Below are 57,671 nucleotides of genomic sequence, written 5' to 3' on the forward strand. Positions count from 1 at the left end.
GGTGCGCCGCACCCAGCAGCGGGTGGCCGAGCTGCTGCGCACCCGGGTGCACCCGCAGCCCAGCGGCGACTGGCCGGCGCTGCCCTGGCCGCCGTTCTGAGCTGAGCAGCCGGTCGTCCTCCGGACGACACCGGGCAGCCGGTCGTCCTCCGGACGACACCGGGCAGCCGGTCGTCCTCCGGACGACACCGGGCAGCCGGTCGTCCGCCGACCTCGACCCGAGGTCGAGGTCGCGGGTCAGGGCGTTGCCCCGCTCCGCCGGCTCCTGCCAGGGTGGGGGATGCCGCACCGCAGCCGTCTCGCCGTCCTGCTGATCGACCTGCCGCCGCAGCTGCACGACCGCGGACAGCGGTTCTGGTCCGCCGCCACCGGCCACCCCGTCGAGCCCGACACCATCGACGACGCGTGGTCCTCCCTCGGCTCCTTCGCCCACGGGTTCCACCTGGAGGTCCAGCGCACCGGGCCCGGAACCCCGCCCCGCTGGCACGTCGACATCGAGACCGACGACGTGCCCGCCGAGGTGGCCCGGCTGGAGGCGCTCGGGGCCGTCCGGATGGTCGACATGGGCGGGTTCTGGCAGATGAAGGACCCCGCCGGGCTGCTGTTCTGCGTGGTCGGCATCCAGACCGGGGAGGAGTTCGAGCGGCACGCGACCACCTGGCCGTGACGGCGCCGTCCGACCCAGCGGGACGGTGGGGGAGCGGCCACCAGGACCGGGTGGCGTGCCGCCTCGTCGGTGGCCGGATCTAGGCTCGTGACGTGCTCTCCTGGCCTGCCCCGCTGCTCCCCACCCTGCCCGGGTCCGGCCCCGCTCTGCGGCTGTACGACACCGCCCGCGACGAGGTGGTCGAGACCTCCCCGGACCGCACCGCCCGGATGTACGTCTGCGGCATCACGCCCTACGACGCCACGCACCTCGGCCACGCGGCCACCTACCTGGCCTTCGACCTGGTCAACCGGGTGTGGCGGGACGCCCGGCACGCCGTGCACTACGTGCAGAACGTCACCGACGTCGACGACCCGCTGTTCGAGCGGGCCGACCGCGACGGGGAGGACTGGATCGTCCTCGGCATGCGCGAGACGGCGCTGTTCCGCGAGGACATGACCGCCCTGCGGGTCCTGCCGCCGGAGGACTACGTCGGCGCCGTCGAGTCGATCCCGCGGATCGCCGCGCACGTGGAGACGCTGTGGGACGCCGGCCTGGCCTACCAGCTGGACGACGGCACCGGGGACGTCTACCACGACATCACCCAGGCACCCGGCTTCGGCTCCGAGTCCGGCTACGACGAGTCCACGATGCTGCGGCTGTCCGCCGAGCGCGGCGGCGACCCCGACCGGGCCGGCAAGCGCCACCCGCTGGACCCGCTGCTGTGGCGGGGGGCCCGCGAGGGCGAGCCCTCCTGGCCCGGTCCGCGGGGTGTGGCGGGCCGCCCGGGCTGGCACGTCGAGTGCGCCGCCATCGCGCTGGACCGGATCGGCATGGGCTTCGACGTCCAGGGCGGCGGGAGCGACCTGGTCTTCCCGCACCACGAGTACTCCGCGGTCCACGCCGAGGCGCTCACCGGCGAGAAGCCCTTCGCCCAGGCCTACGTGCACGCCGCGATGATCGGGCTGGACGGCGAGAAGATGAGCAAGAGCCGGGGCAACCTGGTCTTCGTCTCCCGGCTGCGCGGTGACTCCGTGGACCCGATGGCGATCCGCCTGGCGCTGCTGTCCGGGCACTACCGCACCGACCGGGCCTGGACCCCCGACCTGCTCGCCCAGGCGGAGCGGCGGCTGGACACCTGGCGGCGCGCCGTGGAGCTGCCGCTGGGCGCGCCGGCGGGCCCTGTGCTGGCCACCGTCCGGGAGCGGCTGGCCGACGACCTCGACAGCCCCGGCGCGATCGCCGCCATCGACGCGTGGGCGGCCGCCAGCCTGGCCGAGGCCGCCTCGGGTCCGGGTGTGCCCGCCGCCCAGGCCGGTGACGACTGGGACGAGCAGTCGCCCGTGATCGTCCGCGACCTCGTCGACGCACTGCTCGGCGTGGCCCTGGCGCCGTGAGCGCCGCGCCGTCGGGGTTCCGGCTCGCCGACCGGGGCGCCCGGGAACGCGCCGAGGAGCTGCTCGCACCTAGCGCGGCCCGCTCGGTCGCGACCCGCGGTCGCGCCCGGCCCGAGCCGGAGGACGCGCTGCGGACGGCCTACGAGCGGGATCGCGACCGGATCCTGCACGCCAAGGCCTTCCGGCGGCTCAAGCACAAGACGCAGGTCTTCCTGCACCCCGACGGCGACCACTTCGTCACCCGGTTGACCCACACCCTGCAGGTCACCCAGGTCGCCCGGTCCCTGGCCGCGGCGCTGTCGCTGAACGAGACCCTCGCCGAGGCGATCGCGCTGGCCCACGACGTCGGCCACTCGCCGTTCGGGCACATCGGCGAGGAGGCGCTGGAGCCCTACGTCGCGGGCGGCTGGCACCACGCCGCCCAGGGGGTCCGGATCGTCGAGGTGCTCGAGGACCTCAACCTCACCTGGGAGGTCCGGGACGGCGTCCGGGCGCACAGCTGGAAGATCACCCCGCCGCCGGCCACCCGCGAGGCCGAGTGCGTCCGGTACGCCGACCGGATCGGCTACCTGTCCCACGACGCCCTGGACGCCGTGCGGGCCGGGGTGCTGCGCGCCGGGGACCTGCCCGCCCGCACCCGCAGCACGTTCGGCGCCCCTGGCAGCGCCATGGTGGGGGCGATGATCGAGGCGGTCGTCGAGGGCACCCTGTCCCCGGTCAACACCACCGGCAGCGTCGTCATGGCCCCCGACGCGCTGGAGGCGATGCAGGAGCTGCGGGCGTTCATGTTCTCCCGGGTGTACGAGTCCGACACCGCCGCCGGGCAGAAGCACGTCGCGATCGAGGTGATCCGCCGGCTCGTCGACCACCACCTGGCCCACCCCGAGTTGATCCCGGCCAGCTACCGGGACACCGAGGCCGACCAGGTCACCCAGGTCGTGGACTACGTGACCGGCATGACCGACCGGTTCGCGCTCACCACCTACGACCGCCTCTTCGACGACACCGCCACCGTCCGGATGCGCCCGCTGCTCGTCACCCCCTGAGCGGGCGCTCACGACGAGAACGGGCTGAGGGTCGTCACCTCGTGGAGGTGACGACCCTCAGCCCGAGGTGATCATGGGGCGCCGAGATCAGCTCGTGCCGCCGCGGCGGCGCAGCGGAAGGACCCCGTCGCCCCCCACCGCTCGCGCGCTCGCGGCGGGGCCCTGCGACGGGGCCGACGTGCTAACTCGTGCCGCCGCGGCGGCGCAGTGGAAGGACCCCGTCGCCCCCCACCGCTCGCAAGCTCGCGGCGGGGCCCTGCGACGGGGCCGACGTGCTAACTCGTGCCGCCGCGGCGGCGCAGGTACCTCTCGAACTCGCGGGCGATCTGGTCGCCGTTGGCCTGGGACAGGTCGCTGGCCGTCTGCCGCTCCTCCAGGGAGCGGACGTACTCGACGACCTCCTCGTCCTCCTGGGCCATCTCGTCGACGGTCTTCACCCAGTCGTCGGCCTGCTCGGGCAGGGTGCCCAGCGGCACGGTGACCTCGAGGACCTCCTCGACCCGGGTCAGCAGCGCCATGGTCGCCCGGGGGGAGGGCGGCTGCGAGACGTAGTGCGGCACGGCCGCCCAGAAGCTCACCGCCGGCAGCCCGGCCTGCACGCAGGCGTCGGCGAAGACGCCCAGGATGCCGGTCGGGCCCTGGTAGGTGGACGTCTCCACGCCCCACTGCCGCGCCGACTCGGCGTCGTAGGCCGAGCCGGTCACCGGCGTGGGCCGGGTGTGCGGCGTGTCGGCCAGCAACGCGCCGAGCGCGACCACCGTCTGGGCGCCCAGCTCCTGGATCAGCTCGATCAGCTCGTCGCAGAAGCTGCGCCAGCGCATGTTCGGCTCGATGCCGCGGACGAGGACGACGTGCCGCGCACTGCCCGGGGGCTTGGCCACCGACAGCCGGGTGGTCGGCCACTCGACCCGGCGGGTGACGCCGTCGACGAGGGACACGGTCGGCCGGTTGACCTGGAAGTCGTAGTAGTCCTCGGGGTCCAGCGCAGCGAGCGGGGTGGCGTCCCAGGTCAGCTCCAGGTGCTCCACGGCACCGGTGGCGGCGTCCCCGGCGTCGTTCCATCCCTCGAACGCGACCACGACCAGGGGGTCGTCCAGCTCGGGCAGGTCGTCAGCGTCGGACTTCGGATCGATCACCCTTCGAGCCTACGTCGATCCCGCCACCCGGCCCGGCTGTTCGTGGGGCGTCGGGACCACCACCCACCGAGGTGCCACCGGGCCGGGACGGGAAGTGCGACGATGGGGGTGCTGTTCGAGGACGACGAGGTCGCTCGCCCGTCGGAGTTGCCAGGGCCCTGGCGCCGGACGCCTCCGTGACCGTGCCCGATCGACGACCGAGGACTGCCCGTGCCCGAGTTCCCGCACGTCCGCCCCGACGCCACCACCGCGCTCACCACGCTGCTGCAGCAGCGGATCCTGGTGCTCGACGGGGCGATGGGCACGGCCATCCAGCGGGACCGGCCGGACGAGGCCGGCTACCGGGGCGAGCGGTTCGCCGACTGGCCCAGCGACGTCCAGGGCAACAACGACCTGCTCAGCATCACCGCCCCGGAGATCATCAGCGGCATCCACCGCGAGTACCTCGAGGCCGGCGCCGACCTGATCGAGACCAACACCTTCAACGCGACCCGGATCTCGCTGCTCGACTACGGGATGTCCGACCTGGCCTACGAGCTCAACGTCGCCTCCGCGCGGCTGGCCCGCGCCGCCTGCGACGCGGTCAGCACGCCGGAGAAGCCGCGGTACGTGGTCGGTGCACTCGGCCCCACCAGCCGGACGGCGTCCATCTCGCCCGACGTCAACGACCCCGGTGCCCGCAACGTCAGCTACGACGAGCTCGTCGAGGCCTACCTGGAGCAGGCCGCCGGGCTGGTCGACGGCGGCTCGGACGTGCTGCTGATCGAGACGATCTTCGACACCCTGAACGCGAAGGCCGCGATCTTCGCGCTGGAGACGCTCTTCGAGGACCGCGGACGCCGCTGGCCGGTGATGATCTCCGGCACGATCACCGACGCCTCCGGCCGCACCCTGTCCGGCCAGGTCACCGAGGCGTTCTGGCACTCGGTCCGGCACGTCAAGCCGCTGCTCGTGGGGCTGAACTGTGCCCTGGGCGCCAAGGAGATGCGGCCCTACATCGCCGAGATCTCCCGGATCGCGGACACCTTCGTCTCCTGCTATCCCAACGCCGGGCTGCCCAACGCCTTCGGTGAGTACGACGAGTCGCCCGAGGAGACCGCGGCGATCGTCGGGGAGTTCGCCGAGAGCGGCTTCGTCAACCTGGTCGGTGGCTGCTGCGGCACCACGCCGGCGCACATCGCCGCCATCGCCGGCGCCGTCGCCGGCCGGACGCCGCGGACCCCGGTCCGGGACGGCCCGGCGCTGCGGCTGTCCGGGCTGGAGCCGCTGACCGTCACCGAGGACAGCCTGTTCGTCAACGTCGGCGAGCGGACCAACATCACCGGCTCGGCCCGCTTCCGCAACCTGATCAAGGCCGGCGACTACCCGGCCGCCCTCGCCGTGGCCCGCCAGCAGGTGGAGGCCGGCGCGCAGGTCATCGACGTCAACATGGACGAGGGGATGATCGACGGCGTCGCGGCGATGGACCGGTTCCTGAAGCTGGTCGCCACCGAGCCGGACATCTGCCGGGTGCCGACGATGATCGACTCCTCCAAGTGGGAGGTCATCGAGGCGGGCCTCAAGTGCGTCCAGGGCAAGGCGATCGTCAACTCGATCTCGCTGAAGAACGGCGAGGATGAGTTCGTCCAGCAGGCCCGGCTGTGCCGCAAGCACGGCGCGGCCGTGGTGGTGATGGCCTTCGACGAGGACGGCCAGGCCGACAGCCTGCAGCGCCGCCAGGAGATCTGCCGGCGGGCCTACGACGTCCTCACGAGGGAGGTCGGGTTCCCGGCCGAGGACATCATCTTCGACCCGAACGTCTTCGCCGTGGCCACCGGCATCGAGGAGCACGCCACCTACGGCGTCGACTTCATCGAGGCCACCCGGTGGATCAAGCAGAACCTGCCCGGCGCGCTGGTCTCCGGCGGCGTGTCCAACGTGTCGTTCTCCTTCCGCGGCAACAACCCGGTCCGCGAGGCGATCCACGCCGTCTTCCTCTTCCACGCCATCGCCGCCGGCATGGACATGGGCATCGTCAACGCCGGCGCCCTGGAGGTCTACGACGAGGTCCCGCCGCTGCTGCGCGAGCGGATCGAGGACGTCGTCCTCAACCGTCGGCCGGACTCGACCGAGCGGCTGCTGGAGATCGCCGCGGACTTCGCCGGCGACGGCGCGGCCAAGGAGGTCGCCAGCGAGGAGTGGCGGGCGCTGCCGGTGGGAGAGCGGATCACCCACGCCCTGGTGAAGGGGATCGACGAGCACGTCGAGACCGACACCGAGGAGCTGCGGCAGGAGATCGCCGCCCGCGGCGGCCGGCCGATCGAGGTGATCGAGGGGCCGCTGATGGCCGGCATGAACGTCGTCGGCGACCTGTTCGGCGCCGGGAAGATGTTCCTGCCGCAGGTGGTCAAGTCCGCGCGGGTGATGAAGAAGGCCGTCGCCCACCTGATCCCGTTCATCGAGGCGGAGAAGCAGCCCGGGGACGCCGAGCGGAGCAACGGCAAGGTCGTCATGGCCACCGTGAAGGGCGACGTCCACGACATCGGGAAGAACATCGTCGGCGTCGTCCTGCAGTGCAACAACTACGACGTCGTCGACCTGGGGGTCATGGTCCCGGCGCAGAAGATCCTGGACGCCGCCAAGGCCGAGGGCGCCGACGTCATCGGGCTCTCCGGGCTGATCACCCCGTCGCTGGACGAGATGGTGAACCTGGCGTCGGAGATGGAGCGGCAGGGGTTCACCATCCCGCTGCTGGTGGGCGGGGCGACCACGTCCCGGGCGCACACCGCGGTGAAGGTGGCGCAGAAGTACTCCGGCCCGGTGATCTGGGTCAAGGACGCCTCCCGCTCGGTGCCGGTCGTCGCCGCGCTGCTGTCGGACGAGCAGCGCCCGGCCCTGCTCGCCGAGACCGACGCCGACTACGCCGCGCTGCGCGACCGGCACGCCGCCCGGCAGGACACCCGGAAGCTCCTCCCGCTCGCCGCCGCCCGCGCCGCCGCGACCCCGATCGACTGGACCGACCAGCACCCGCCGCGGCCCCGGATGCTGCTGCAGCAGACCAAGGACGTCTGCGCCGGGCCCAGCTGCGACCACCGGCACGGGGTGGCCACCCAGTTCGTGCGGAGCTTCGCCGACTACCCGCTCGACGAGCTGCGCGAGTACATCGACTGGCAGCCGTTCTTCAACGCCTGGGAGATGCGCGGCCGGTTCCCCGACATCCTGCACAACCCGACCACCGGTGAGGCGGCACGCCGGTTGTACGAGGACGCCCAGGCGATGCTCGACCAGATCGTCGCCGAGCGGTGGCTGCGGGCCAGCGGCGTCTTCGGGCTGTTCCCGGCCAGCCAGGTGGACGGCGACTCCATCGAGGTCTACACCGACGAGACGCGCACCGCCGTCCGGGCGACCCTGCACCAGCTGCGGCAGCAGACCGAGGGCCGGGACGGCTCGCCGCGCAAGTCGCTGGCCGACTTCGTCGCTCCCCAGGCCACCGGGCTGCGCGACCACGTGGGCGCCTTCGCCGTCACCGCCGGGCTCGGGTCGGCCGAGAAGGTCGCGGAGTTCAAGAAGGCCAACGACGACTACAGCGCGATCCTGCTGGAGTCGCTGGCCGACCGGCTCGCCGAGGCGTTCGCCGAGCGGCTGCACGAGCGGGTGCGCACCGAGTTCTGGGCCTACGCCCCCGACGAGCATCTGGACGCCGACGGGCTGATCGCGGAGAAGTACGCCGGGATCCGGCCCGCACCGGGCTACCCGGCCTGCCCCGAGCACACCGAGAAGCAGACGATCTGGGACCTGCTGGACGTCGAGGCGGCCACCGGCATCCAGCTCACCGAGAGCATGGCCATGTGGCCGGGGGCGGCCGTCAGCGGCCTGTACTTCGCCCACCCGCAGTCGCGGTACTTCGTGCTCGGCCGGATCGGCCGGGACCAGGTCGAGGACTACGCCCGGCGCAAGGGCTGGACGGTGGCCGAGGCGGAGCGGTGGCTCTCGCCCAACCTGGGCTACCGGACCGAGGACGACTGACGCCGGCCCCCTGTGTGCGGGCCCGGCACGGGGTCGGGGGTCACTCGACGACGAGGACGTCGGCGAAGGCCGACGAGTGGCGGCTGGTGAAGGCGTACCGGCCCGGCTGCTCCGGTGCCGGGAAGGTGAGCAGCGTCCCGGCGGGGACGTCGACGTCGAACGAGCCGTCGTCCGCGGTGATCGTCACCGGCTGACCGCTGGCGTTGTGCACCGTCACCCGCGAGCCGGCGGCGACCGGGCCGGCGACGTGGAAGCGGGTCGCGTCGACCAGGACGCCGACGGAGAGCTCGCCGTGGTCGTGCCCGGCCATGGGGTCCGCCACTGCCGCCGGTGCCCCCACTGCCGCCGGTGCCCCCGCTGCCGCCGGTGCCCCCGCTGCCGCCGGTGCGGCCGGGGCTGACGGCTGGGCGCCGGCCGGGGGAGGGGACGCCGCCAGCGCGACCGCGAGCGCGCCGGTCGCCAGCAGCACGGCCACCTCCACGACGGCCAACCGCCGGAAGGCGCCCGGCTGCCCCGCCCGCAGGAGCGGCAGGGTGCGGCGCCGGTGCCGCCAGCCCAGCACGCCGACGACGGTCAGTCCCAGGGTCTTGGCCAGCAGCAGCGCGCCGTAGCCAGTGCCCAGGGCGGCCACCACGGCCCCGGCGCCGCCCAGGACCACGCCCGCCGCCAGCACCCCGGAGACGGCGGTGACCCCGAAGCACGCCAGCGCGACCGCGCTGAACCGCTCGGCGACCGCCGGTGCGTCCCGGCCGTACCGCAGCAGGGCGCCCAGCCCGCCGACCCACAGGCTCGCCGCGACGACGTGCACCGCGAGGGTGGTCACCGCGGTCAGGTGGTCCTCCGCGGCCGAGGAGTGCCCGCTGAGCACCACGGGGACCACCAGTGCGGTCAGCGCACCGGCCAGCAGCAGCCGGGCGCCCCCGCGGCCGGTGCCGGACCGGGCCGCCACCGCGAGCAGCGCGGTGAGGGCGGTGACGAGCAGGACGGCGCGACCGGCGCCGGTGTCGACGAGGAAGACCCGCAGGGACGCGCCGTCCAGGGCCGTCGGGGTCACGCCCACCAGCCGGCTGACGGTGAGCAGCCCGCCGAGCACGGTCGCCGCCGCCCACGCCAGCGCCCAGGCCGACGCGGCGCGCACCGCGCGCCGCACGGGGAGCGCACCGGAGTGACCGGGCACCAGCACCGCGGCGAACAGCAGGGTGCCGACCGTGCCCACGGCAGCGATGCGGCCGGCCAGCGTGACCACCGGCCCGCCCCACTCCACGAGCAGGCCGGCCGCGCGCAGACCGGTGGGGGCAGGCGCCGACGGCCCACTGCCCACGGCGATCGCCCCGGCCAGGACGGCGACCAGCCCGACCACCGCGGCCGGCAACCGCCACCGCCACCGCCACTGCACCCGCTCCGCCGCGGGTTGCTTCTCGACCCCGGGGGCCACCAGCGTGCTGGTCACGAGCGCCTGCGCAGCGGGACGACGACCAGCACGGCAGCCGCCCCCAGCGCCAGGACACCGCCCAGCAGCCAGCCCGCCGGCAGCGAGCTGTCGGAGGCCGCTGCCGCCGCGCTCGTGGCGGCCGGTGCCGCGGCGGCTGCGCTCGTGGCGGCCGGTGCCGCGTCCGCTGCGCTGGTCGGATCGGCATCAGTGCCGGTGGCCGAGTCGGAGCCGGCGGCCGGGGCCGGGTCGGAGTCGGCGGCCGGGGCCGGGGCGCTCCCGGTGGCGACCGTGAAGCCCCAGCTGCCGGTGAGCGGGTGCCCGTCGGAGGACGTGCTGCGCCACTCGACGGTGTAGCTCCCCGCCGGCAGGCCGGCCGACAGCGGCTGGACGACGGTCGTCCCCCGGATCTGGGCGGCGCCGGTGGAGACCGCGCCGCCGTCCGGCCCGAGCACGAGCACCTCGGTGCCCAGCGGCAGCGGCGTCCCGCTGAACTCCAGCTCCACCGCCGACGGGGCAACGGGCACGGCGCTGCTGGGGGCCGGGCTGCTGCGCACCAGCGCGTCGTGCGCCTGGGCGGAGGGCATCCCGACGGCGAGGAGAAGCACGGTCAGCAGGCCGACCAGCACCGCCGGTCCGCGGCGGGGGCCGGCGGATGCCCGGTGGCCGAGCGGCAGGGCACGCGGAGCAGTCATGACCGTGGTTCGTCGGCAACAGCCGATCCGGTTGGCCGGGCCGGCCCCGGGTTCGGCCGGCGGCTGGAGGCGTGAACTCGGCCGGTCCCTGGAGGCGTGGGCGCGGCGGCCTCACGAGGGGGCCCGTACGGGTCCCGGGAGGCCGGCGATCGGCCCTCGGGCAGGTCGAAGGACGCGAGCTCGCACACCGGGTGCACAGCCGGGACGCGAACCGATCTCAGCCGGCGGTGAACCGATCCGGCACCCCGTCCCGAATGCCTGGTGTTCGGCGCGACAGCGGGGAGGTCCCCGCTGGGGGATCCGTCGGGCTGTCCGGGGTCGTCAGACCTGTTCCGCGGTGGGCGCGACGGTGCGCCCGCCGACACACCGGACGAGCGGTGTCAGCCGCCGTCCGCTGCTCCCACCACCAGGTGGAGCAGCACGACCACGAGGAGCACACCTTGCGCAAGGCATTCGCACTCCCGACCGTCGCCATCGCCGCCGCGGCCTTCCCCCTGCTGTCCATCAGCGCCGCCTCGGCCCACGAGGGCGCGCACAGCTACCAGGCCGACCTGGGCGCCGTGAACCAGTCCGGCGTCGAGGGCACCGGGATGGTCACCCTGGACGGCAACACGGCGACGGTGATGATCGAGGCGTCCGGGCTGCTGGCCGGCTCGCCGCACGCCCAGCACTTCCACATCGGTGCCCTGGGCGAGTGCCCCACCAACGACCTCGCGGACGACGCGGACGGCGACGGCTTCGTGAGCGTCACCGAGGCCGCCAAGTACTACGGCATGATCGGCAGCTCGCTGACCACCACCGGCGACACCAGCCCGGACAGCGGCCTGTCCATCGACCGCTTCCCGACCGCGGACGACGGCACGATCAGCTACGAGCGGACCTTCGAGGTCACCGACGACGTCCACGCGGCGTTCGAGGCCGGCACCGCGGTCCTGGTCGTGCACGGGGTCGACAAGGACGGCTCCGGTGCCTACGACGGTGACGTCATGAGCGACCTCGACCCGTCGCTGCCGATGGAGGCCACCGCACCGGCCGTCTGTGGCGCGCTCGAGGTCGCCCAGATGGGCGCCATGCCGGCCGGTGGCGCCGAGACCGGTGCCGGCAGCACCGCCGGTACCGAGAACACCGCCGCGATCGGCGTCGGCGTCTTGGCCGCCGCCGGTGCCGCGGGCGCCGGTGCGATCGCCTACCGCCGTCGTCAGGCCGAGCAGGCCTGATCCGGCTCCGGGGCGCGCGGGGAGGGCTGACCTCCCCGCGCGACCCGGCCCCCTCACCACTCCCTGGAAGGACCCCCGTGAGCGAGCAGAGCAGCCGCCGGCCCGGCCCCCGCACGTGGACGGCGCTGGCCGTCGCACTCGTCGTGGTGGCCGTCGTCGCCGTCGTGGTGGCGGTGACCGGACAGCAGCAGGCCCCGCAGCCGGCCGCGGCCGCCGGCCAGGGAGCGAGCCCGACCAGCGCGTCGCCCGGTGCGCCGCCTGCGGCTCCCGCCCCGGACGACGCTGCCCCCGCACCGGAGGTGGCCCAGCCGGTGTCGGTGAGCATCCCGACGATCGGCGTGACCAGCGACCTGCTGCGCCTGGGCCTGAACGACGACGGCACCGTCGAGGTGCCGCCGCTGGGCCCGGACGACCAGGCCGGCTGGTACGAACGCGGACCTGCCCCGGGGGCCGTGGGCCCGGCGGTCCTGCTCGGCCACGTCGACTCCGCCGCCCACGGACCGGGTGTCTTCTTCGACCTGGGCGCACTGCAGCCCAGGGACGAGGTCGAGGTGGCCCGCGCCGACGGCACGGTCGCCGTCTTCGCCGTCGACCGGGTGGAGCGCCACCCCAAGGACGACTTCCCGAGCCTCGCGGCCTACGGCAACACCCCCGACGCGCAGCTGCGGCTGATCACCTGCGGCGGTGACTTCGACTCCGCGGCCCGCAGCTACGAGGACAACGTGATCGCCTTCGCCACCCTGGTACGCACCGAACCGGCCTGAGCAGCCCGCTCCCTAGACTCCCCGGGGTGTCGATGACCCCGGTGGACAGCCCGTCCGACCCAGACCAGTCACTGCAGGCAGTGCTGTTCGACATGGACGGCACGCTGGTGGAGACCGAGGAGCTGTGGGGCGAGGCGATGGACGAGCTCGCCACCGCCCTCGGCGGGGTCTTCTCGGCCGAGGGCCGCCAGCGGACCGTCGGCCAGTCGATGCGGGTGGCGATGCAGGTGCTCTACGACGATCTGGGGCTCGTCCGCGACGACGAGCAGCTGCGCGTGGACTCCCGGTGGGTGGAGGAGCGGACTGCCACGCTGATGACCAGTCGCGGGATGCCCTGGCGGCCCGGGGCCCGGGAGCTGCTGGTCGCGGTGCGAGCGGCCGGGCTGGCCACCGCACTGGTGACGACGACGCCACGGCGGATCGCCGCCCTGGTGATCGACCAGATCGCTGCGGACCTGGGGGAGTCGCCCTTCGACCTGACCGTCTGCGGGGACGAGGTGCCCGCCCGCAAGCCGGACCCCGCCCCGTACCTGCAGGCGATGGTTCAGCTGGGAGTCGAGCCCGCCCGCTGCCTGGTCATCGAGGACTCGCTGGTCGGCGTCACGGCAGGGCTGTCCTCCGGCGCAGCAGTGCTCGGCGTGCCGTCGGTACAGCCACTGGAACGACTGCCCGGGTTGGTGCTGCGACCGTCCCTCGTCGACATCACCGTGGCCGACCTGCACCAACTGCTCGCCGAGCGGGACTTCGCGCCCACCACCTGACTCCTGCGATGGCGCCGCGTCAGCGGCGTCGTGGCGTCGGTCCCCACTCGGGGTGGGCGCGGCCGGGTCGAGGTCGGCTCCAGCCTGGACGTGCGGTCGACGGCGACACCCGCGCCGAGCTGCTCGTTCCCGAGGTCGTTACAGCCACTGCACCGGATGTGCCCGGTGGTCGGTCAGTCGCTGGTGACCGCGAGCGGCAGGGTCGTGCGCCAGCCGGCGGCGGCCGCGGCCTCGGTGGGGAACGGCGGAGGAGTGCCACCGAACGCCGGGCACAGCGCCTGGTGGTCGCACCAGCTGCACAGCCGGCTCTTGTTCGCCCGGAAGTCGCCGGTCGCGACCGCCCGCTCGATGGCGGCCCAGATCGCCTGCAGGGTGCGCTCGAACCGCAGCAGCTCCGCCTCGTCGGGGGCGTAGGTGAGTGCGTCGCCGTCCTTGAGGTACAGCAGCTTGAGCTGGGCGGCGACCACACCGCGGGTGCGCCACAGCACCAGCGCGTAGAACTTCATCTGGAAGAGCGCCTTGCCCTCGAAGGCCTCCCGCGGCATCCCGCCGGTCTTGTAGTCGACGACCCGCAGCGCGCCGGTCGGGGCGACGTCCAGCCGGTCGACGTAGCCCCGCAGCAGCAGCCCGTCGGGCAGCGTCACCTCGACCAGCTCCTCGCGACCCTGCGGCTGGATGCGCGTCGGGTCCTCGAGCCGGAAGTACGTCTCCACCAGCTGACCGGCCGACTCGAGCCAGGCCTCCAGGCCGTCCGCCTCCGCCGGCTGTTCGCCGTCCGTCGCCTCGAAGAGCTCGGCGACGCCCGGCTCCTCGCGCAGCTCGTCCCAGGCGGGCGCGACCAGCGTCTGGGCCGCCGCGACCGTGCGCTCGGCCGGGGGGAGGTCGTAGAGCTTCTCCAGCACCGTGTGCACCAGGGTCCCGCGGACCGCAGCCCGGGACTTCTTCTCCGGCAGCCGGTCGATGGTGCGGAAGCGGTACAGCAGCGGGCAGGACTTGAAGTCCGCGGCGCGGGAGGGCGAGAGGGACGGGCGCCGGGGAGCGGAGTCCGCGGCCGTCGTGCGCTCGGCCGGCCCCGTCTCGCCGGGCCGGCTGGTCTCCAGGGTCGCCGTCATGGGTCCGAGGTTAGGTGCGCCCGCCGACAGTTCCGGGTGCGCGCGCCGAGGACCCGCGATCGGTCGTCCGTACCCTCGTCCCACGTGGACGTACAGCAGCAGCAACCGGCCGACGAGATCCCGACCGCGACCGAGGTGCTCGCCGACGTGCCGCTCGAGCCGGTGGTGGTCGAGGGCCAGCCGGTCCCGACCGGGGCCCCCGAGCCGGTCGAGGGGGCCTTCCGGGTGGGTGACCGGGTGCAGCTCACCGACCCCAAGGGCCGGCACCACACCGTCGTCCTGGAGCCCGGCAAGGAGTTCCACACCCACCGCGGGGCGATCAGCCACGACGAGCTGATCGGCGCACCCGAGGGCTCCGTCGTCCACTCGACGGCCAATACCGGCTACCTCGCCCTGCGCCCGCTGCTGGCCGACTTCGTCCTGTCCATGCCGCGCGGCGCGCAGGTCATCTACCCCAAGGACGCCGCCCAGATCGTCGGCTTCGGCGACGTCGGCCCGGGCATGCGGGTGCTGGAGGCCGGCGCCGGCTCCGGTGCGCTGAGCTGCTCGCTGCTGCGGGCGGTCGGTTCGACCGGCACCCTCACCAGCTACGAACGGCGCGAGGACTTCGCCGACGTCGCCCGCGGCAACGTCGGGGCGTTCTTCGGCGAGGTGCCGGAGAACTGGTCGCTGCGGCTGGGGGACCTGGCCGACCACCCCGCCGCGGAGGTCGTGGACCGCGTCGTCCTGGACATGCTGGAGCCGTGGGCCGTGCTGCCCACCGTCGCCGCCGCGCTGCGCCCCGGTGGTGTGCTGATCGGCTACGTGGCCACCACCACCCAGCTGTCGACCTACGTAGAGGCGCTGCGCGCCCAGGGAGTGTGGACCGAGCCGTACGCCTGGGAGACCATGCTGCGGCCCTGGCACGCCGAGGGCCTGGCGGTGCGACCGGAGCACCGGATGGTCGCCCACACCGCCTTCCTGGTCACCGCCCGCCGGCTGGCGGAGGGGGCCGTCGCGCCGATGCGGCAGCGGCGCAAGAAGCTCGCCTGACGGCACCTGTCCGGGGTCGGCACGTGTCGGGCGGATGACGTCCCAGCCCACCGTGCGCGCCGGTCGCGAGGGTGCGGCGCCGTCACCTCCCGCGTGTATAGATTGGCGTCCTGGCTCCCCCGAATGTGTGTGGAGGTGCGCGATGGGCCCCGGTACTGGCACTGGCCCCGACGAGTTCCGAGCGCGGCGTGAGCGTGACGTCGCCTCCCTGGTCAAGCAGATCTCCTACCTCGAGGAGGAGATCAGCCTCCTCCGACGCAAGGTCACCGACAGCCCGCGCCAGGTGCGCGCGCTGGAGGAGCGGCTCGCCGAGGCGGAGGGCCGGGCGGCCTTCCTCTCCGAGCGCAACGACAAGCTGGCCGGCACCCTGCGGGACGCCCGCGAGCAGCTGGTCACGCTCAAGGAGGAGGTCGAGCGGCTGGGGCAGCCCCCGTCCGGCTACGGCGTCTTCCTGGAGCGCTTCGAGGACGGCACGATCGACGTGTTCACCAGCGGCCGCAAGCTGCGGGTGTCGGTGTCGCCCGCCGTCGAGGTCACCGAGCTGCAGCACGGCCAGGAGGTCATGCTCAACGAGGCGATGAACGTGGTCGCCGCCCGTGGCTTCGAGCGGGCCGGTGACGTGGTGATGCTCAAGGAGCTGCTGGAGCCGGTGCCGGGCACGCCGCGCCGGGCGCTGGTCATCGGGCACACCGACGAGGAGCGCGTCGTCCACCTCGCCGACTCCCTGGAGGGGCAGCCGCTGCGCAGCGGTGACTCCCTGCTGCTGGAGTCCCGCTCGGGTTACGTCTACGAGCGCATCCCGAAGAGCGAGGTCGAGGAGCTCATCCTCGAAGAGGTCCCCGACATCGACTACTCCGACATCGGAGGGCTCTCCCGGCAGATCGAGCAGATCCGGGACGCCGTGGAGCTGCCGTTCCTGCACGCCGACCTGTTCCGCGAGTACGAGCTGCGCCCGCCCAAGGGCATCCTGCTCTACGGCCCGCCCGGTTGCGGGAAGACGCTGATCGCCAAGGCCGTGGCGAACTCGCTGGCCAAGAAGGTCGCCGAGCTCAACGGCGACTCCGACCGGAGCCAGGGCAAGTCGTTCTTCCTCAACATCAAGGGCCCCGAGCTGCTCAACAAGTACGTGGGGGAGACCGAGCGGCACATCCGGCTGGTGTTCCAGCGGGCGCGGGAGAAGGCCAGCGAGGGCACGCCGGTCATCGTCTTCTTCGACGAGATGGACTCGATCTTCCGCACCCGCGGGTCGGGGGTCTCCTCGGACGTGGAGAGCACGATCGTGCCGCAGCTGCTCAGCGAGATCGACGGCGTCGAGGGCCTGGAGAACGTCATCGTCATCGGCGCCTCCAACCGCGAGGACATGATCGACCCGGCGATCCTGCGCCCCGGCCGGCTCGACGTGAAGATCAAGATCGAGCGGCCGGACGCCGAGGCGGCCCGGGACATCTTCGGCAAGTACCTGACGACGACGCTGCCGATCCACGCCGACGACCTGGCCGAGCACGGCGGCAGCCGCGAGGCGACCATCGCCGGGATGATCCAGAGCACCGTCGAGCGGATGTACACCGAGACGGAGGAGAACCGCTTCCTGGAGGTCACCTACGCCAACGGTGACAAGGAGGTCCTGTACTTCAAGGACTTCAACTCCGGGGCGATGCTGCAGAACATCGTCGACCGGGCGAAGAAGATGGCGATCAAGGACCGCCTGGAGACCGGCGTGGGCGGTCTGCGGGTCGGGCACCTGATGAACGCCTGCGTCGACGAGTTCAAGGAGAACGAGGACCTGCCCAACACGACCAACCCCGACGACTGGGCGCGGATCTCGGGCAAGAAGGGCGAGCGGATCGTCTACATCCGCACGCTGATCAGCGGCAAGGGCGCCGACAGCGGTCGCGCGATCGACACCGCGACCAACACCGGCCAGTACCTGTAGGACAAGGCGGCCGCCGCCGCCCGACCCACCGACCGGCCCCTGCTGCGCTGCGGCAGGGGCCGGTCGGCGTCCGGGCGCTGCCCGGACGCTGTCCCGCCCGGCCACCTAACCTGAGGCGCATGAGCGTGCGACGGGTGATGGGCACGGAACTGGAGTACGGCATCTCGGTGCCCGGGCAGCCAGGGGCGAACCCGACGACGCTGTCGAGCCAGGTGGTGAACGCCTGGGCGGTGGCCGAGGCGCCGACCCCGCGGCGGCCGCGGTGGGACTTCGAGGAGGAGTCGCCGCTGCGCGACGCCCGCGGGTTCGACCTGTCCCCGGCCCAGGCGCTGGACCACAACGACCTGGACGACGACTCGGGGATGGCCAACGTCATCCTCACCAACGGTGCCCGGCTCTACGTCGACCACGCCCACCCCGAGTACTCCACGCCCGAGGTCACCAACCCGCGGGACATCGTGCTGTGGGACAAGGCGGGGGAGCAGGTGATGGCCGAGGCGGCGCGGCGCGCCGCACGCATCCCGGGCACCCAGCCCATCCAGCTCTACAAGAACAACACCGACGGCAAGGGCGCCTCCTACGGCGCGCACGAGAACTACCTGATGAGCCGGTCGACGCCGTTCATCGACATCATCCGCGGGCTGATCCCGTTCTTCGTCACCCGCCAGGTGTTCGCCGGCGCCGGCCGGGTCGGGATCGGCCCGGAGGGGCGCACCGACGGCTTCCAGCTGTCCCAGCGGGCCGACTTCTTCGAGGTCGAGGTGGGCCTGGAGACGACGCTCAAGCGGCCGATCATCAACACCCGGGACGAGCCGCACGCCAACCCCGACGACTACCGCCGGCTGCACGTGATCATCGGCGACGCCAACCTCGCCGAGCTGTCGACGTACCTCAAGGTCGGGACGACAGCGCTCGTCCTGGCCATGATCGAGGCGCGGGCGCTGACCCAGGACCTGACCATCGAGGAGCCGGTCGAGGCACTCCAGGCGATCAGCCACGACCCGTCGCTGACCCACCAGGTGCGGCTGCGCGACGGCCGCCGGCTGACGGCGATCGAGGTCCAGCGCGAGTACCTGGCCCAGGCGCAGAAGTTCGTCGCCGACAACGGGGACGACGACGAGCAGACCGCCGACGTGCTGGCCCGGTGGGCCGAGGTGCTCGACGACCTCGCCGTCGACCCGATGCGGCTGGCCGACCGGCTGGACTGGCCGGCCAAGCTCCGGCTGCTGGAGGGGTACCGGCAGCGCGACGGGCTCAGCTGGGGCGACGCCCGGCTCAAGCTGGTCGACCTGCAGTACTCCGACGTCCGGCCGGACAAGGGCCTCTACCACCGGCTGGTGGCCCGCGGCTCCATGCAGCGGCTGCTCACCGACGCCGAGGTGACCGAGGCGATGACCCGCCCTCCGGCGGACACCCGGGCCTACTTCCGTGGCGAGTGCCTGCGCCGCTACCCGGGCCAGGTCGCTGCCGCATCGTGGGACTCGGTGGTCTTCGACGTCGGCCGGGAGAACCTGGTGCGCATCCCGACGATGGAGCCGCTGCGGGGCACCCGGGAGCACGTCGGGGCACTGTTCGACGCCACCTCCACCGCCGCCGAGCTGGTCGACCGGATCACCGCCCGCTGACCTCCGGCTCCGCTGGAACGCGAGGACCGCGCCAGCGGCGAACTGTCACACCTCGCGGGTAGCTTCTGCCTCAGCACGACCCAGCAGCGAGCTCCGGAGGGTGAGATGGCCACGAGGGACACCGGCGGGCAGCAGAAGGCCACGCGCACGCGCGAGGAGACCGAGGAGGTCGAGGCGTCGGTCGACACCGAGGCCGCCGAGCGGCACAAGGAGATGACCGACGACGTCGACTCCATCCTCGATGAGATCGACGGCGTGCTCGAGGAGAATGCCGAGGAATTCGTGAGGAGCTACGTGCAAAAAGGGGGCCAATAGACATTCTATTGGTGTAATTAGAATGGTCGAGTCGAAGTACTGCAAGGACTGCGGTGAAGTCCGGCCAGCAGGAGAGTTCACATCCGACCGCCGAAGGGCTGACGGCCTGAGCTTCTACTGCAAGACCCATGCTCGCCGGCGCCATCTCGCCGCCAAGGACGCTCGACGAGGTCGCCCACGCGCCAGGCATCGGCGCGAAACGGTGGTCGGCGACGGGGAGAAGTGGTGCCCGGATTGCGCACAGGTGAAGCCGATCGATGACTTCGTGCGCAACGCCAGCCAACCATCCGGTCGAGCGCCGTATTGCAAGCCTTGCCACAACGCCCGGGGCAAGGCCTCGAAGGAGAAGGCCGGCGGGTCCCGCACATACCACCTCCAGCGGCGGTACGGCATCACCGCTGCCGAGGCCGACGCCATGCTGTCCGACCAGGGAGGGCTCTGCGCGATCTGTCTGGAGGCGCCGGCGGCGCACGTCGACCACGACCACGAGACCGGTGCCGTCCGCGCACTGCTGTGCTTCAACTGCAACGGGGGCCTGGGTCAGTTCCGGGACGACCCGGTCGCGTTGCGGGCTGCAGCGGACTACGTCGAGCACCATCGCGAACGCCCGCGGGTTCCCGACGTCCGGGGGTCCGCGGGGTCAGCACGAGCGACCCCGGACAGCCCTGGGATGGCGCGGTGGCGGGCGATGCAGGCAGCCGACTGACGGACGCAGGTCCGCGTCGCCGGGTCGGACGGCCGTCCCCGCGGGTGTCCGTGCGGTGGCCGACCGCGCCGGTAGGGTCGCACCGACGTCCGGCGGAGTCCGCCGGGGAAGCAGTGCAGCAGAGGCCGCGCACGCCTGGCGGCGAGAGAGGCGGATGGGTGACCGAGACGTCAGCTGGTCGGAGCGGGTTCCCGCCCGCGTACCTGGACCGGGTGGGCTCCTCGTTCACCGACTTCCTGGGCACCACCGCCCCCGATCTGCTGCCCGGGCGGCGCACCGTCCCGACGATGTCGGTGGCTGACCTGGCCCCGCACGCCACCACCATCGTGGCCGCCACCTTCGACGGCGGTGTGCTGATGGGCGGCGACCGGCGGGCGACCATGGGCAACCTCATCTCCAGCCGGGACATCGAGAAGGTCTACGCCGCCGACTCCTGGTCGGTCATCGGCATCGCCGGTGCCGCGGGCATCGCGATCGAGATGGTCCGGCTCTACCAGGTCGAGCTCGAGCACTACGAGAAGATCGAGGGGCTGACGATGTCCCTCGACGGCAAGGCCAACCGCCTCGCCGCGATGATCCGGGGCAACCTCGGCGCCGCCATGCAGGGCCTCGCCGTCGTCCCGCTGTTCGCCGGCTACGACCTCGACGCGGCCGAGGGCGTCAGCCCGGGCCGGATCTTCAGCTACGACGTCACCGGCGGGAACTACGAGGAGCGCGGCTACGCCTCGGTCGGCTCCGGCTCGCTGTTCGCCCGGAACTCGCTGAAGAAGACCTGGCGCCCCGGCCTGTCCGCCGACGCCGCCACCCGCACCCTCGTCGAGGCCCTCTACGACGCCGCCGACGACGACTCCGCCACCGGTGGCCCCGACACCGTGCGCCGGCTCTACCCGATCGTCTACCGGGTCGACGCCGAGGGCGCCGTCCGGCTCCCGGACGACGAGGTCGCCGCCATCGCCACCACCATCGTCGCGGAGCGGTCCGCCGCGGACGGGCAGGGCTGAGCCATGACCATGCCGTACTACGCCTCGGCCGAGCAGGTCATGCGGGACCGCTCGGAGTACGCCCGCAAGGGCATCTCCCGCGGTCGCAGCGTCGCCGTCCTCACCTACGCCGACGGCGTGCTGTTCATCGCCGAGAACCCCAGCGCCACCCTGCACAAGGTCAGCGAGCTCTACGACCGGATCGGGTTCGCCGCGGTCGGCCGCTACTCCGAGTTCGAGAGCCTGCGGGTCGCCGGGATCCGGCTGGCCGACGTCCGCGGCTACTCCTACAACCGGCGGGACGTCACCGGCCGGGTCATCGCCAACGCCTACGCGCAGACCCTCGGCGCCGTCTTCACCGAGCAGATGAAGCCCTTCGAGGTCGAGCTCTGCGTGGCCGAGGTGGGGGAGGACCCCGCCTCCGACCAGCTCTACCGGCTCACCTTCGACGGGTCGATCGTCGACGAGTCCTCCTTCGTGGTCATGGGCGGGCAGGCCGAGGCCGTCAGCAGCCACCTGCGCGAGCACTTCACCCCCGGCCTCAGCCTGACCGACGCCCTGCAGGTCGGCGTCCGCGCGCTGTCCGCGGTCAGCCCGGTCACCGCAGCCAACGGCGGGGCGCACGACCAGCTGCCCGCCGGACAGCTCGAGGTGGCCGTCCTGGACCGACGGCGGCCCAAGCGGGCGTTCCGCCGGGTCGTGGGTGCAGCGCTGACCGACCTCCTCTCCGGCCAGCCGGCCGACACGACGGCCACGGAGAGCCCCGCCGAGGCGGCCTCCACCCACCCGCCCAGCGCCCCGGCACCGGGCACCCCCGCCGGGCTCGGTGACCCGGCGGCCGTCGACACCGCCGGCGGCACCGAGGAGGCCTCGGCCCAGCCCAGCACGCAGGACGGCGTGGGCGGCGGGACCGACGGCACCACTCCGGCCAGCGAGCAGTGAGCGGCGCGGCGCACTCGGGACACGAGCCGAGTGCGCCGCGGACGCCTAGGCTCGGCGAGGTGGAACGACGGATCTTCGGCATCGAGACCGAGTACGGCGTCACGTGCACCTTCAAGGGGCAGCGCCGCCTCTCACCCGACGAGGTGGCCCGCTACCTGTTCCGCCGGGTGGTCTCCTGGGGGCGCAGCTCGAACGTGTTCCTCCGCAACGGCTCCCGGCTCTACCTCGACGTCGGCAGCCACCCCGAGTACGCCACCGCGGAGTGCGACGACGTCACCGAGCTCGTCGTCCACGACAAGGCCGGTGAGCGGATCCTCGAGGGGCTGCTGGTCGACGCCGAGCAGCGCCTGAACGAAGAGGGCGTCACCGGCGACATCTACCTGTTCAAGAACAACACCGACTCGGCCGGCAACAGCTACGGCTGCCACGAGAACTACCTGGTCGGCCGGCACGGGGAGTTCAGCCGGATGGCCGACGTCCTCATCCCGTTCCTGGTCAGCCGGCAGATGGTGGTCGGCGCGGGCAAGGTGCTGCAGACCCCGCGCGGGGCGGTCTACTGCGTCAGCCAGCGGGCCGAGCACATCTGGGAGGGCGTCTCCAGCGCCACCACCCGGTCGCGGCCGATCATCAACACCCGCGACGAGCCGCACGCCGACGCGGAGAAGTACCGCCGGCTGCACGTCATCGTCGGCGACTCGAACATGAGCGAGACGACGACGCTTCTCAAGGTCACCATCACCGACCTGGTGCTGCGGATGATCGAGCAGGGCGTGGTGCTGAGGGACATGACCCTGGAGAACCCGATCCGGGCGATCCGGGAGATCAGCCACGACCTCACCGGCCGCCGCAAGGTCCGGCTCGCCAACGGCCGGGAGATGTCGGCCCTGGAGATCCAGCAGGAGTACCACGACCGCGCCGCCGAGTTCGTCGACCGCGAGGGCTACGGCCCGGTGCACCGGCAGATGCTCGAGCTGTGGGGGCGCACGCTCAAGGCCGTCGACAGCGGTGACCTCTCGCTGATCGACCGGGAGATCGACTGGGCCATCAAGCACCAGCTGCTGCACCGGTACATGGCCAAGCGCGACCTCTCGCTGTCCAGCTCCCGGGTCGCCCAGATGGACCTCGCCTACCACGACATCCGACGCAACCGGGGCCTGTACTACCTGCTGGAGAAGGCGGGCCAGGTCGAGCGGGTGGCCCACGACCCGGCGATCTTCGAGGCGAAGAACGTCCCCCCGCAGACCACCCGGGCCAAGCTGCGCGGTGAGTTCATCCGCCGCGCCCAGGACAAGCGCCGCGACTTCACCGTCGACTGGGTGCACCTCAAGCTCAACGACCAGGCCCAGCGCACCGTCCTGTGCAAGGACCCGTTCAAGGCCGTCGACGAGCGGGTGGAGAAGCTCATCGCGTCCATGTGACGCCGGAGGACCGCCGCGGGGCCCTCAGCCGGCACCCGCGGCGGTCACCAGCCGTACTCACCCTCGTGGCGTGGGCGGCGGCGGGCCACCGCGCTGACCCGCGTCGTTCCAGCGGCGGCGCCCAGGCGCGCTGGCCCGCGCAACGTCGGTGACGCACCGGACGGACGCCCGGTGCGCCGATGCCAGGGGGCAGTCCCGGCGTCGGTCAACGGGCGCGGCCCCGGGTGCGATGGACGGCCGTCCGTGCGCCGGACGGGCAGCCGCGCCCGTTGCTGACCACCGTTGCGCGGGACCGGCGCCGAGCGAGGCCTGACGTCGGCACGCCGTCCGCCGCCGCTTCTTGATACGACCGTTATCCCCAACTATGCGCCGGCACGCTGCCGGAAGACCAACGACCGCACCGACCAGGGGAGGGGCGGACCCCACGGCCGTCTCCCGCAGCACAGCACCGGAACGGAGTGCTCGCCGTGTGCGTGTCCGTCGACCACACTGCCGCGGTGGGCACCGCACTCGTCACCGGAGTCAGCCGGCGCAGCTCCATCGGGTTCGCGGTGGCCCGGCGGCTGCTGGAGCGCGGGGACCAGGTCGTCGTCCAGTCCTGGGCACCGCACGACGCCGAGCAACCCTGGGGCGCCGACGACCTGGCCGCCGTCCTCGCCGAGCTGGGCGACCCGCCGCATCTGCGCGCCGACCTGGCCGACCCCGAAGCCCCGGCCCGGCTGGTGGCCGCCGCCCGGGACGCCGTCGGACCGCTGACCACCCTGGTCGCCGCGCACGCCCGCAGCGCCCTGGGCCGGTTGGCCGAGGTGACGGCAGCGGAGGTCGACCTCTGCTTCGCGGTCAACGCCCGCGGCAGCCTGCTGCTCACCCAGGCCTTCGCCGGCCGGTACGAGCCGGCCGCCGGCCCGGGCGCCGTCGTCCTGTTCACGTCGGGCCAGCACCGGGGGCCGATGTCCCGCGAGCTGCCCTACGCGATCAGCAAGGGCGCGATCCAGCAGATGACGCTGTCGCTGGCCGACGAGCTCATCGACGCCGACATCACCGTCAACTGCCTGAACACCGGTCCGACCGACACCGGGTGGGCCGATCCGGCCGAGCAGGACGTCGTGGCCCGGCTGATGCCGCGGGGGCGCTGGAACACCGCCGCCGAGGCAGCCGCCGTCGTCGCCTGGCTGACCGGCCCGGACGCCCGTTCGGTCACGGGACAGACCATCGACGCCGAGGGCGGCTTCCGCCGCTGGGGATGAAGCCCTAGACGGGGGCGGCAGGTCCCCGTGTTGTGACGGACCGTTATGCCCGACTCCGGCCGCGACGTACCCGGACAAGCACTGCAAGCAGCGACGAGCCAGGCCGTCCCCTCAGGCCGGCGGAGGACCGAACAGGAGCAGCTGCGCAGCGAACCGGCCCGCGGCCGCCGCCGCGAGGAAGTAGGCGCGGTCCTCGGCCAGGCCACGGCCCATCGTCGACAGCCGCACCGGCGACGCGGCCAGGGCGTCCTCGAGCCCGATCGAGTCGACCCACTCCACCGGGTTCCGCTCCGGCTGCCCGGCCAGGTCCTCCTCGACCTGGGTGCCCAGGTCCGAGCCCAGCCCGCGGGGCGCGACCAGGGTGACCCCACCCAGCGCGACCCGCCCGAACGCGGTCAGCGAGTGGTGCGAGACGCCGCGGTGCCGGGGTCGGGGGTCGGCGTCGGAGATGCGCAACGCGCCGACGGCGCGGCCGCCGAGCACGTGCACCGCGTTGCAGGCCTCACCGGCGGCGACCCCGGAGAAGCCCCACGGCGTCCCGGTGCCCAGGTTGCCCGGGCCCTGGGTGACGATCGCGACGTCGGCCCGCAGCACGTGCCGCGCAGCCAGCAGCCCGGTGTGCACGGTGACGGCCTCCACGTCGCCACCGAACGCCTGCCCGACGGTGACCACCCCGGCCAGCGACCCGGCGAGGGTGTCCAGCGTCCGGGAGAACGCCGCGGGCAGCGCCCCGCCATCGGTCATCACGTAGGCCACCCGCAGCGCCGGGTCGGTGACGTGCACACCGGCCAGCACCGCCGGCAGGGCCGAGTGCAGGTCGGCCACGACCACGGGCATGCCGTCGAGGTCCTCGGCGCCGGCGATCGTCTCGTGGTGCGGGGTGTCCTGCTCGTCCACGCCCTGCACTGTCACCTGCAGCGGCGTGTACCGGCCCTTCACCAGGTGGCCGGGGCCGGTCGGGTCCGGCGGCAGCCGGTCGGGGACGGCGACGACCAGCGCGTACCCGCCGGTGCCCAGCCGCTGCGCCCAGGCCGTGGTGTTCAGCAGCACCTCGTCGTCCACCTGGGGCGTCCCGACCAGGGAGGGGTGCGCCAGCGCCTTCACCGTCCCGTCCTCGGGCACCTCGACGGTCAGCTCCTGCGCATCCCGCCACGCGCGGCCGAGCTCGGTGACGCGGCCACGGCGCCAGCGGATCCGGGAACCGGGGGCGGGGGACGGTGCATCAGTCACCGGGGGAGGCTAACCAGCCCGGCCCCCGGCTGCTGGTCAGTGGCCGGGGCCGCTGCGCACTAACCTGTGCCCGTGGCAGCCAAGCGGGCGGAACGACTGGTGAACCTGGTCATCGCCCTGCTCGGGACCCGGCAGTACGTCTCGGCGGCGAAGATCCGCACGATCGTCCCCGGCTACGAGCCCGACGACGGCACCGACCGCGCCGACGAGGCGTTCAAGCGGATGTTCGAGCGGGACAAGGCCGAGCTGCGCGAGATCGGCGTCCCCCTGGAGACCGGGCGCACCAGCGCCTTCGACACCGAGGACGGCTACCGCATCGCCCGGGCCGACTACGAGCTGCCGGAGATCACCCTCACCGGCGAGGAGGCCGCGGCGGTGGGGTTGGCGCTGCGGCTGTGGCAGTCCGCGCAGCTGGCCGGTGCCGCGCAGGGCGCCCTGGTGAAGCTGCGGGCCGCCGGCGTGGCGGTCGACCAGTCCCGCGGGTTGTCCATCCAGCCACGCCTGGACGCCGGCGAGCCCGCCTTCGAGCCCTGCTACGCCGCGGCACGCGACCGCCGGGCACTCACCTTCGACTACCGCCGTCCCGACGAGCAGTCCGCCACCCGCCGCCGGGTGCAGCCGTGGGGCCTGGTGGCCTGGCACGGCCGCTGGTACCTGGTCGGTCACGACCTGGACCGGCAGGCCGCCCGGGTCTTCCGGCTCTCCCGGGTCACCGGCACCCCGCGGGCCAGCGGCCCCGCCGGCGCCTTCGAGCCGCCCGCCGACCTGGACCTGGCCTCGGTGGTCGCCGGCTCGGAACGTCGGGAGGAGCAGCTCGTCATCGTCCGGGCCCGGCCGGGCACCGCGATCGGCCTGCGCCGGCACGCCACCCCGCTGGGGGCCGCCGACGACGGCGACGACCGGCTGGAGCTGCGCACCACCGAGCCCTGGGCGCTGGCCGACGAGCTGGCCGCCTACGGTCCCGACGTGCTGGTCGAGGCGCCGCAGCGGATGCGGGAGGCGGTCGTGGCCCGGCTCAGCGAGCTGGCCTCCCTGGGGGAGCGGGCATGACCCCGCCCAGCACGGCCGAGCGGATGACCCGGCTGCTCGCCCTGGTGCCATACCTGACCGCCCGGCCCGACGGCGTCCGGCTGGCCGATGCAGCCGCCGACTTCGGGGTCACCGAGGCCCAGCTGCGCCGGGACCTCGACCTGCTCTGGGTCTGCGGCCTGCCCGGGCACGGGCCCGGCGACCTCATCGACCTGGCCTTCGAGGGCGACCGGGTGCGGATCACCTTCACCGCCGGGATGGTGCGCCCGCTGCGGCTGTCCACCGACGAGGCGGTCGCGCTGATCGTCGCGCTGCGCACGCTGCTGGAGCTGCCCGGGCTGGCCGAGGGCGAGGCGGTCAGCCGCGCCCTGGCCAAGGTCTCGGCCGCGGCCGGGCACCCGGCGGAGGTCCGGGCGCCGGTGGCGATCAGCGTCGGCGCCCGGGCGCAGTCCCTCGCCGTCGTCCGCGAGGGGGTGGAGCGGCGCCGTGCGCTGCACCTGCACTACTACGTGCCCAGCCGGGACGAGCGCACCGAGCGCACCGTCGACCCGATGCGGCTGCTGCTGGTCGACGGCCACTGGTACCTGGAGGCGTGGTGCCGTCGTGCCGAGGGCGTCCGGCTGTTCCGGCTGGACCGGATCGACGAGGTCGCCGTCCTCGACGAACCGGCCGCCCCACCGCCCCAGGCGCACGAGCGCGACCTGGACGACGGGCTCTACCAGCCCGGCGAGGAGGAACCGCAGGTCCGCCTGCGGCTGGCCCGCACCGCCCGCTGGATCGCCGACTACTACCCGGTGGAGGAGCAGACCGAGGTCAGCGACCCACCGGGCGGGCTCGCGGTCACGGTCCGGACGTCGGACCTGTCCTGGGCGCGCCGGCTGGTCGCCTCGCTGGGCGGGGCGGCCACCGTGGACGAGCCGGTCGAGCTGGCCGCCCAGGTCGCCGCGGACGCCCGCGCCGCGCTGGCCCGGTACGCGGACTGACCGGGCGCCCGGTACCGACCACGCCGGTTAGGCTCGCCCCGTGCTGCTGATCGTGTGGATCGTCGTCCCCGTGCTGGCCCTGCTGGTGCTCGGCGTCCTCGGGTACGGGGTGTTCGGTGCCGCCGGGCGGCTGGACCGCGAGCTGCAGGCGCTGGAGGACGACGTCCGCCCGGTGCTCGCCGAGGCGCAGGGCGTCGCGGAGAAGGCCGCCGCCCAGCGCGCAGCGCGGTCGGAGACCGAGGGCTGAACCGGAGGTGGACGGCGCACGTACAGCCGTCCGCGGCTCTCGACCTGCCCCGTTCCGGGCGTAGAGTCAGCTCTGCACGCCCCCCACGACTCGGAGGAGTCCGATGAACCTCGGTCCCATGGAGATCGGCCTCATCATCCTGGCCGTCCTGCTGCTCTTCGGTTACAAGAAGCTGCCGGACGCCTCCCGCTCGATGGGGCGCTCCATGCGCATCTTCAAGAGCGAGATGAAGGGCATGAAGGACGACGACGTGCGCGCCAAGGACGAGGCCCGCACCTCCCCGGTCACCGGCGAGATCGTGGCCCCCGCGGTGACCCCGGGTGCCGTCGACTACGAGGCCGAGGCCGCCGCCGCCGAGGCCCGGGCCGCCGAGGCCCGGGCGCGTGCGGAGCAGGCCCGGGCACAGCAGGTGCGTTCGTCGGCAGCCGCCGACGGCACCCGCTGACCCAGCAGTCCTGGACCGGGCACCGGTGACCGATCCCGGCCGCCGGCGCTCCCTCCGCCGGCGGCGCCCGCCGCGCGACGAAGCGGCGACCATGTCCCTGGTGGGGCACCTGCGCGAGCTGCGCAACCACCTGGTCAAGGCGCTGCTGGCCGTGGCGGCGGGCACGATCGTCGGCTTCCTCTGGTACGACCACGGGCTGCTGACCTTCTTCACCGAGCCCTACTGCGCCCTGCCCGGCGAGCTGCGCCTGCAGGGTGACGGCGAGTGCCGGCTGGTCGTCCTCGACGTCTTCGGCGGGGTGCTCCTCCGGCTCAAGATCGGCCTGCTGGCCGGTGTGGTGCTGTCGTCGCCCTTCTGGCTCTACCAGCTCTGGGCCTTCATCACCCCCGGCCTGAAGCGCAACGAGAAGCGCTACGGGATCGGCTTCGTCGCCGCCTCCACCACGCTGTTCGCGCTGGGTGCGGTGATGGCCTACATCACGCTGACCAAGGGCTTGGAGCTGCTGCTCTCCCTGGCCGGCGACGAGGTCGCCTTCCAGCTCACCGCACCGGACTACCTGGGCTTCGTGATCAGCCTGCTGGTCGCGTTCGGGCTCTCCTTCGAGCTGCCGCTGATCGCCGTGGGCCTCAACCTGGTCGGGATCCTGAGCCACGAGGCGCTGTCCGGTGCCCGGCGCTGGATCTACTTCCTGACGATCGTCTTCGCGGCCTTCATCACGCCCACGCAGGACCCGTTCACCATGCTGGCGATGGCCGTGCCGATGTGCGTGCTGTTCGAGCTGGCGATCCAGGTCGCCCGGGTCGTCGACAAGCGGCGGGCCAAGCGGGAGGCTGCGGAGGGCCTGGCCGGCCTGGACGACGACGAGGCGTCGCCGAGCATCGAGGCCGCCAGCCCGCTGGACACCACCCCCAGCTCCATCGACGAGCCGGCACACCTGCAGCGCTGAGCCGGCGGGCACGGGCATGACGCGGCCGGAGGTCGCCGTCCTGGTCAACGCCGCCGCCGGGCGCGGCCGCGGCGCGCGGGCGGTGCCCGCCGTGGTGGGTGCGCTGACCGCGGGTGGCGTGCGCCCCCGGGTGCTGGCGGCCGGCACCCGGGCCGACGGGGAGCGCCAGGCCGCGGTCGCGGTGGCCGACGGGGTCGCCGCGGTGGCCGCCCTCGGGGGCGACGGCACCGCGCACGCCGCGCTCCAGGCGGTGGCCGGCACCGGCATCCCGCTGGCCCTGCTGCCCGCCGGCAGCGGCAACGACCTGGCCACCGCCCTGGGTGTGCCGCCCGACCCGGTGCGGGCCGCTGCCGCGCTGACCGCGGACCTGCGCGCCGGCCGCACCCGGCTGCTCGACGCCGCCCGCACCGGCGGGCGCTGGTGGGCCACCGTGCTCTGCTGCGGCTTCGACTCGGCGGTCACCGACCGGGCGGGCCGGCTGCGCTGGCCCCGCGGGCACCACCGCTACGACGTGGCCATCCTGCTCGAGCTGGCCCGGCTGCGGCCCCGCGCCGTCACGCTCACCGTCGACGGCGCCGTCCGCCAGCAGGAGGTCACCCTGGTCGCCTTCGGCAACACCGCCTGGTACGGCGGTGGACTGCGGATCGCGCCCGCCGCCGACCCGGCCGACGGGCTGCTGGAGGTCGTCGTCATCGGGCCGGTCAGCCGGCGCGAGCTGGTGCGCACCCGCCCCCGGCTGGCCGCCGGCAGCCACGTCGACCACCCTGCCGTCACCGTGCTGCGTGGCCGGGAGATCGGCCTGGCCGGTGCCGGCCTGACCACCTGGGCCGACGGCGAGCCGATCAGCCCCCTCCCGGTCACGACGGTCTGCGTCCCCAGAGCCGTCACCGTCCTCGGCACCACCTGCCCCTGACCCGGTCTCCACGGAAATGGCCATTTCTGTGGAGACGGGGGACAACGGGTGGTGGTCCGGAGGAGCGCCTAACGTGGGGGCATGTCCAGCCCGGCTGAGCGTTATGCGGCTGCCCGCCGGCGGAACGCACACCCCACCCTGTCGGACTTCACCGCCGAGCTCGGCTTCTCCCTGGACCCCTTCCAGGTCGAGGCGTGCGAGGCGCTCGAGCAGGGCTCCGGTGTGCTGGTCTGCGCCCCGACCGGTGCCGGCAAGACGGTGGTGGGCGAGTTCGCGGTCCACAAGGCGCTGGCGGAAGGCCGCAAGGCCTTCTACACCACCCCGATCAAGGCGCTGAGCAACCAGAAGTACCGCGACCTCTGCGACCGGTACGGGACGGCGAAGGTCGGGTTGCTGACCGGGGACAACGCCATCAACGGCGATGCACCGGTGGTCGTGATGACCACCGAGGTGCTGCGCAACATGCTCTACGTCGACTCCCCGGCCCTCACCGACCTCGGCTACGTCGTCATGGACGAGGTGCACTACCTGGCCGACCGGTTCCGCGGCGCGGTGTGGGAAGAGGTGATCATCCACCTCCCCGAGCACGTCCGGCTGGTCTCGCTGTCGGCCACGGTGAGCAACGCCGAGGAGTTCGCCGACTGGCTGGTCACCGTCCGCGGGGACACCAAGGTCGTGGTCAGCGAGGTGCGGCCGATCCCGCTGTGGCAGCACATGCTGGTGGGCGGCCGGGTGTTCGACCTGTTCGCGCTGCGGCCGGCGGCCCACGCGGGGGAGTGGGAGCAGACCCCGCGCGGGCTGTCGACCCGGGAGCGCGGCCGCGCGGTCGTCGACCCCGAGCTCGTCCGGTACGTGCACGAGCAGGAGCGCCGGCACGACAGCTGGCACGGCGGCGGGGCAACGCGCGGCGGCTCGGCGAACGGCGGGTTCAGCCACAAGCCCCGGTACCGGCCGCCGTCCCGGTCGGAGGTCATCGAGCGGCTGGACCGGGCCGGGCTGCTCCCCGCGATCACCTTCGTGTTCAGCCGGAACGGCTGCGACGCCGCGGTGCACCAGTGCCTGGCCTCCGGGATGCGGCTGACCGATGAGACCGAGCGCCGGGCGATCGCCGAGATCATCGACCGGCGCACCGGCTCGCTGCCCGAGGAGGACCTGCACGTCCTCGGCTTCTGGGAGTGGCGGGAGGGGCTGCTCGCCGGCTTCGCCGCCCACCACGCCGGGCTGGTGCCGGCGTTCAAGGAGACCGTCGAGGAGTGCTTCGTCCGCGGCCTGGTCAAGGCGGTGTTCGCCACCGAGACCCTCGCCCTGGGCATCAACATGCCCGCGCGCACCGTCGTCCTGGAGCGGCTGGTGAAGTGGAACGGCGAGGCGCACGCCGACGTCACGCCGGGGGAGTACACCCAGCTCACCGGCCGGGCCGGCCGGCGGGGCATCGACATCGAGGGCCACGCCGTCGTCGTCTGGGCGCCGGGGGTCGACCCGGCGGCCGTCGCCGGGCTGGCCAGCACCCGCACCTACCCGCTGCGCTCCTCCTTCCGGCCCAGCTACAACATGGCCGTCAACCTGGTCGGCGCCTTCGGCCGGGAGCGCGCCCGCGAGCTGCTCGCCTCCTCCTTCGCGCAGTTCCAGGCCGACCGGTCGGTGGTCGGCCTGGCCCGCTCGGCCGCCCGGCACGAGGAGGACGCCGCCCGCCTGCTCAAGGAGATGAACGCCGGGCTCAGCGCCGCCGTGCTGGACGTCGCCGGGTACGCCCGGCTGCGGATGGAGATCTCCGAGCGGGAGAAGGCGCTGTCCCGCGACTCGCAGGCCAAGCGCCGGCTGGAGGCCGCCGAGTCCCTCGCCGCGCTGCGGGCCGGCGACGTCATCCGGGTGCCGAGCGGCCGGCGCCAGGGGCTGGCCGTCGTCCTCGACCCCGGGGTCACCGAGCTCACCGACCCCCGGCCCCTGGTGCTCACCGAGGACAAGTGGGCCGGCCGGCTCGGCTCGGTCGACTTCCCGTCGCCGGTGAGCGCGCTGGCCCGGGTCAAGGTGCCGAAGAACTTCAACCACCGCAGCCCGCACGCCCGCCGCGACCTCGCCTCCACGCTGCGCAACGCACGGGCCGAGAACGGCCTGGGCGCCCGGCGCACCAAGGGGCGGTCGGCGGCCGACGACGACCCGGTGCTCGCCGACCTGCGGCACGCGCTGCGCGCCCACCCGGTGCACGGGCTGCCCGACCGGGAGGAGCGGGTGCGGGCCGCCGACCGCTGGCTGCGCGAGGTGCGGGACGGCGAGCGGCTGCGCCGGCAGATCGCCGACCGCACCGGCTCGCTGACCCAGCAGTTCGACCGCACCTGCGACGTCCTGACCGAGCTCGGCTACCTGCAGCCCGACCTCCCACGGGACGACGACATCTCGCCCGCTGCGGTGGTCACCGAGGCGGGCCGCCGGCTCGGCCGGATCTGGTCGGAGACCGACCTGCTGACCGCCGAGTGCCTGCGGGCCGGGGTGTTCCGGGGCCTCACGCCCGCTGAGCTGGCCGGCTGCGTCTCCGCCCTGGTCTTCGAGGCGCGCCGGGAGAGCGCCGCCCAGCCCTCCGTGCCGGCCGGCAAGGTCGCCGGCGCGCTCGCCGAGATGCGCAGGGTGCACACCGCGCTCACCGACCTGGAGCGGGAGCACGCGCTGCCGGTCACCCGCGACCCGGACCTGGGCTTCGTCTGGGCCGCCTACCGGTGGGCCGACGGGCAGAGCCTCGACCGGGTGCTCGCCGGGGCGCAGCAGGCGGGGACCGAGCTCTCCGGTGGCGACTTCGTCCGCTGGGCCCGGCAGCTGGTCGACCTGCTCGACCAGCTCGCCAAGGTGGCCGACGACCCCTTGGCCGGCATCGCCCGGGCCGCGGTGGGCCGGGTGCGCCGCGGGGTGGTCGCGGTCGCCGTCACGGACTGATCCGCGCCCCGGCGGCCGGTGGGCCACAATCGGCCGTCCCTGCGCACGCCGGGGTGCCCGGTGCCACCGAGGAGCGACGATGAGCCAGCCGCCGCAGGGCGAGGACCCGCAGTCCCCGTGGGCTCGCCCGGACCACGAGCCCGGCGGTGCACCCGGTACGCGGCCGGCGGCGCCGGAGGGGGAAGGCCCGCGAGGCGGCTGGGGCCCGCCCCGGCAGCCACCGCAGGGCCAGGGCTGGGGAGGGGCCCCCGGGTACGGGCAGCGTGCGGACTGGGGTCCGCCGGCGCCGGCGCCGGACGGCTGGGGGTCGGCGTCCGGGCAGCAGGGGCGGTCCGGTGGTTGGGGTCCGCCGTCCGGGCAGCAGGGGCAGCCGGGTGGTGGGCGGCCTGCGCCGGGCGGCTGGGGGCCGCCGGCAGGACAGCACGGTGGCTGGGGTGCGCCGTCCGCACCGGGCGGGTGGGGCCCGCCCTCCGGGCTGTACGGGTCTCCCGGGGGCTGGGGGCCGCCGGCGCCGCCGGCCCGGAGGCCGTCCCGGCGACCGCGGCTGCTGGTCCTGGTGGCGCTGGCGGTCCTGGTGGTGGTCGCCGCATCGACCATGTCCTCGCCGCTGGGCGGCACCCGGCTCGACCCGGCGGCGGTGGAGCGCGCCGTGGCCGACCAGTTCGAGGACCGGGAGGGCGTCGCCCTGGAGCTCAGCTGCGCGGACGAGCTGCCGGTCCGCGACGGCGCCACCTACTCGTGCGCGGGCCGGACCGTGGACGGCGAGCCGGTCACCATCTCGATCACCCTCACCGGTGAGGACGGCGACTACACCTGGGCCGCGAGCTGACCGGGCGGCTCAGTCCTGCGCCCACCCCAGCGCGGACCCCAGCCGCCGCACCGAGGACTCCAACCCGTGCTCCTCGGCCAGCCCCGCCAGGGCATCGGGGTCGGCCGGGTGCCGGGGGAGGTCGCCGTCCACGGGTGGCAGGTCGATGGTGGTGACGACGGCGACCACCTCGGGCGCGGCGTCGAGGTAGTCCGCGGCCGCGTGCAGCTTCTTCAGCACGGCCGCGGTCAGGGGCGCCTTCGGGACGGCGGTCCGGGCGGCCGCCGCCCGGATGCCGGCCAGCGAGCCGAACTCGTTGATCAGCGCCGCCGCCGTCTTCTCCCCGACGCCGGACACCCCGGGCAGCCCGTCACTGGGGTCGCCGCGGAGCACCGCGAAGTCGGCGTAGGAGCGCCCCGGGATGCCGTACTTCGCCGCGACCGCCGCCTCGTCGACGAACTCCAGGTCGTTGATGCCGCGGTTGGTGTAGAGCACCCGCACGCCGCGGGCGTCGTCGACCAGCTGGAACAGGTCGCGGTCGCCGGTGACCACGTCGACCGGCCCGCGGGCGCGGGTGGCCAGCGTGCCGATGACGTCGTCCGCCTCGTACCCGGGGGCGCCGACCCGGGTCAGCCCGGCGGCGGCGAGCACGTCGACCAGCACCGGCACCTGCGGCCCGAGCTCCTCGGGTGTCTCCTCACCGCCTGCCGGTGCCACCCGGTGTGCCTTGTAGCTGGGCACGGCGGCGACCCGGAACGCCGGGCGCCAGTCGTCGTCCCAGCAGGCGACCAGCCGCTGCGGCCGGTGCGCGACGACCAGCCGGGCGGTCATGTCCAGGAAGCCGCGGACGGCGTTGACCGGCCGGCCGTGCGGCCCGGTCACGCTGGTCGGCACCCCGTAGAAGGCACGGAAGTACAGGCTCGCCGCGTCCAACAGCATCGTCGTCACGCCGGGCACGGTAACGGTGCGATGACGAGGGCCGGAGCTGTCGCTCCCGCTGGTTACTCTGCGCACGTGGTCGCCGTCTCTCCTCCTCCGTCCTCCCCGCTGGTGTCCATCGACCGGGTGCACGCGGCCCGCGCCGTGGCCGACGAGCTGGGCATCGACGTCGTCGTGGTCACGCCCGGCTCCGACCTGCGCTACCTGTGCGGCTACGACGCGCACGCCATGGAGCGGCTGACCGCCCTGGCCGTGCCCCGCCGGGGCGAGCCGCTGCTCGTGGTGCCGCGGCTGGAGGCACCGATGATCGCCGCCTCGCCGGCCGGTCAGCTCGGCCTGGAGGTGCTGGCCTGGGACGAGACCGATGACTCCTTCGCCCGGCTCGCCGAGGCGGTCACCGCCCGGCTGGGCAGCGCCCCGGCCCGGGTGGCCGTCGGGTCGCGCACCTGGGCCGAGCACGCGCTGGGCATCCAGCGGGCGCTGCCGGGTTCGGCGCTGGAGCTGGCCAGCCCGGTCATCGACCGGCTGCGGATGGTGAAGACGCCGGCCGAGATCGAGGAGCTGGCGATCGCCGGTGCCGCGATCGACCGGGTGCACGCCCGGATGGGGGAGTGGCTGCGGGTCGGGCGGACGGAGGCCGAGGTCGGCGCCGACGTCGCCGCGGCGATCCTGGCCGAGGGCCACGTCGGCGTCGACTTCACGATCATCGGCTCGGGCCCCAACGGCGCCAGCCCGCACCACGAGCTCTCCGACCGGGTGGTGGAGGCCGGCGACGTCGTCGTCGTGGACATCGGCGGGGAGACCGCGACCGGCTACCGCTCCGACTGCACCCGCACCTACCTGGTCGGCGGGTACGCCGCCCGCGGTCTGGTCGAGTGGTTCGCCGTCCTGCAGCGGGCGCAGGCGGCGGCCGTCGCCGCGGTGCGTCCCGGCGTCACCTGCGCCCAGATCGACGCCGTCGCCCGGGACGTCATCACCAAGGCCGGGTTCGGGGAGCACTTCATCCACCGCACCGGGCACGGCATCGGGCTGGACACCCACGAGGCGCCCTACGTCGTCGCCGGCAACGACCTGCCGCTGGAGCCGGGGATGGCCTTCTCGGTCGAGCCCGGCATCTACCTGCCCGGGCGCTACGGCGCCCGGATCGAGGACATCGTCGTCTGCACCGACGACGGCGTGCGCAACCTGAACAACGGTCCCCGTGAGCTCGTCGAACTCCCCGGCTGAGGCCGGGGGGCCGCCGGCTGCCCAGGACGTCGACCGGGAGCTGCTGAGCACCCTGGCCCGCGACGGGCGGGCGAGCTTCACCGAGCTCGCCGAGCGGGTCGGCCTGTCGGTGTCCGCGGTCCACCAGCGGGTCCGCCGGCTGGAACAGCGGGGCCTGATCACCGGCTACGCGGCGCAGCTGGACGCCAAGGGGCTGGGGCTGCCGCTGACCGCCTTCGTCTCCATCACCCCGATCGAGGCCGCGCAGCCCGACGACGCACCGGCCCGGCTGGCGCACCTGTCGGCCATCGAGGCCTGCCACTCGGTGGCCGGGGTGGAGAGCTACATCCTCAAGGTCCGGGTGGCCTCGCCGGATGCGCTCGAGGCGCTGCTGCACGAGATCCGGTCGGCGGCCAACGTCACCACCCGGACGACGGTCGTGCTCTCCACCTTCTACGAGGACCGCCCACCGGTCTGACCGGCAGCGTGCACGACACCCGACCGGACGGCGGCGCCCGGCGCTACGTTGGCGCATGGACCTCGACCCGGTCAGCAGCAACGCGGACAGCTACCGCGTCGTCTTCGAGAACGCACGCGTCCGCGTGCTCGAGTACCAGGACACGCCGGGCCACCGGACGACGCCGCACCGGCACCCGGACAGCGTGATGGTCACCCTGAGCTCGTTCCAGCGTCGGCTGGCCACGGACGGCCGGGAGATCGACGTGGAGCTCGCGGCCGGGGAGGCGCGGTGGCTCCCGGCGCAGGAGCACTGGGGAGAGAACACCGGCCGGACGCCGACGCACACCCTCTTCGTCGAGCTCAAGGACGGGGACGCGGCCGCGTCGTCGGGCACCCTCGGGCCGGCCTGACCGGATCCCAGAGGGAGCCGCCTGCTCGACAGCTGGTCGAACATGTGTTCGGATGGTCGCATGCGGTGGGATGCCCAGCGGCTCGACTTCGACGAACCGAGCGCCCTGCCCGGGCTTCCCGACGTACGCGGCCTGCTGCGCAGCGTGCAGGTGCCGGAGTTCCCGGGGCTCACCTTCCACGAGGTGCGGGCGAAGAGCGCGCTCAACGCCGTGCCGAAGGGCTCGGCCATGCCGTTCGGGCACACCATCAACCCCTACCGGGGCTGCTCCCATGCGTGCGTGTACTGCCTGGTGGGGGACACGGCGATCCTCATGGCGGACGGCTCGCAGCGGCCCATCGCCGACCTGCGGGTGGGGGACCGGATCATCGGGACAGAGAAGGGCGACAGCTACCGCCGGTACGTCGAGACGGAGGTGTTGGCGCACTGGTCGACGGTCAAACCCGCCCACCGGGTGTCCCTCGCCGACGGCACGACGATCGTCGCGAGCGGTGATCACCGGTTCCTCACCCGGCGCGGCTGGAAGCACGTCACCGGCGCGAGCCGCGGAGCTGGTCAGCGCCCGCACCTGACGAACAACGACGAACTCCTCGGCTTCGGCCGGTCGGCAACGACGAACGGCGTCTGTGAGGACTACCGGCGGGGCTACCTGACCGGCATGGTGCGCGGCGATGCGCACCTCAAGGTGTACCGCTACCAACGAGCCGGGCGGGGCCACGGCCACGTGCACCGGTTCCGACTGGCGCTGGCCGACCTGGACGGCCTTCGCCGATCTCAGGCCTACCTGAGCCAAGCAGGGGTCTCGACCGATTGGTTCGAGTTCTCTCCTGCCACTCCGACGCGTCGCGCCATGAGCGCCATCAGGACGTCGTCAGCAGCGTCCGTGGCCCGGATCTCGGAGATCGTCGCCTGGCCGGACGGACCGTCCGATGCCTGGCAGCGTGGCTTCCTGGCCGGTGTCTTCGACGCCGAGGGTGGCCGGAGCCAGCACGTCCTCCGGATCTCCGATGCCGATGACGAGATGCTCCAGCGGACGAGTGCCGCCTTCGCCGCACTGGGCTTCGACAGCGTCCTGGAAGACCGGTCGCTGGCCAACCGGGTCCGGACCGTCCGCCTGCGCGGCGGTCTCAAGGAGCACCTGCGCTTCATCCACCTGGTCGCCCCGGCGATCCGCCGGAAGTGCCGGGTGCAGGGCACGGCCATCAAGAGCACGGCCGATCTCCGGGTGACCGAGGTCCAGGACCTCGGCCTGGAGATGCCGATGTACGACATCACCACCGGCACGGGCGACTTCATCGCCAACGGCGTGGTCAGCCACAACTGCTTCGCCCGGGGCACGCACGAGTGGCTGGAGCTGGACAGCGGCGCCGACTTCGACCAGCAGATCGTGGTCAAGACCAACATCGCCGACGTGCTGCGGCGCGAACTGGCCCGGCCCTCCTGGCAGCGGGAGCACGTGGCGCTGGGCACCAACACCGACCCCTACCAGCGGGCCGAGGGCCGCTACCGGCTGATGCCCGGGATCATCGACGCCCTGGCCCGGTCCGGTACGCCGTTCTCGGTGCTGACCAAGGGCACGCTGGCCCGCCGCGACGTCCCCCGGCTGGCCGCCGCGTCCCACGACGTCCCGGTCGGGATGGGCGTGTCCATGGCCATCTGGGACGACGACCTGCACGCCGCCCTGGAACCCGGCGCCCCGACCCCGCGGGCGCGGCTGGAACTGGTGCGGGCGATCACCGACGCCGGATTGCCCTGCGGGGTGTTCCTGGCCCCGGTGCTGCCCGGCCTCACCGACCGGATGGAGCACCTGGAGGCGGCGATCGGCGCCATCGCCGCGGCCGGGGCCACCGGGGTCACCGTGCTCCCGCTGCACCTGCGCCCGGGGGCCCGGGGGTGGTTCACCGCCTGGCTGTCCCGTGAACACCCCGGCCTGGTCCCGCGCTACCGGCAGCTCTACGGCCGCGGCGCCTACGTGCCGGCCGAGTACCGCAGCTGGCTGGCCGGCCGGGTGGGTCCGGTGCTCGCCCGGTACGGGCTGGACCGGCAGAGCGGGGGAGACGCCCGCGGGCTCGCCGCCGGCAGCAGTCTCGGTCTGCCGGGCGACGAAGCGGCCGGCTTCCCCGCCGGCAGCCTGCCTGCACCGCGACCGACGCCGACAGCGGAGGACGAGGCGCCCGAGCAGCTGTCGCTGTGCTGAACCCGGAGCGAGGCAGGGTCAGCCGGCGAGCCGGGCGCGACGGCCCGCGACCCGCAGCGCCCGCACGGCCCCGCGCGGGGCCACCGGCGGCGCACCGCCGGCCAGCGCCAGCCGACGGTAGGAGTCGTAGGAGAGGGTGAGGTAGTCCGCCGCCAGCTCCTCGACCTCCTCCCGGCGGCCGGGCGCGGCCGTGGCCCGCATGGCCGTGGCCGTGCGCACGGCGTGCTTGGCGAAGGTGACCTGGAGGGCCTGGGTGGACAGCTGGCCCCCGACGTGCGAGTTCGGCCCCGGGCCTCGGCGCAGCGCCGGCAGCACCCAGGGGCTCGCCGCCAGGCCGGGGAACCGGCTGCGGACCTCCTCCCAGGCGTGCCACGCGATCAGCGCACCGGGCACCGCCCACTCGCCGTCCTCGGTGGTGACGACGAGGCGGCGTCCGGTCGCCTGCACCTGGTCCCGGCGCAGCGAGCGGAACTGGCCGACGGTCCCGGGCCAACCCAGCGCGAGGGCGCACCAGGCGACCGAGCGCAGGTGCTCCGGCGCCTCGCTGCGCACCCGGGTCAGCTCTCGCAGGTCGAGGGTGACCGGGTCGGGCTCGGGGGTGGTGGCCCGCGGCACCCCGATCCCGCCGTAGCGGGCGACCTTGCTGTACAGGGCGACGGTGGCCGGCTTCCACTCCCGGGCCGCGGCCACGGGGTCGAGGCCGGTCTCGGCGAGCGCGTCCGGCCCCAGCCCCAGCTCGAGGGCCGCCTCGACCAGCCGCCGCCACTGCGGCTCGTACCCGGGCGGGACGGGCAGCCGCGCCCAGGCGCGGGCGGCCGGAGGGGCCGGCATGTCGGGCAGCGGTGGCTGCCATGCACCTGACATGACCACACACTACCGTTATCACCAACAATGTCGCGATTCATTGTTGTCGTCAGCTGCCGACGACAACCCACCCACACGAACAAAAAACGCACCAACGACCCCTTCCCGTCCCCGCTCAGCGAGCACGACGACCGGGCGGCCCGTGATCATGGGCCGGTGCGCACCGTCGGGGTCGAGGAAGAACTGCTGGTCGTCGACCCCGCGGGAGTGCCGGTGCCGCTGGCGCCGGAGGCCCTTGAGGTGGCAGCCCGCCGCGGTGAGGGGGAGACGGTCGGCGAGCACGACCGCGCCGAGCAGTCCGGTGCGGCCCCGGAGACCGACACCGCCGGCGCCCCGGCCGGACCCCGCCTGGTGCCCGAGCTGAAGGAACAGCAGATCGAGCTGGGGACCCGGGTCTGCACAGGACTCGACGAGGTCGCCGCCGAGCTGCGGCACTGGCGCTCCCGGGCCGATGCGGCGGCCACGACGGTGGGTGCCCGGGTGGCGGCCCTGGCGAGTTCCCCGGTGGCCGTGGAGCCGGCGACGACGCAGGGGGAACGGTACGAGCAGATGGTCGAGGTCTTCGGCCTGACCGCCGCCGAGGTGCTGACCTGCGGCTGCCACGTGCACGTGTCGGTGGACGGCGACGACGAGGGCGTCGCCGTCCTGGACCGCATCCGGGTGTGGCTGCCGGTGCTCACCGCGCTCACCACGAACTCGCCGTTCTGGTCCGGCCGCGACACCGGCTACGCCAGCTTCCGCTCCCAGGTCTGGAACCGGTGGCCCTCCGCCGGCCCGAACGCCGTCTTCGGCTCCCCGGCGCGATACCACCGGCTCGTCGCCGACCTGGTCGCGACGGAGACGGTGCTCGACGAGGGGATGGTCTACTTCGACGCCCGCCTCTCCGCCACCTGGCCGACGGTGGAGGTCCGGGTGTCCGACGTCGCGCTGCGGGTCGAGGACGCCGTCCTGCTGGCCGGTCTGGTGCGCGGTCTGGTCGAGACCGCTGCCCGGGAGTGGCGGGCGGGTGTGCCGGCCCCGGAGATGCGGACCGAGGTGGTCCGCGTCGCCGGGTGGCGGGCCGGCCGCTCCGGCCTGACCGGTGACCTGATCGACCCGCGCAGCGGCCAGCCGGCCCCGGCGGCCGCGGTGGTGGCGGCCCTCGTCGAGCACGTCCGCGCCGCTCTGGACGACAGCGGGGACGCCGAACGGGTCGAGGCGGGCGTCGCCGCCGTCCTGGGCCGTGGCACCGGGGCGTCCCTGCAGCGTGCGGTCTTCGACGAGACCGGCGACCCGGCCGCCGTCGTCCGGGCCGCGGTCGCCGCCACCCACGGCCGCTGAGGCCGCAGCGCCGCCCGCGACCGGGTTGGTTAGGGTCCGCCCATGTACACGGCCAGCTGGGGCGACGTCGTCCGCCGAGACCTGTTCGGGCCGAAGCCGGACCCTCGGGACCGCCCCTACCGGTGGGTGATCCGGGTGGTGCTGATCGTCTTCCGGCTGTTCCGCTTCCACTTCGACCTGCGCGGGCGGGAGCACGTGCCGGCCACCGGTGGGGCGGTCATCTGCAGCAACCACGTCTCCTACTTCGACTTCACCTACCTGGGGCTGGCCGCGCTGCCGCAGCACCGGCTGGTGCGGTTCATGGCGAAGGCCGCGGTCTTCCACCACTGGTTCGCCGGGCCGTTCATGCGCGCCATGCAGCACATCCCGGTCGACCGCAAGGCCGGTGCCTCGGCGTTCGACGCCGCCGTCCGGGCGCTGGAGGAGGGGCACCTGGTCGGGATCTTCCCCGAGGCGACGATCAGCACCTCCTTCACCGTGAAGGACGTCAAGGCCGGGGCGGCCCGGATGGCGATCCAGGCGGGGGTGCCGATCCTGCCGGCCGCCGTCTGGGGTGGGCAGCGGATCGCCACCAAGGCGCACAAGGTGGTGCTGCGCCGGGACGTGCCGGTGACGGTGATCATCGGCGAGCCGATCGTCCCGCAGCCGGGGGAGAAGCCGCAGGCCCTGCTCCGTCGCACCAAGGAGGCGATGGTGCAGCTGCTGGACGAGGCGCAGCGCACGTACCCGGAGAAGCCGGCCGGGGACGACGACCGCTGGTGGCAGCCGGCCCACCTGGGCGGCACCGCGCCGACCCCCGAGGTGGCCGCGATCAACGACGCCGACTACGCCGCCGGCAACCGGACGCGGGTCAAGGCACCTCACCCGCTGGCCCGGGTCAAGCGGCTGCTGGCCCGCGGCCGACGCTGACCCTCAGCGCACCCGCGCGCCGACGTCGTCGGCGGTGAGCGGGGCGACCAGCTCCCGCTCGTACGTGCGGTGCCACCAGGCGCCGGTCTCCCGCCGCTCCGCGCGGGTGGTGAACCGGTAGCGGTACACGAGCACCCGCACCGCGGTGGGGCGGTCGGCGCCGAAGGGTGCCGACCGCAGCAGCCGCAGCGTGGGCGGGTCGGCGGCGAGGAGCTTGCCGAGGAACGGCACCAGCCAGGCCCGGCCGTAGGCGGGGGACAGGGCGACGAACCACATCAGCCAGTCCAGCCGCAGGTGGTACGGCGCCCACTGCGGCGGACGGCGGTGGACGTCGCCGGGCTTGCCGCGGAACTCGTACTCCCGCCACTGCGCGTCCGGCCCGGTGCCGTCGGTGGCCTCGACGACCAGCTCCCGGCGCACCTTGGTCACCGAGCCGAAGGCGCCGTAGCTGTTCACCAGCCGCAGCGGGTCGAAGCTGGTGTTCATCCGCTGCCCGGGGGACAGCAGGTTGCGCACCGGCGCCACGCTGAGCACGGCGACCAGCACCGCCACCCCGATCCCGACTGCTCCGAACCAGGTGGGGGAGGTGAGCTGGTCGGGGCGGTCGACCGGCAGCACGGCGGCCAGCCAGCGCCCGTCGACCACCGACAGGGCGAGCACCAGCGTGAGGGCGTTCAGCCAGGCGAAGTTGCCGCTGATCAGCAGGTACCCCTGGGTGACCACGATGACCAGGGCCGCCACCCCGGCGACCGGCTGCGGCGCCAGCAGCCCGAAGACGACGACCAGCTGGGTGACGTGGTTGGCCAGCGTCTCCACGCGGTGCAGCCGGGGGCTCAGCCGGTGGAACCACCAGCTCAGCGGGTTGGGCATCGGCTGGGTCTCGTGGTGCCACTGCAGGCAGGTGAGGTCGCGCCAGCACCGGTCACCGCGCATCTTGATCAACCCGGCGCCGAACTCCAGCCGGAAGAGCAGCCAGCGCAGCAGCCACATGCCCAGCACCGGCGGTGCGACGTGCGCCGGGCCGAGGAACACGGCGAGGAACCCGGCCTCCAGCAGCAGCGACTCCCAGCCGAAGCCGTACCAGATCTGCCCGACGTTCACGATCGACAGGTAGAGCGCCCAGAGCACCGCCCACAGCAGCATCCAGCCCGCCAGCGGCAGGCGGTCGGCCAGCCCACCGAGGGCGGCGGCCGAGAGCACGATGCCGGTCCAGCAGCAGCCGGCGAAGAACCGGTCGGACCAGTGCAGGTGGAACAGGCTCGGCGCACGCTTCCAGGACGCCCACTCCAGGTACCGGGGGACCGGGGTCAGGCCGTGGGTGCCGAGCAGCGCCCGGCCCTGCCGCAACGCGGCGACGAAGGCGATCAGGTACACGAGCGCGAGGCCCCGGGTGAAGACCCAGCGGCCCAGCCAGGCACCCGGGTCGGCGAACCACTCCACGGTGCCCTCCCGCTCAGTCCGGCGGGGCCTCGAGCCGGAAGGCCTCCAGCTCCGTGCCGTACCAGCGGGTGGTGCGGCCCAGCGGCTGCATGCCCAGCTTCTGGCACACCCGCAGCGAGGCCTGGTTGCCCGGCCGGACGACGGCGTAGACCTCCAGCAGCCCGTCGTCGAACGCCCGGTCGACGACCGCCCGGGCCGCCTCGGTGGCGTAGCCGCGCCGCCAGCTGTCCGGGTGCAGGTGCCAGCCGACCTCGACCTCACCGACACCCTGGGGGAGGGGCTTGAGCAGCACCGTGCCCGCCGGCGGGCCGCCGCTGCGCGGTTCGACCGCCCAGCACCCGTGCGCCGGGTCCAGCTCGTGCACCAGCCGCCAGCGCTCGACCAGCTCGGCGGGCGGCACCGTGGGCGCCCCACCCAGCCAGCGGGTCACCTCCTCGCGGCTGTACAGGTCGGCGAGGCGGGCCAGGTCGGCCTCGTCCGTCGTCCAGGCCCGCAGTCGCAGCCGGTCCGTGCACAGCAGTTCCACCCGACCCTGCCTACCGCCGTCCGCCCGCTCGAAACCACCCCCGGCGGCCTACGGTGATCAGGTCACCTGATCGAACACTGGCCTACCGCACCAACGTTGGTGCAGGGGGCCAGACGGTGATCAGGTCACCTGATCACCGTAGGGAGGCCCCTCAGGTCAGCCACCCGCCGGGACGAGCTGCCGCTCGCGCTGCGCCGCCCACCAGGCGCGGCCCTCGGCCGGCAGGGTGGCGATCGGGTCGTAGTAGACGTGGCGGCGGTCCAGGGCCGCGGCGTCGGCCCGCTCGATGCCGGTGCGGTAGTTCTTCGTCCACCAGGAGATGCCGCGCACCCGGTCGTACTCGGCGACCTGGTGCACCCAGCGCTTGCCGACGTAGGGCACGTCGCACACGATCCGCGGCGTCGCGAAGCCCGGCAGGTAGCCCATCAGGTCGTGCTGCAGCGTCTGCGCGGTGCCCAGGGAGACCCGCCAGTGCTCGGCGCTGGGGATCATGTCGCACATGTAGAAGTAGTAGGGCGTGATCGAGGCCCCGTCGAGCAGCGCGAAGCACAGGTCGAGCAGCTGGCCGGCGGTGGCGTTCACCCCCGCGAGCAGCACGCCCTGGTTGCGCACGTCGCGCACCCCGACCGCCAGCAGCACCCGGGCGGCCTCGGCGACCAGCGGGGTCACCGACTGGGCGGCGTTCACGTGGGTGTGCACCGCCAGCGATACGCCGCGCACCCGCGCGAGGGTCGCCAGCCTCCCCATCCCGTCGACGACCTCGGGCTGCAGCCAGTGCTGGGGCAGGCCCATCAGCGCCTTCGAGGCCAGCCGCACGTCGCGGATGGAGTCGATCTCCAGCAGCCCCTCGACGAACGCGGCGACGTTCTTGAAGGGCAGGTTCGCCACGTCACCACCGGAGACGACGACGTCCCGGACGCCGGGGGTGCGGCGCAGGTAGGCCAGCATCTCGCCCTGCCGGTCGACCGGCTTCAGGTCGAACCGCAGCTTGTCGACCGCCGGGGTGGAGTTGCCGACCAGGTCCATCCGGGTGCAGTGCCCGCAGTACTGCGGGCAGGTCGACAGCAGCTCGGCCAGCACCTTGGTCGGATAGCGGTGGGTGAGGCCCTCGACGGCCCACATCTCGTGCTCGTGCAGCGAGTCGCGCGCCGCGTGCGGGTGGCTGGCCTCCTCGCCGGGCAGCCGGTCGGAGGCCACCGGGAGCATGTAGCGGCGCACCGGGTCGGCGAGCATCGCCGCGGTCGAGGGCGGCGCCGCCGGCACCATCGTGTTCACCATCTGCGGCGGCAGCAGCAGGGACATCGTGGCGCGGCCGGCCTGGTCGGCCTCGACGTCGGCGTAGAACGACTCGTCCAGCAGGTCGCCGTACACGCCGCGCAGCTGGCGCACGTTCTTCACGCAGTGCGCGCGCTGCCACTGGGCGCTGCGCCAGTCCTGCTCGCTCACCCCGGCGAAGCCGGGCAACCGGCGCCAGTCGGGCTCGACGAGCTCACGGGCGGTGTACTCGTAGGGCTGCTCCAGCACCGCGACTCCTGTCCGTGCGACGTCTTCCGACTCCGACGCCACGACCCTACGGGAAGAAGTGCGGCGATCGGGCAGATCAACGATAGGTTCTCCGGTGTCGAGCCGGAGACGACGAAGGGACGACGGTGGCGATGGACGCGCTGCACCGCAGCCTCGGAGTGCACCGGGTGCTCGAACCGGCCGGCGTGCTGCCCCAGGCGGCCGCCCGGCTGGACGCCGACCCGCGGATCGGTCCCGACGAGGTGCGCATCGCGGTGCACCGGCTCAACCTCGACGCGGCCTCCTACCGGCAGCTGGCCGAGGAGCACGGTGGGGAGGGCGACCGGGTGCGCGCCGCCGTGCTCGGGATCGTCGAGCGCCGCGGCAAGATGCACAACCCGGTCACCGGCTCGGGCGGGATGCTCATCGGCGTCGTCGACGAGGTGGGCGACGACTCCCCGCTCGGCCTCGAGCCCGGCCAGCAGGTCGCCACCCTGGTCTCCCTCACGCTCACCCCCCTGCGGATCACCGACGGCCTGGCCCGGTGGGACGGCCGCAGCGAGCAGGTGCCGGCCGCCGGGACGGCGGTCCTCTTCGCCCGCTCGATCGCCGCCGTGCTGCCCGAGGACCTGCCCCAGGAGGTGGCGCTGGCGGTGCTCGACGTCTGCGGCGCCCCGGCGGCCACCGAGCGGGTCGTGCACCGCTCGGGTCACCGCCCCTCGGTCGCCGTCCTGGGCGCGGCCGGCAAGTCCGGGTGCCTGAGCCTGGCCGCGGCCCGGGACGCCCGCGCGGGCCGGCTGGTCGGCGTGGTCCGCGACGAGCGGGAGGCCGCGGCCCTGCGGGCGGCGCGGCTGGCCGACGAGGTGGTCGTCGCCGACGCCACCGACCCGCTCGCCGTCGCCGCCGCGGTCGGCCCGCCGGTCGACGTCACCGTGGTGTGCGTCGACACCCCCGGCGCCGAGCACGGGGCGGTCCTCGCGACGGCCGACGGCGGCACCGTGGTCTTCTTCTCCATGGCCACCTCCTTCTCGGCGGCGGCCCTGGGAGCTGAGGGGATGGCGGCGGACGTGACGATGCTCGTGGGCAACGGCTACACGCCGGGGCACGCAGCCCTGGCGATGGACCTCTACCGGCACTCGCCGGGTGTGCGGTCGCTGATCGAGCCGCGGGTGCGCGCCTCGTGAGCGAGCTGCTCGTCCGGGACGTGACGGTCGGCGACCGGCCCGGACGTGCCGTGCACGTCGTCGACGGGCGGATCGCCTGGCTGGGTGCCACGACCGACGCGCCGACGGCCGCCCGGGTGCTGGACGGCGGGGGAGCGCTGCTGACCCCGGCGTTCGTCGACGCCCACGTGCACGCCACCGCCACCGGCCTGGCGCTGACCGGCCTGGACCTGCACGGCGCCGACAGCCTGCGGTCCGCGCTGACCGGCGTCACCGCGCAGACCAGCGCGGCCCCCACCGGCACGGTGCTCGGCACCGGCTGGGACGAGACCGCCTGGCCCGAGGGCCGCGGGCTCACCCGGCACGACCTGGACGCTGTGGTGGGAGAGCGGCCGGCCTACCTGGCCCGGGTCGACGTGCACTCGGCCACCGTCTCCACCGCGCTGCTGGACCGGGTGCCCGGCATCACTGAGCTCCCCGGGTACAGCCCCGACGGCCGGCTCCGGCTCGACGCCCACCACGCCGCGCGCCAGGCCGCCTACGGGTCGGTGCCGGCGGACCAGCGGCGCAGCGCCCAGCGGGCCACCCTGGCCGCCGCGGCCGCGCTGGGCATCGGCAGCGTGCACGAGATGGCCGGCCCGGAGGTGTCCAGCGCCGAGGACCTGGCCGGCCTGCTCGCCCTGGCCGCCGAGGCCCCCGGGCCGCGCGTGGTCGGCTACTGGGGGGAGCTGTCCGAGCGCGGCGGCCTGGACGTCGTCCGCGAGCTGCGGCTGGCCGGCGCCGGCGGCGACCTGTTCTGCGACGGCGCGTTCGGCTCGCACACCGCCGCGCTCAGCAGCCCCTACGCCGACCGGCCGGAGACCACCGGTGCACTGCGTTTCGACACCGCCGCCCTCGTCGAGCACGTCCGCGCCTGCACGGTCGCGGGGCTGCAGGCCGGGTTCCACTGCATCGGGGACGCCGCCGTCGACCAGGTGCTGACCGCGGTCGGCGCGGTCGTCGCGGAGCTGGGCCGGGACGCCGTCCGGGCCTGCCGGCACCGGCTGGAGCACGTGGAGATGGTCGGCGACGAGGCGATCGACCAGCTGCGCCGGTGGGGGATGGTCGCCAGCGTCCAGCCCGCCTTCGACGCCGCCTGGGGCGGGCCGGCCGGCATGTACGCCGAGCGGCTGGGCGTCGAGCGGGCCGCCGGGTGCAACCCGCTGGCCGACCTGGTCGACGCGGGGGTGTCGGTGGCCATCGGCAGCGACGCCCCGGTCACCCCGCTGGACCCGTGGGGCGGGGTGCACGCGGCCGTCGACCACACCACCCCCGGCTCCGGCATGCGCCCGTTCGACGCATTCGACGCGGCCACCCACGGTGGCTGGGTCGCCGCCCGCGCGGAGCACCCGGAGGGGCCGCTGGCCGTCGGCGCACCGGCGGACCTCGCGCTGTGGGCCACGGAGCTGACGCTCTCCGCCGTCCTGGCCGCCCGGGCCCGGCCCACCTGCCGCCAGCTGGTCGTCGCCGGGGAGCCGTGTTGACCGGCACCGGCCCGGCGGCCCCGAGCCGTTCCCCCGTCCCCACACCGCAGCCGAGACGACACAGGGGAGTGCGATGAGCCGACTGCAGCTGGACCCGACGCTGGTGGCGCGGGCCCGGGAACTGGCCGCCCGGGCGGCCGCCCCGGTGGTGGACCTGGCCGGGACCTACACCACCGTCTCGGTGGAGCGGGCCACCCTGCGGCTGGCCGGGCTCACCGGCACCGACCCGGTGGACGGCGACGGCGAGGTGCCGTGGGTGAACCGCGTGGTGGACGCGGTGCGCGACCAGGTCGGGCTGGAGCACGGCGTCGCCCTGCCGGTCTGGCACGCCCTGCGCTCCGGCGGCACCCTGCAGGACCTCGCCGAGCAGGTCGGCGCCGGCACCGCCCGGTTCACCGTGCCCGAGGACGCCGCCGCGGACCGGGCCCGGGAGGCCGCCCGCTCCGCCGTCGCCGCCGGGATCGCCCGGGTCGACGCCGCGAGGGCCCGCCGCGAGGAGCTGGTCGCCACCCACGGCGACCCGCCCCGCCGCCCGTGGATCTACCTGATCGTGGCCACCGGCGACATCCACGAGGACATCCCGCAGGCGCAGGCCGCGGCCCGCGCCGGCGCCGACGTCATCGCCGTCATCCGCTCCACCGGGCAGTCGCTGCTGGACTACGTGCCCGAGGGCGCCACCCGCACCGGCTACGCCGGCACGTACGCCACGCAGGAGAACTTCCGGCTGATGCGCGCCGCGCTGGACGACGTCAGCGCCGAGCTCGGCCGCTACGTGCGGCTGACCAACTACGCCTCCGGGCTCTGCATGCCCGAGATCGCCGTCCTGGCCGGGCTGGAGCGGCTGGACATGATGCTCAACGACGCGATGTACGGGATCCTCTTCCGCGACATCAACCCCTACCGCACCTTCGTCGACCAGCGGTTCAGCCGGATGGTGCACGCCCGCGCCGGGATCATCATCAACACCGGCGAGGACAACTACCTCACCACCGCCGACGCCGTCGACGAGGCGCACACCGTCACCGTCAGCCAGCTGCTCAACGAGCACCTGGCGCACGAGGCCGGGCTCGAGGACTGGCAGCTGGGCCTGGGGCACGCCTTCGAGATCGACCCGGCCGTCCCGGAGTCCTTCCGGCTGGAGCTGGCCCACGCCCTGCTGGCCCGCGGGCTGTTCCCGGACGCCCCGCTGAAGTGGATGCCGCCGACCAAGCACATGACCGGCGACGTGTTCCGCGGCTACCTGCTCGACGGGTTCTTCAACCTGGCCGGGGCGCTCACCGGCCAGGGCATCCTGCTGGTCGGGATGATGACCGAGGCCGTGGTCACCCCGTGGCTGAGCGACCGCGACCTGGCGCTGCGCAACGTCCGCTACGTCCTCGAGGCCGCCGGGAACCTGCACGAGGACTTCGCCCCGCAGCCCGGTGGCTTCATCGACCGCCGGGCGCACACCGTGCTCGGCGAGGCCGTCGACCTGCTGGAGCGGATCGCCGCGCACCCGCAGGGCCTGATCCAGGCCATCGCCGACGGCACCTTCGGGATCACCAAGCGGTCCCCGGACGGCGGCAAGGGCCTGGACGGCGTCATCGTCAAGGCCCCTGGCCACTTCGACCCGGCCACCGAGCTGCTCACCCGGGAGGTGGCCCGTGCCTGAGGACCACCGTGTCGGCCAGCACGGCCAGGGGAGCATCGTCCGGCCCTACGGGGACACCACCGGCGACGGGATGGTGCAGACGTCGTTCACCCTGCCGGTGCCGCCCGGGCCGAAGGCCGAGGGCGCGGCGCTCCAGCTGGCGCAGAAGATGGGCATCGAGCCGGCGATGGTGGTGCACAGCGCGCCCATCGGGGAGGGGTTCACCTTCTTCGTGGTCTACGGCAGCGTCCGGCACCTGGTCGACCTCGACGCCGTGCAGGTCGAGGAGCGGGCCTACCCGCTGCTGTCACCGGGCGAGGTCAACGCCGCGGTGAAGACCCGGCTCCGGCGCAGCCTCGTCGTCCTCGGGGCCTGCATCGGCACCGATGCGCACACCGTGGGCATCGACGCGATCCTCAACCTCAAGGGCTTCGCGGGGGAGAAGGGCCTGGAGTACTACCGGGAGCTGCAGGTGGCCAACCTCGGCGCCCAGGTCAGCGTGCCGGAGCTGGTGCACGCCGCCCGGGCCCGCAGGGCCGACGCCGTCCTGGTCTCCCAGGTGGTCACCCAGAAGGACGCCCACCTGCGCAACACCCGCGAGCTGGCCGGTGCGTTCCGCGAGGCGATGGGCGAGTCCCGGCCGCTCCTCGTCGTCGGCGGCCCCCGTTTCGACCCGGCGATGGCCGCCGACCTCGGCGTGGACAAGGTCTTCGGCCGGGGGACGACGCCCGGCGAGGTCGCCAGCTACCTGGTGCACGCACTCGTCCCCGAGGAGGCAACCGCATGACCGCGCCCGACGACGCTCCGCCGACGCCGCAGGACGGCGACCCGCGCCTGGGGCTGACCGTCACCCACCGCCGCTACGTGCCGTACGCGCACGCCCACTACGGCGGCTCGCTCGTCGACGGGGCGTACACGCTCGGCCTGTTCGGCGACGTCGCGACCGAGGTGGCGATCCGCACCGACGGCGACGAGGGGCTGCTCGCCGGGTACTCGGAGGTCTCCTTCCTGGCCCCGGTGCAGGCCGGCGACGTGCTGGAGGCCTCCTGCGAGGTGGTGCGGGTGGGCCGCCGCAGCCGGGAGCTGCGCTGCTGGGCCGACGTCGTCGCCCGCGCCGACCCCGCCCGCGGTGCCTCGGCCGCCCAGCTGCTGACCCCGCCGCTGCGGGCGGTGGAGGCGGTGGCGACGCTCGTCGTCCCCGGCCCCGACAGCCCGGCCTGACCCCGGCCGGACATCGGCACGCCACCGCGTGTTCCGCTGCGGTGACACTCCGAACCACTGGTCCCGAGGGGTTCCCCGACGTCCGGTCGGTGCCTAGGGTCAGGGTCGCCCCATCCCGGGAGACCGGGGTGTGCTTCCCCCTCGGCACAGTCGCGCGCTCGTCCCTCGGTGACGCAGTGCGGTGACGCACCTCGCGTCGCTGCCTGCGCACACCGCCAGGCCGAGGGGGGACCGCGGACCCGAGGGTGCACGCCCTCCTCCCGACGTCCGCTCCGGCGGGGCCCCGCGTCACCAGACAACGGGACGACGACCGCACCCGGCGGCCGGTGTCCCGGCCCGAAGGCGCGGGGTGCCCCGGCGCGGACACCGGTGCGGAGCAGCTGCGGCGGTCGCCCAGCCGGGAGTGGGATGCTGGGGTCCGGTCCCGGCATCAGCGCCAGGACCGGGTCCGCGCGGCACGCCGGGCCCAGGGTGTCCCGGGGAGCGACCCGGGCCAGCACGGAGGGCGGCGGTGCCGGCAGTGGTGGCGACCGGCACGGTGGAGTCAGCCACCCCGAGCACCCCGGCCGAGCCGGCAGCCCCGCGCCGCGGCCTGCCCCCTCGTCGCTGGCCCTGGCGCACCGGCCTCGCCGCAGCCGGTGGCCTGGCGCTGTACCTCGCCTTCCCCGGCCACGACCTGTCCGCCCTGGCGGTGCTGGGCCCCGCGGCCCTCGCGCTCGCCGTCCGCGGCGAACGGGTGCGCAGCGGCGCGTGGCTGGGCCTGGTGCTGGGCCTGGTCTTCCTGCTGCCCCTGCTGTCCTGGACCGGCATCTACGTCGGCGCCTTCCCCTGGCTGACGCTGGCGGTGGTCGAGGCGCTGTACTTCGCGCTCCTCGGCGGTGCCCTGGCCGCCACCTCCCGGCTGCCCGGCTGGCCGCTGTGGGCCGCCGCCCTGTGGGTGGGCGCCGAGGCGCTGCGCGGCCGCTGGCCGCTGGGCGGGTTCCCGTGGGGGCGGCTGGGGTTCAGCCAGGCCGACGGGCCGTTCACGGCGCTGGCGGCCTACGGCGGCGTCCCGCTGGTGAGCTTCGCGATCGCCCTGACCGGCACGTTGCTGGCCGCCGGCCTCGTCGGTCTGCACCGGGCGGTGCGCCGGCCCGGCACGGGGCGAGCACGCGCCCGGCGCGGAGCCGCCCTGGCGCTCGTCGGTGCGCTCGCCGTCCCGCTGGTGGGGCTGCTGGCGGAGCTGCCGCTGGCCGGGCCGTCGCTGACCGCGGGCGGGCCCGACCGGACGGTGGCGGTCATCCAGGGCAACGTGCCGCGGGCCGGGCTGGACTTCAACGCCCAGCGGCGGGCGGTGCTGGACAACCACGCCGACCAGACCCTCGAGCTGGCCGCGGCCGTCGCGCGCGGTGAGGCGGCCCAGCCCGACCTGGTGGTCTGGCCGGAGAACAGCTCCGACATCGACCCCTACATCAACGCCGACGCCGCCCGGGTCATCACCCGCGCGGCGGTCGCCATCGACGCGCCGATCCTGGTGGGCGCGGTGGTGCAGCGGCCCGGGAACACCGTCGCGAACACCGGCATCGTCTGGGACCCGGTGACCGGCCCGGGGGACACCTACGTCAAGCGGCACCCCGTGCCGCTGGCCGAGTACGTGCCGGCCCGGCCGTTCTTCCGGTTCTTCAGCCCGCTGGTCGACCGGGTCACCGACTTCGTCCACGGCACCGAGGTCGGCGTCCTGGACGTCGGCGGGGCGCGGGTCGGCGACGTCATCTGCTTCGAGGTCGCCTACGACGGGCTGGTCTCCGACGTCGTCCACGCCGGCGCCGGGATGCTGGTCGTGCAGACCAACAACGCGACCTTCGGCTACACCGACGAGAGCGCCCAGCAGCTGGCGATGAGCCGGCTGCGGGCCGTCGAGTACGGTCGCACGGTGGTGGTCGCGGCGACCAGCGGGATCAGCGCCGTCGTCGCCCCGGACGGCTCCCTGGTGCACCGGTCCGAGCTGTTCACCGCCGACACCTTCGTCGAGGAGATCGCCCAGCGGGACTCCTCCACCGTCGCCGAACGGCTGGGCGCGGGCCCGGAGTGGGCGCTGACCGCACTGGGCGTGGGCGCCGTCCTGGTCGTCGCGTTCCCGGCCCTGGCCCGGCGCCGGGCCGACCGCGCCCGGTGACCGGCCGCGCAGCCCTCGGGCCGGTGCTCGTGGTGGTCCCGACGTACGAGGAGGTCGGGAACCTCGCGGCGGTCCTCGACCGGCTGCACGCGGCGGTGCCGACCGCACACGCCCTGGTCGTCGACGACGCCTCGCCCGACGGCACCGGTGAGCTGGCCGACGCCCGCGCCGCGGCCGACGAGCGGGTGCACGTGCTGCACCGCACCGCCAAGGCAGGACTGGGCCAGGCCTACGTCGCCGGGTTCCGCTGGGCCGAGGAGCACGGCTACGGCGTGGTGGTCGAGATGGACGCCGACGGCTCGCACCCGCCCGAGCGGCTCCCGGCGCTGCTGGCCGCCCTCGCCGACGCCGACCTGGTGCTGGGGTCCCGGTACGTGCCCGGGGGAGAGGTGCTCGACTGGCCGCCGCACCGGCTGGTGCTGTCGCGGCTGGGCAACCTCTACACCCGGTGGGCGCTGCGGCTGCCGCTGGCCGACGCGACCGGCGGGTTCCGGGCGGCCCGGATGGAGCTGATCCGCCGGCTGCCCTTCGACACGGTCGCCAGCCAGGGCTACTGCTTCCAGGTCGACTGGGCCTGGCGGGCGGTCCGGGCCGGCGCCCAGGTGGTCGAGGTGCCGATCGCCTTCAGCGAACGCACAGCCGGGCGGAGCAAGATGAGCGGTTCGATCGTTGGAGAAGCACTGGTACGGGTGACCTGGTGGGGCATCCTGGACCGGCTGGCCGATCGGCTGCCGGGACGGGTGACCCGTCCCGTGCCAGGACGTGCCCGGGACGGGCGGCGGCCCCGGGTCCTCCGCTAGGGAGGACCCACCGCCCCGCGGGCGGAGGGAGAACGCATGGCCACCAGCCACACCGCCCCACGGCGCAGGTCGTCGGGGCTGCGGACGGCGATCGGGCTGGGGGCGCTGGCCGAGGTCGTCGTCTACGTCCTGGTCGCCTCCTGGATCGGGCTGGGCTGGACGATCCTCGCCACCCTGGCCACCAGCGCCCTGGGCGGGGCACTGCTCGCCCGGCAGGGCACCAAGGCACTGGGCGAGCTGCGGATGCGCGCCGAGGAGCACCGGGCACCCGGTCGTGCCCTGGGCGACGCCGGCCTGATCGCCCTCGGTGGGCTGCTCATGGTGCTGCCGGGCTTCCTGGGCGACCTGCTCGGTCTGCTGTGCCTGCTGCCCGTCACCCGCGGCCTGCCCCGCGCACTGATCGCCCGCGGCCTGCTGCGCCGGCTGCCGGACCGGCTGCGTGGCCCGGTGTACGTGCGCTCGACCCGCACCGAGACGGTCACCGGCCCCGACCAGCCGTTCCGCGCGGGCCCGGCCACCCGTGGGGCGCACCCGGTCATCGAGGGGGAGGTCGTCCCGGAGCGCACCGACCCCTGACCGGCCAGTGCCGAGTGCACCCGGACGCGGACCCGGCCGGTGCCGAGTGCACCCGGACGCGGACACGGAACGGCCCCGGTGGGGAGTCCCACCGGGGCCGTTCCGTGTGCAGGTCAGCCGAGCGAGCTCAGCCGGTCGCGCTCAGGAAGCGCGGGTACGGCGACCGCGGAGCACCTCGAGGCGCTCGGCGAGGACCTCCTCGAGGTCGTCGACCGAACGACGCTCCAGCAGCATGTCCCAGTGCGTGCGCGGCGGCTTGACCTTCTTGGGGGCCGGCTCCGCGCCCCCGACCAGCTTGGCGGCCGAGCCGTCGTACTTGCACTCCCAGGTGTCGGGGAGCTCGGCGTCATCGGCGAAGGGCACCGTGACGAGGTGCCCCTGGGCACACCGGTACTCGGCGTACTGCCGCTCGATGGGCGCGGTGTTGCGCTCGGTCTCATAGCTCACGCTGCCCAGTCGGCTCCCGCGAAGCGAACGCTCGCCCATGGCACACCGTCCTCTCGTGCTGATGTCGGTCAGATCTGGACTGCCCGGGCCACCGCATGCTCACGCATCCGGTGCGGGGTGTCGCAGACGTCAACGACAGATGAAGGAAAGAGATTCCGTGTCGTCAGTCGAACATCATCGCACGGGGTGATGTCTCAGCGCTCAACCACCCCCGACGAGGGAGCACCCGACCGGCTCAGCGCAGGGCGAGCTGCCCTGGCCCGGTCGGCGTGGGCCCCAGCTGACCGCGGTGGAAGTGCCGCCGGCACAGCACCTGGTAGCGGACGGCGGCGTCCCCCACGGACGGGGTCTCGGCCACGGCCGCCGGCGCTCCCGGCGCCGGTGCGGTGTCGGCGACGACCACGGTGGCCCCCTCGCGCACCACGGCGCCACCGACCACCCGGGCGTTGAGCAGGCCGGGCAGCCCGCACCAGCAGAGCACCTCGACCTGCACCCGCTGCACGTCGTCGGCCAGCTCGAACAGCCGCTGGGTGCCGGGGAACAGCCGGGTGCGGAAGTCGGTGGTCAGCCCGAACGCGTAGACGTCGACGTGCGACTCGTCGACCAGCTCGGCCAGCTGCTCGGCCTGCGCGCCGGTGAGGAACTGCGCCTCGTCGACGATCAGGTAGTCGACCCGGTGCCCGGCCGCCCAGCGGTCGCGCACCAGCAGCCGGACGTCGGTGTCGGCGTCCAGCTCGACCGCTTCCCGCTGCAGCCCGACCCGGGAGCTGATCTGCGGGGTGCCGGAGCGGTCGCCCTGGGTCAGCAGCAGCCCGTGCCGGCCCTGCCGGCTCTGGTTGTGGTCGACCTGGAGGGCGAGGGTGGACTTGCCGCAGTCCATCGGGCCGTGGAAGAAGACCAGGTGGGCCGGGGCCGGGTGCCGGCGGCGGTCACCGGCGGCCGGGACGACGTCCAGGGAGGCGTCGAGGGCGGCGAGCTGGCCGGCGGGGGGAGTGGGGGTCACAGACGCTCCGGAGGGGTGTTGCCGGCTTCGACGATCGCGCGGCGCATGTCCAGCCGGGCCAGCAGCCAGCCGCCGGCGACGAAGAAGAAGACGAGGCTGAAGATGGCGTACCGGTAGGACTCGGTGAGCTGGTAGGTCAGGGCGAACAGGAACGGGCCGAGCCAGCTGGTGCCACGGTCGCTGATCTCGTAGAAGCCGAAGTACTCGGCTTCCTTGCCCGGTGGGATGAGCTGGCTGAACAGCGAACGGGACAGCGCCTGGGTGCCGCCGAGCACGAAGCCGATGCACACGGCCAGCAGGTAGAACTGGACGACGGCGCCCGACTCCAGGAAGTACGCCGCGACCAGGACCCCGACCCAGAGCACCAGGCTGCCCAGCACCGTGCGCTTGGCGCCGATCACCATGGCGATCCGGCCCATCGCGAGCGCACCGAAGAAGGCGACCACCTGCACGAGCAGGATCGCCGAGATCAGCGTCGACTGGTCCAGGTCGAGCTCCTCCGCGCCGTACTGCGCGGACACCCCGATGATCGTCTGCACGCCGTCGTTGAAGAGCAGGTAGGCGCCCAGGAACCACAGGGTCAGCCGGTACCGCCGCAGGTCGCGCAGCGTCGCCCCGAGCTGGCGGAAGCCGCCGGAGAGCGCGCCCTGCCCGGGTCGTGCCTCCACCGCGGACTCCCGCGGCCGCCGGTTGCGCAGCAGCGAGACGCTGACCACGGTGAACCCGGCCCACCAGAGGCCGGCCGAGGCCAGGCAGATCCGCACCGCCTCACCCTCGGTCAGGCCCAGCCCCTCGTACTGGGAGAACAGCGCCAGGTTGCCGGCCAGCAGCAGCGCCCCACCGAGGTAGCCGCAGGCCCACCCGCGACTGGAGACGGCGTCCCGCTCGTCCGGACCGGCCAGGTCGGGCAGCCAGGAGTAGTAGACGACGGTCGCCGCCCCGAAGGAGAGGTTGGCGGCGATGAAGAGCGCGGCGCCCAGGAGGTAGCGCTCGTCGGCGACGAAGAACAGCGCCATGGTGCACAGCGAGCCGATTCCGGCGAAGGTGGCCAGCAGCTGCCGCTTGGCGCCGCTGCGGTCGGCGACGGCCCCGGTGATCGGCAGCACCAGCACCTGCAGCACGACCGACAGCGACAGCACGTAGCCGAACCAGCTGCCCGGCGGGACGCTGATGCCCAGCGGGTGGATCCGACCGTCGGCGTCGGCGGCCGCCTCGGCGATCGAGGTGAGGTACGGGGCGAGGAAGACGGTCGTCACCGAGGTGTTGAAGACCGACATCGCCCAGTCGTAGGAGTACCAACCGGCGCGCTCGCGGCGCAGCGCCCGATCCGGTGTCGGTGCGGGGTCGACCTGCGGGGCGGCGCTCACCGGCGCAGGGTGCCAGGCTGGGGGACGGCGGTCCAGCACCGGCCCGGCTGCCCGTCCGCGTCGTGCACGACTGGTCGCTCTG

Annotated in this window: 52 protein-coding genes (1 of these 52 cut by a window edge); 39 read left to right on the top strand and 13 right to left on the bottom strand. The window is 74.0% G+C overall.

Features of this window, described 5'->3' with window-relative positions; translation table 11 throughout:
- The 4 genes from FB380_RS17620 to FB380_RS17635 form a co-directional block, all read left to right on the top strand.
- A protein-coding gene (locus FB380_RS17620; RefSeq protein WP_208383673.1) for an SCO1664 family protein crosses the window boundary here: on the top strand, positions 1-100 show its 3' portion. It extends 773 nt beyond the left edge of the window; only the last 100 of its 873 coding nucleotides appear in the window; its start codon lies beyond the left edge, outside the window; it ends in the stop codon at positions 98-100.
- Between the two features lie 180 nt (positions 101-280).
- Positions 281-667 carry a VOC family protein gene (locus tag FB380_RS17625; protein WP_166756650.1) on the top strand — a complete coding sequence of 129 codons (387 nt, stop codon included), beginning with the start codon at positions 281-283 and terminating at the stop codon, positions 665-667.
- A 92-nt stretch (positions 668-759) separates the two neighbouring features.
- Complete coding sequence (gene mshC / locus FB380_RS17630) at positions 760-2,043, top strand: cysteine--1-D-myo-inosityl 2-amino-2-deoxy-alpha-D-glucopyranoside ligase (protein WP_166756651.1); 1,284 nt, start codon at positions 760-762, stop codon at positions 2,041-2,043.
- Entirely contained in the window at positions 2,040-3,089 is a 1,050-nt protein-coding gene (locus FB380_RS17635) for an HD domain-containing protein (protein ID WP_166756652.1), read from the top strand. The genes mshC and FB380_RS17635 overlap by 4 nt, the downstream gene beginning before the upstream one ends.
- Before the next feature lie 275 nt (positions 3,090-3,364).
- Here the strand turns inward: FB380_RS17635 and FB380_RS17640 are convergent, their stop codons facing one another.
- On the bottom strand, positions 3,365-4,225 hold the full coding sequence (locus FB380_RS17640) for a PAC2 family protein (protein ID WP_166756653.1): 861 nt from the start codon (positions 4,223-4,225) through the stop codon (positions 3,365-3,367).
- Positions 4,226-4,435: 210 nt separating this feature from the next.
- On the opposite strand from FB380_RS17640, the gene metH reads away from it, so the two are divergent.
- On the top strand, positions 4,436-8,230 hold the full coding sequence (gene metH, locus FB380_RS17645; RefSeq protein ID WP_166756654.1) for a methionine synthase: 3,795 nt from the start codon (positions 4,436-4,438) through the stop codon (positions 8,228-8,230).
- Between the two features lie 40 nt (positions 8,231-8,270).
- Here metH and FB380_RS17650 read toward each other — a convergent pair whose 3' ends face one another.
- Both FB380_RS17650 and FB380_RS17655 read right to left on the bottom strand, forming a co-directional pair.
- Positions 8,271-9,680, bottom strand: coding sequence for a CopD family protein (locus tag FB380_RS17650; RefSeq protein WP_166756655.1), 1,410 nt, complete (start codon positions 9,678-9,680; stop codon positions 8,271-8,273).
- Positions 9,677-10,354 (bottom strand): copper resistance CopC family protein, encoded by a 678-nt coding sequence (locus tag FB380_RS17655; protein WP_166756656.1) that lies wholly within the window; start codon positions 10,352-10,354, stop codon positions 9,677-9,679. The genes FB380_RS17650 and FB380_RS17655 overlap by 4 nt, the downstream gene beginning before the upstream one ends.
- A 377-nt stretch (positions 10,355-10,731) precedes the next feature.
- On the opposite strand from FB380_RS17655, the gene FB380_RS17660 reads away from it, so the two are divergent.
- From FB380_RS17660 to FB380_RS17670, 3 genes are all read left to right on the top strand, one after another.
- Entirely contained in the window at positions 10,732-11,571 is an 840-nt protein-coding gene (locus tag FB380_RS17660; protein WP_229682226.1) for a hypothetical protein, read from the top strand.
- A 77-nt stretch (positions 11,572-11,648) separates the two neighbouring features.
- On the top strand, positions 11,649-12,335 hold the full coding sequence (locus FB380_RS17665) for a class F sortase (RefSeq protein ID WP_229682225.1): 687 nt from the start codon (positions 11,649-11,651) through the stop codon (positions 12,333-12,335).
- A gap of 32 nt (positions 12,336-12,367) precedes the next feature.
- Positions 12,368-13,096, top strand: coding sequence for an HAD family hydrolase (locus FB380_RS17670; protein WP_166757201.1), 729 nt, complete (start codon positions 12,368-12,370; stop codon positions 13,094-13,096).
- A gap of 173 nt (positions 13,097-13,269) precedes the next feature.
- Here FB380_RS17670 and FB380_RS17675 read toward each other — a convergent pair whose 3' ends face one another.
- Positions 13,270-14,208, bottom strand: a complete 939-nt coding sequence (locus FB380_RS17675; protein ID WP_166756657.1) for a RecB family exonuclease — start codon at positions 14,206-14,208, stop codon at positions 13,270-13,272.
- Between the two features lie 84 nt (positions 14,209-14,292).
- Here FB380_RS17675 and FB380_RS17680 point away from each other — a divergent pair, with 84 nt between their 5' ends.
- From FB380_RS17680 to FB380_RS17720, 9 genes are all read left to right on the top strand, one after another.
- Positions 14,293-15,240 (top strand): tRNA (adenine-N1)-methyltransferase, encoded by a 948-nt coding sequence (locus FB380_RS17680; RefSeq protein WP_425563408.1) that lies wholly within the window; start codon positions 14,293-14,295, stop codon positions 15,238-15,240.
- Between the two features lie 142 nt (positions 15,241-15,382).
- A complete protein-coding gene (arc, locus tag FB380_RS17685) occupies positions 15,383-17,173 on the top strand; it encodes a proteasome ATPase (protein WP_166756658.1) in 1,791 nt (596 codons plus the stop codon).
- A 119-nt stretch (positions 17,174-17,292) separates the two neighbouring features.
- Positions 17,293-18,798, top strand: a complete 1,506-nt coding sequence (gene dop, locus FB380_RS17690; RefSeq protein ID WP_166756659.1) for a depupylase/deamidase Dop — start codon at positions 17,293-17,295, stop codon at positions 18,796-18,798.
- Positions 18,799-18,903: 105 nt separating this feature from the next.
- Positions 18,904-19,113: a ubiquitin-like protein Pup gene (locus FB380_RS17695; RefSeq protein ID WP_166756660.1), complete on the top strand. Its 210-nt coding sequence runs from the start codon at positions 18,904-18,906 to the stop codon at positions 19,111-19,113.
- Positions 19,114-19,135: 22 nt separating this feature from the next.
- Positions 19,136-19,819, top strand: a complete 684-nt coding sequence (locus tag FB380_RS17700) for an endonuclease VII domain-containing protein (protein WP_166756661.1) — start codon at positions 19,136-19,138, stop codon at positions 19,817-19,819.
- A gap of 158 nt (positions 19,820-19,977) precedes the next feature.
- A complete protein-coding gene (gene prcB, locus FB380_RS17705; protein ID WP_188959653.1) occupies positions 19,978-20,820 on the top strand; it encodes a proteasome subunit beta in 843 nt (280 codons plus the stop codon).
- Between the two features lie 3 nt (positions 20,821-20,823).
- Complete coding sequence (gene prcA, locus FB380_RS17710; protein WP_166756662.1) at positions 20,824-21,741, top strand: proteasome subunit alpha; 918 nt, start codon at positions 20,824-20,826, stop codon at positions 21,739-21,741.
- A 59-nt stretch (positions 21,742-21,800) separates the two neighbouring features.
- Positions 21,801-23,159, top strand: coding sequence for a Pup--protein ligase (pafA, locus tag FB380_RS17715; RefSeq protein WP_166756663.1), 1,359 nt, complete (start codon positions 21,801-21,803; stop codon positions 23,157-23,159).
- A gap of 497 nt (positions 23,160-23,656) precedes the next feature.
- Positions 23,657-24,406, top strand: a complete 750-nt coding sequence (locus FB380_RS17720; protein WP_166756664.1) for an SDR family oxidoreductase — start codon at positions 23,657-23,659, stop codon at positions 24,404-24,406.
- 111 nt (positions 24,407-24,517) lie between these two features.
- Here FB380_RS17720 and FB380_RS17725 read toward each other — a convergent pair whose 3' ends face one another.
- Entirely contained in the window at positions 24,518-25,636 is a 1,119-nt protein-coding gene (locus FB380_RS17725) for a DUF3866 family protein (protein ID WP_166756665.1), read from the bottom strand.
- Between the two features lie 72 nt (positions 25,637-25,708).
- Between FB380_RS17725 and FB380_RS17730 the strand changes: the two genes are divergently transcribed.
- The 8 genes from FB380_RS17730 to FB380_RS17765 all read left to right on the top strand — a co-directional run bounded on the left by FB380_RS17730 (position 25,709) and on the right by FB380_RS17765 (position 33,953).
- The gene (locus tag FB380_RS17730; protein WP_166756666.1) at positions 25,709-26,686 is read left to right on the top strand and encodes a helix-turn-helix transcriptional regulator; all 978 of its coding nucleotides are present in this window, start codon (positions 25,709-25,711) and stop codon (positions 26,684-26,686) included.
- Complete coding sequence (locus FB380_RS17735; protein WP_166756667.1) at positions 26,683-27,648, top strand: helix-turn-helix transcriptional regulator; 966 nt, start codon at positions 26,683-26,685, stop codon at positions 27,646-27,648. Before FB380_RS17730 ends, FB380_RS17735 begins: the two co-directional genes overlap by 4 nt.
- A 40-nt stretch (positions 27,649-27,688) precedes the next feature.
- The gene (locus FB380_RS17740; RefSeq protein ID WP_166756668.1) at positions 27,689-27,895 is read left to right on the top strand and encodes a hypothetical protein; all 207 of its coding nucleotides are present in this window, start codon (positions 27,689-27,691) and stop codon (positions 27,893-27,895) included.
- A 103-nt stretch (positions 27,896-27,998) separates the two neighbouring features.
- Complete coding sequence (gene tatA / locus FB380_RS17745; protein ID WP_166756669.1) at positions 27,999-28,340, top strand: Sec-independent protein translocase subunit TatA; 342 nt, start codon at positions 27,999-28,001, stop codon at positions 28,338-28,340.
- Between the two features lie 25 nt (positions 28,341-28,365).
- Positions 28,366-29,286 carry a twin-arginine translocase subunit TatC gene (tatC, locus tag FB380_RS17750; RefSeq protein WP_229682224.1) on the top strand — a complete coding sequence of 307 codons (921 nt, stop codon included), beginning with the start codon at positions 28,366-28,368 and terminating at the stop codon, positions 29,284-29,286.
- A gap of 16 nt (positions 29,287-29,302) precedes the next feature.
- Entirely contained in the window at positions 29,303-30,199 is an 897-nt protein-coding gene (locus FB380_RS17755; protein WP_166756670.1) for a diacylglycerol/lipid kinase family protein, read from the top strand.
- Between the two features lie 81 nt (positions 30,200-30,280).
- Positions 30,281-33,124, top strand: coding sequence for a DEAD/DEAH box helicase (locus FB380_RS17760; RefSeq protein WP_166756671.1), 2,844 nt, complete (start codon positions 30,281-30,283; stop codon positions 33,122-33,124).
- A 556-nt stretch (positions 33,125-33,680) separates the two neighbouring features.
- Positions 33,681-33,953, top strand: coding sequence for a DUF4333 domain-containing protein (locus FB380_RS17765; protein ID WP_166756672.1), 273 nt, complete (start codon positions 33,681-33,683; stop codon positions 33,951-33,953).
- 9 nt (positions 33,954-33,962) lie between these two features.
- On the opposite strand, the gene FB380_RS17770 is transcribed toward FB380_RS17765, so the two are convergent.
- Positions 33,963-34,871, bottom strand: coding sequence for a 5'-3' exonuclease (locus FB380_RS17770; RefSeq protein WP_166757205.1), 909 nt, complete (start codon positions 34,869-34,871; stop codon positions 33,963-33,965).
- A gap of 75 nt (positions 34,872-34,946) precedes the next feature.
- On the opposite strand from FB380_RS17770, the gene FB380_RS17775 reads away from it, so the two are divergent.
- Genes FB380_RS17775 through FB380_RS17790 form a run of 4 tightly spaced genes read left to right on the top strand, consistent with a single transcriptional unit; the run spans position 34,947 to position 39,142 of the window.
- Positions 34,947-36,098: a M24 family metallopeptidase gene (locus FB380_RS17775; protein WP_229682223.1), complete on the top strand. Its 1,152-nt coding sequence runs from the start codon at positions 34,947-34,949 to the stop codon at positions 36,096-36,098.
- On the top strand, positions 36,073-36,555 hold the full coding sequence (locus tag FB380_RS26055) for an Lrp/AsnC family transcriptional regulator (protein WP_166756674.1): 483 nt from the start codon (positions 36,073-36,075) through the stop codon (positions 36,553-36,555). The genes FB380_RS17775 and FB380_RS26055 overlap by 26 nt, the downstream gene beginning before the upstream one ends.
- 55 nt (positions 36,556-36,610) lie before the next feature.
- A complete protein-coding gene (locus FB380_RS17785) occupies positions 36,611-36,946 on the top strand; it encodes a cupin domain-containing protein (RefSeq protein WP_166756675.1) in 336 nt (111 codons plus the stop codon).
- Positions 36,947-37,006: 60 nt separating this feature from the next.
- A complete protein-coding gene (locus FB380_RS17790) occupies positions 37,007-39,142 on the top strand; it encodes an intein-containing Rv2578c family radical SAM protein (protein ID WP_166756676.1) in 2,136 nt (711 codons plus the stop codon).
- Between the two features lie 18 nt (positions 39,143-39,160).
- On the opposite strand, the gene FB380_RS17795 is transcribed toward FB380_RS17790, so the two are convergent.
- Positions 39,161-40,006: a hypothetical protein gene (locus tag FB380_RS17795; RefSeq protein WP_166756677.1), complete on the bottom strand. Its 846-nt coding sequence runs from the start codon at positions 40,004-40,006 to the stop codon at positions 39,161-39,163.
- A 156-nt stretch (positions 40,007-40,162) separates the two neighbouring features.
- Here FB380_RS17795 and FB380_RS17800 point away from each other — a divergent pair, with 156 nt between their 5' ends.
- Positions 40,163-41,326 carry a carboxylate-amine ligase gene (locus FB380_RS17800; RefSeq protein ID WP_166756678.1) on the top strand — a complete coding sequence of 388 codons (1,164 nt, stop codon included), beginning with the start codon at positions 40,163-40,165 and terminating at the stop codon, positions 41,324-41,326.
- A gap of 42 nt (positions 41,327-41,368) precedes the next feature.
- The gene (locus FB380_RS17805) at positions 41,369-42,235 is read left to right on the top strand and encodes a lysophospholipid acyltransferase family protein (RefSeq protein WP_166756679.1); all 867 of its coding nucleotides are present in this window, start codon (positions 41,369-41,371) and stop codon (positions 42,233-42,235) included.
- A 3-nt stretch (positions 42,236-42,238) separates the two neighbouring features.
- Here the strand turns inward: FB380_RS17805 and FB380_RS17810 are convergent, their stop codons facing one another.
- From FB380_RS17810 to FB380_RS17820, 3 genes are all read right to left on the bottom strand, one after another.
- Complete coding sequence (locus tag FB380_RS17810; protein ID WP_166756680.1) at positions 42,239-43,675, bottom strand: lipase maturation factor family protein; 1,437 nt, start codon at positions 43,673-43,675, stop codon at positions 42,239-42,241.
- A gap of 13 nt (positions 43,676-43,688) precedes the next feature.
- Positions 43,689-44,201 (bottom strand): GNAT family N-acetyltransferase, encoded by a 513-nt coding sequence (locus FB380_RS17815; protein WP_166756681.1) that lies wholly within the window; start codon positions 44,199-44,201, stop codon positions 43,689-43,691.
- Positions 44,202-44,357: 156 nt separating this feature from the next.
- Positions 44,358-45,725 (bottom strand): KamA family radical SAM protein, encoded by a 1,368-nt coding sequence (locus FB380_RS17820; RefSeq protein WP_166756682.1) that lies wholly within the window; start codon positions 45,723-45,725, stop codon positions 44,358-44,360.
- Positions 45,726-45,856: 131 nt separating this feature from the next.
- On the opposite strand from FB380_RS17820, the gene kdd reads away from it, so the two are divergent.
- From kdd to FB380_RS17860, 8 genes are all read left to right on the top strand, one after another.
- Complete coding sequence (gene kdd, locus FB380_RS17825) at positions 45,857-46,888, top strand: L-erythro-3,5-diaminohexanoate dehydrogenase (protein ID WP_188959652.1); 1,032 nt, start codon at positions 45,857-45,859, stop codon at positions 46,886-46,888.
- Complete coding sequence (locus FB380_RS17830; protein ID WP_166756683.1) at positions 46,885-48,390, top strand: amidohydrolase; 1,506 nt, start codon at positions 46,885-46,887, stop codon at positions 48,388-48,390. Before kdd ends, FB380_RS17830 begins: the two co-directional genes overlap by 4 nt.
- Before the next feature lie 73 nt (positions 48,391-48,463).
- Positions 48,464-50,041: a lysine 5,6-aminomutase subunit alpha gene (kamD, locus tag FB380_RS17835; RefSeq protein ID WP_166756684.1), complete on the top strand. Its 1,578-nt coding sequence runs from the start codon at positions 48,464-48,466 to the stop codon at positions 50,039-50,041.
- Positions 50,034-50,807 (top strand): lysine 5,6-aminomutase subunit beta, encoded by a 774-nt coding sequence (gene kamE, locus FB380_RS17840; protein ID WP_166756685.1) that lies wholly within the window; start codon positions 50,034-50,036, stop codon positions 50,805-50,807. Before kamD ends, kamE begins: the two co-directional genes overlap by 8 nt.
- A complete protein-coding gene (gene kal / locus FB380_RS17845; RefSeq protein ID WP_166756686.1) occupies positions 50,804-51,241 on the top strand; it encodes a 3-aminobutyryl-CoA ammonia lyase in 438 nt (145 codons plus the stop codon). The genes kamE and kal overlap by 4 nt, the downstream gene beginning before the upstream one ends.
- Positions 51,242-51,752: 511 nt before the next feature.
- Positions 51,753-53,396: an apolipoprotein N-acyltransferase gene (gene lnt, locus FB380_RS17850; RefSeq protein WP_166756687.1), complete on the top strand. Its 1,644-nt coding sequence runs from the start codon at positions 51,753-51,755 to the stop codon at positions 53,394-53,396.
- A complete protein-coding gene (locus FB380_RS17855; protein WP_166756688.1) occupies positions 53,393-54,196 on the top strand; it encodes a polyprenol monophosphomannose synthase in 804 nt (267 codons plus the stop codon). The genes lnt and FB380_RS17855 overlap by 4 nt, the downstream gene beginning before the upstream one ends.
- Positions 54,197-54,232: 36 nt before the next feature.
- The gene (locus tag FB380_RS17860; protein ID WP_166756689.1) at positions 54,233-54,772 is read left to right on the top strand and encodes an FxsA family protein; all 540 of its coding nucleotides are present in this window, start codon (positions 54,233-54,235) and stop codon (positions 54,770-54,772) included.
- Positions 54,773-54,913: 141 nt separating this feature from the next.
- On the opposite strand, the gene FB380_RS17865 is transcribed toward FB380_RS17860, so the two are convergent.
- The 3 genes from FB380_RS17865 to FB380_RS17875 all read right to left on the bottom strand — a co-directional run bounded on the left by FB380_RS17865 (position 54,914) and on the right by FB380_RS17875 (position 57,589).
- Entirely contained in the window at positions 54,914-55,258 is a 345-nt protein-coding gene (locus tag FB380_RS17865; protein ID WP_036332628.1) for an RNA polymerase-binding protein RbpA, read from the bottom strand.
- A 196-nt stretch (positions 55,259-55,454) separates the two neighbouring features.
- The gene (locus tag FB380_RS17870; protein WP_166756690.1) at positions 55,455-56,222 is read right to left on the bottom strand and encodes a thymidine kinase; all 768 of its coding nucleotides are present in this window, start codon (positions 56,220-56,222) and stop codon (positions 55,455-55,457) included.
- Entirely contained in the window at positions 56,219-57,589 is a 1,371-nt protein-coding gene (locus FB380_RS17875; protein ID WP_166756691.1) for an MFS transporter, read from the bottom strand. The genes FB380_RS17870 and FB380_RS17875 overlap by 4 nt, the downstream gene beginning before the upstream one ends.
- Positions 57,590-57,671: the final 82 nt, after the last annotated feature.

It is taken from the genome of Modestobacter marinus (assembly GCF_011758655.1).
In the GTDB taxonomy this organism is placed as follows: domain Bacteria; phylum Actinomycetota; class Actinomycetes; order Mycobacteriales; family Geodermatophilaceae; genus Modestobacter; species Modestobacter marinus.

Coding starts and splice junctions, on each gene's coding strand:
- FB380_RS17625 (WP_166756650.1), top strand. CDS start 281: ATGCCGCACCGCAGCCGTCTCGCCGTCCTGCTGATCGACCTGCCGCCG.
- FB380_RS17655 (WP_166756656.1), bottom strand. CDS start 10,354: ATGACTGCTCCGCGTGCCCTGCCGCTCGGCCACCGGGCATCCGCCGGC.
- FB380_RS17670 (WP_166757201.1), top strand. CDS start 12,368: ATGACCCCGGTGGACAGCCCGTCCGACCCAGACCAGTCACTGCAGGCA.
- FB380_RS17675 (WP_166756657.1), bottom strand. CDS start 14,208: ATGACGGCGACCCTGGAGACCAGCCGGCCCGGCGAGACGGGGCCGGCC.
- arc (WP_166756658.1), top strand. CDS start 15,383: ATGGGCCCCGGTACTGGCACTGGCCCCGACGAGTTCCGAGCGCGGCGT.
- dop (WP_166756659.1), top strand. CDS start 17,293: ATGAGCGTGCGACGGGTGATGGGCACGGAACTGGAGTACGGCATCTCG.
- FB380_RS17695 (WP_166756660.1), top strand. CDS start 18,904: ATGGCCACGAGGGACACCGGCGGGCAGCAGAAGGCCACGCGCACGCGC.
- FB380_RS17700 (WP_166756661.1), top strand. CDS start 19,136: ATGGTCGAGTCGAAGTACTGCAAGGACTGCGGTGAAGTCCGGCCAGCA.
- prcA (WP_166756662.1), top strand. CDS start 20,824: ATGACCATGCCGTACTACGCCTCGGCCGAGCAGGTCATGCGGGACCGC.
- FB380_RS17735 (WP_166756667.1), top strand. CDS start 26,683: ATGACCCCGCCCAGCACGGCCGAGCGGATGACCCGGCTGCTCGCCCTG.
- tatA (WP_166756669.1), top strand. CDS start 27,999: ATGAACCTCGGTCCCATGGAGATCGGCCTCATCATCCTGGCCGTCCTG.
- FB380_RS17755 (WP_166756670.1), top strand. CDS start 29,303: ATGACGCGGCCGGAGGTCGCCGTCCTGGTCAACGCCGCCGCCGGGCGC.
- FB380_RS17760 (WP_166756671.1), top strand. CDS start 30,281: ATGTCCAGCCCGGCTGAGCGTTATGCGGCTGCCCGCCGGCGGAACGCA.
- FB380_RS17770 (WP_166757205.1), bottom strand. CDS start 34,871: ATGCTGTTGGACGCGGCGAGCCTGTACTTCCGTGCCTTCTACGGGGTG.
- FB380_RS17785 (WP_166756675.1), top strand. CDS start 36,611: ATGGACCTCGACCCGGTCAGCAGCAACGCGGACAGCTACCGCGTCGTC.
- FB380_RS17790 (WP_166756676.1), top strand. CDS start 37,007: ATGCGGTGGGATGCCCAGCGGCTCGACTTCGACGAACCGAGCGCCCTG.
- FB380_RS17795 (WP_166756677.1), bottom strand. CDS start 40,006: ATGTCAGGTGCATGGCAGCCACCGCTGCCCGACATGCCGGCCCCTCCG.
- FB380_RS17805 (WP_166756679.1), top strand. CDS start 41,369: ATGTACACGGCCAGCTGGGGCGACGTCGTCCGCCGAGACCTGTTCGGG.
- kdd (WP_188959652.1), top strand. CDS start 45,857: ATGGACGCGCTGCACCGCAGCCTCGGAGTGCACCGGGTGCTCGAACCG.
- kamD (WP_166756684.1), top strand. CDS start 48,464: ATGAGCCGACTGCAGCTGGACCCGACGCTGGTGGCGCGGGCCCGGGAA.
- kal (WP_166756686.1), top strand. CDS start 50,804: ATGACCGCGCCCGACGACGCTCCGCCGACGCCGCAGGACGGCGACCCG.
- FB380_RS17860 (WP_166756689.1), top strand. CDS start 54,233: ATGGCCACCAGCCACACCGCCCCACGGCGCAGGTCGTCGGGGCTGCGG.
- FB380_RS17865 (WP_036332628.1), bottom strand. CDS start 55,258: ATGGGCGAGCGTTCGCTTCGCGGGAGCCGACTGGGCAGCGTGAGCTAT.